We start from the raw sequence: 57,671 nt of genomic DNA, 5'->3' as shown, positions 1-57,671 counted from the left end.
TTCACCACTGCCAAGAAGCTGACCGACAAACGAACCAAAGGCGCTGGAAAACTAAACAAAGCTGTTAGCAAGCACATCCATGAACTGGGCATGCCGAAAGGTAAGTTTGAGGTCGAATTCAGCACTCAAGAGACAACGCCTCGCAATCATGGAATGGAAGATATTCGTTTCCTTGTCACTACAAACCCCGGTTCAGCTCCCAAGCCTTTGGACAAAGTCGCCTCTGGTGGTGAACTTTCTCGCATCAGCCTGGCCATACAAGTGATTACTGCCCGCACTTCTGGCATTTCTACTCTGGTATTTGATGAGGTGGATGTGGGCATTGGCGGTGGAACAGCAGAAATTGTCGGTCGCCTATTGAGAGAACTTGGCGAGCAAGGTCAAGTTATGTGTGTGACCCACCAGCCACAAGTAGCATCACAGGGACACACTCACCTGCATGTCAGCAAGAAGCTGGGTAAAAACAGTACCAGCACCAGAATATCAACACTCAAAGATGACAAACGCACTTATGAAGTTGCCCGCATGCTGGGAGGGCTGGAAATCACTGACCAGACCCTGGCCCATGCCCAAGAGATGATTACCCGTTCCACTCCCGCAGAATCTGTTGCCTGAACTAACACTCTGGTTAGCATAATTTCCTTCTCCCCTCTGTCTAACGAGTTCAGTTCACGACTTGATAGACAAGAGGGAAACCATGGGAAAAAAACACCTAAAGAAAGCACTCACTTTCTTTACGGCCTTTGCTACTGCATCGCTGCTTGCCTACGCCAATAGCGATTTCGAAACAGCTAAAGAGACCTTATCCCAAGAAGTTGCCCGATGGGCAGATGTTATTCCCGGCTTTGGCCAGATAGATACGACCGAATATCTAGATCTTTCTGACATACAAGAACAGCAAAAAGAAACAGATCAGGCTATCGCAGGCCACTTGAAGAAGCTGGATAGAGAGCTGATCCAAGTTTTTGATGGAGCAAAAGCTATTGTTAATGAAGTGATCGACCAGGAAGACTGGAAAAAGGGAATAAACAACGCCATCCAGGGAAGGCAGAAAAAGAGCGTAGAAAAAGCTCTCACTTACAACCAAGAGGCCAGAGATGAGCAAGCACAGTATGAACAATCATCTACTACGGGGTCAGATACCTACGATGAGAGCAACCCCGATACCACTGGCGGCCAGAGTCTTGATCAAAAACTAAACACACTTTCCAACGAACTGCTTCAGCTAGACCATAACAAAGAATACTGGAGAGTGCGGACAGCCACACTGAGATTAAATTTTGACGAGAAATTCATTAGAGAAATTATAAACGTCAACAACGTCCCAGAGGATGTCATTAACACTTTTGCAATGCGCCTTTCTGGAGCTTCCCAACAAAAAGAGAGCTTGGGGGATTTCTCCAAAATCTACGCCGAACTGATAATGCTGCATATCTACCTGAACCCTGAACGCGGTTTAGGAGATATTTCTCTGGGCCTGCCAAAAGAAACATCCTTTTCTAACGCCATTACTCACAACAAAATGAGTAATACTCTTACAGGCTTAGCAAGCACCAGCGCCAAAACCCAAAAAGACAGTCTTAAACAGGTTCTTCTCGAACAAGGGGCACTTGAGCCGTTAATGGCGGCATTACATGAAACCCTGTCAACACACAGTTCTGCCCTGCTTACCCTGAACAACGACAATTCAGAGGTTCAGATGTCAATTGCAATGACAGCTGTCTTCAACGACCTCTACCAATATAAAGAGCTACGAGACTTGGTAAAACAAGGGGTCAAACAGCTGGCAGATGTATCAAGACTTTGGACAGTAAGAACCTGCCTCCACTATTTAGAACGACGAAAAATACATGGAAACACAAGTCAATGTGAGGCACTTGCTTACAACGATGATGCCAGTGTTTCCTCTGAATTTCTGGCTAATGTCATTAGCACTCAAATAATTAACAGGAAAGAACCCCTAATCCCAGACCGAATTATCGAACTCCAAGTTGGATATGCGGCCCAGATTCTAAGAGTTATGGCAGGTATGCCAGCAATCAACTGGAAGCAATTTTAAGAGGTCACTATGAAACACACCTGCCAAAACCTGATTATTACAGTATTGCTAATGATATTTTCATACCTGGCTGAGGCTAACAATCAAAACACTATGAGCCCAGAGATAAAGAATAGTCGTGTCCATCAGATCATTTATGACATTCAAACCTATGACCATACGCAAACATTACGCTATGAACGCCTGAAGAAAATTGGAGCAGATAAAGAACTCATAGAAGGTCTATTGATTCAATTGAAATATTTAACAACATATTTTAATGACCCAAGTTTATTTCCGGCATTTTATAACTCCCCCTCAATTATACATCCCAATCCTATCGTGGATATGTTGAGAGGGCTCTACATTCAGGACTTACAGGTTCGTATGTTGGGATTCCTCTATATGATTCTGAATCCAGGGAACGAAACTCAGCTGGACACATATCAAGCCCCAACAGATATGAGTCAATTAGAAGGAATTATTACCGAAGAGATGGTCAATAGTATCGTCAACCGGTTGGTAGAAATGGATCACCATATGGGACAAAGACTTTATAGCTATGAGTGTTTCAAACGAGGTCACGACGATGTTCGGGAAATTTTTTACATTCCCGTGTTCTGGTCTGCCATTGTTCACTCTCTGGACAGCTACGGTGTTTTAAGCGAAGACCATAAACGCGAGCTGATGCCCATCGCAGAAAACATGTACATCAGTCATGCTGAAGCCTTTGACGGCATTGTCTTTTATCAACAGGCCGTGACCCCAAGACTTAATAGATATAAAACAGACTCCGAGCTCTTCAGTGCACTGAAAGAACTGCAAACCACCGAAACTGTGAAAACGGCTCAGCATCGTTATCAAGTCATGGCCAAAGGGCTATGGAAGAGGGACTTCCATACTTTTGATAAGTTTGACTACATAACAGGTTTTAAAAATCCAGTTATGGCCAGACTGATGGCACCTTACGCAGCCTTTAACGCATTCGAGTACACCAAACAATTCTACCTGAAATACAGCCACTTACTTAAAAAGCCAGGTCTGACAGGTGCGCAACTGGAATTTTCGTTAAACACAATGTCTGAAACTGTCGGCGCAGCCACTCAACAACAGATCAAATTACTGGATAACCTCACTGGAGTATTAAGGTAGTCCGCGCTCTAAACATACAGAGGGTTCCCACCCTCTGTATCCTCTTTTCATCAGGCCGGTTAGAAAGAGATCATTCCGATTTGGTTTTCACATACAAAACAAGATTATGATCCACCAAGTCGTAACCATGCTCTTCAGCAATAATATGCTGAATCTTCTCAATCTCCTGATTCCGAAACTCAATAATCTGCCCGGTATCCATGCACACCATATGATCATGATGCTCACCGCTGGCAAGTTCAAATACCGAATGCCCGCCATCAAAGTTATGGCGAATTACAAGTCCGGCACTTTCGAACTGAGTCAGTACTCGATAGACCGTTGCAAGGCCAACATCTTCCTCAGCCTCAATCAACGCTTTATAAACATCTTCCGCGCTCATATGCCGATCTGCAGAATTCTCCAGAATCTGCAAAATCTTGACCCGGGGCAATGTGACCTTTAATCCAACCTTACGAAGCTCTTGATTTTCCACCCAAGTATCCCTTTCTAAACCCCTGGAGATGTAATAAGCTGGGGATTATCTCATTTCCGTCCAAGATAGTGGAAGTCAGTAGACGATGCAAAAGCAAAAGGCAACGTTCGCCCTGGTTCTTTCAGCAGCCCTTATGGGTGGGTGTTCCTGGTTTTCAGATAATAACGCCAAACTTCTGAGCTTTCCGGGCGCCTATAAAATTGATATTCAGCAAGGCAATGTTATCACTCAGGACATGGTTAACCAGCTGCGTCCGGGGATGACTCGTGAGCAGGTTAAGTTTGTTATGGGCGAGCCACTATTGCCCGACACTTACAACGCGTCTCGCTGGGATTACATTTACAGCTTCCAGCCTGGTGGCCAGCAGCGCACTCAACAGACTTTGAGCGTATTTTTTAACGGTAACACCCTGTCTTACTTTGAAGGGGATGTGCGCCCAGGCGGAAACGACAACAGTGTTGATGATCAGGTTCGCAAAGCCGCCAGCGCCGATGCTAAAGACGCAAAAAACAAGGCGGAAAAAGCTGCCAAAGACGAAGAAGGTTCTTGGTTCGACTGGATGCTCTAACCTCTAAATCCCAGAACCTCAGATATAAAAAAAACCGGACAGTGTCCGGTTTTTTTATTCACTTCCAAAACTTACTCTGCAGTTTTAGCAGCTTTTGCTTTTTCTGCTCGTTTGCGGCGAACTTCTTTAGGGTCAGCAATCAGTGCTCTGTAAATCTCAACTCTCTCACCCGCCTTGATAACCTGCTCCGTCGGTTTCGCAACAGTTTTCCCAAAAATCCCCATCTTAGATGCAGATAAATCGATATCTGGAAAGTAATCACAAATACCAGACAACTCCGCCGTTTCAAACAACGTTGTACCTTCCGGCACATGAAGGCTGATAATCTTCTGCCGATCTGGTAATGCAAAGGCTACTTCAACTGCTATTTCTTTACCGCTCATTGGACTATCCATACACCTCATCAGCACGGCTACAGAATGCATCCACCATGGTTGATGCAACCTGCTCAAACACTTTGCCAACAGCAGACTTTAAAAGACTACTGTCCATTTCAAAGGCCAGATCGAGGGAGACCTTGCAGGCTCCCTCCATAAGCGGTTTGAAAGTCCAGATTCCAGTCAGCGCGGTGAAAGGTCCATCTTTCAGGGTAATTTCAATATGCTCGCCAGGCCTCATAGTATTGCGGGTAACAAAACTTCCCGATACACCACCACGGCTAACATTGACACGAGCCTCCAGAGCAGTATCAGAACTCTCAAGAAGTTCTGCCCCGGCACACCAGGGCAGAAAACCAGGGTAAGACTCTACATCGTTAACCAGCCGATACATATTCTCTGCGGAATGCATAACCAATGCAGAGCGTTGTACTTTTTTCACAGAACTTCTATTTCCTTACTGTCCGGCCATTCCAAGCAGTTCCATCAGTGGCTCTTCGATTGTGGAGAAGTAGAAAATCACCACAACACAGATTGGTGCGATAACCCGGCACATAGCACGCCAGAGATTGAATGCTCCAAGGGAAAGATTGAGCTCTTTGTAGATATAAGAGCGCTTCATCGTCCAACCCGCAAAGACGGCTATCAGCAACCCACCCAGAGGCAATGTGATATTGGCAGTGAGATAATCGATAAATTCAAAGAATGTCATACCGAATATCTGCGCACTTTCGCCGGACCACTCATTAAACGACAGAACTGTACCAAGGCCGAATAACCACACCAGTGCGCAATAAACAGATGTTGCTGCAGCACGGCTTACAGGGAAGCGCTCTATAACCCAGGCTACAGTTGGCTCAACCAGTGAAATGGAAGAACTCAAGGCGGCCAAAACAACCAACAGGAAGAAGATTCCACCAAAAATCTGTCCACCCGGCAGGTTGGCGAAAGCTGAAGTTAGAGTGACAAACAAGAGGCCGGGGCCACCACCTGGTTCCATATTATTAGCGAATACCAATGGGAAAATGGCCAGACCAGCAACCAGAGCAATAAAGGTATCGAGAACGACAACCGAACCAACTGTTCGACTGATAGAGGCCTTCTTAGGCATATAAGCACCGTAAGCCATGATGGTGCACATACCCAAACTCAGAGTGAAGAAAGCATGCCCCATGGCAGCAAGTACAGCATCCCAACTCAAGTCTTCAGGGTTGAAGGCAAACATAAAGTTAACGCCTTCCATAAAGTGCCCGGACTCCACCACGCTGTATCCCAGCACAGCCAACAGCAAGACAAACAACGCTGGCATCATAATCCGCACGCTGCTTTCCAGCCCCTTATGGATACCACGAGCTATCACAACCCCCGTCATAACCATAAACACGGTATGCCAGATAGTGAGTTTTACGGGATCACCCAGCAGGCTTTCAAAATTGCCGCCAACCTCAGCGGGCGTCATTCCCTGAAAAACACCCGCAAACATTTCAAGGGTGTAAGCAATCGCCCAACCAGCAACAACGCTATAGAAAGAGAGAATCAGAAAGCCGGTAAAAGCTCCCATCCAGCCAACCATTCCCCACCAACGACTGGCACCGGATTCACGGGCAAGTTCCCGCATACTATTAATAGGACTGTGACGACCGTGTCGGCCAAGAGCCGTTTCAGCCATCATGATGGGTATACCGACAAGAGCTATACACACCAGATAAACAAGAACAAATGCTCCACCGCCATTTATGCCGGTGATATAAGGGAACTTCCACAGATTACCCAGACCAATAGCAGAGCCAGCTGCGGCTAGAACAAACGTCCAGCGATGAGTCCAGGTTTGAGCAGAGGGTGCCGCTTCTTGATCGGCCATGAAAATCCTCGGAAAAATATTATTAGTTCAGGAAAATTTTATAAAAATACACGCAAAAACATACAGAGCTCACGCTAAACTGCCATTCTATCTATTTACTTATAAGGTACAACCACTAACACTTTGCAATCTGCCGTAAGGCTCTGTTTTTAAATAAGGTAAACAGAAACCTTAAGGAAAGTTCTACCATAGCATTTGGGCTACAGGCACGTATAATTCGGGCATTATGGCAAAGAAATCCAAAAAAGCTGGTGATTCCAGCATCGTTGTTAACAAGAAGGCTCGCCACGACTATCACCTTGAAGAAACTTTTGAGGCTGGGTTAGCACTGAGTGGTTGGGAAGTAAAAAGCCTCCGGCAGGGTAAAATCCAGCTGGTAGACAGCTATGTGCTGCTTAAAGATGGTGAAGCCTGGCTGATTGGCGCTCAGATCACCCCACTTCCAACTGCCTCGACCCACGTTATCGCGGACCCTCGTCGCGACAGAAAGCTTCTTCTGCATAAGCGAGAGTTGGCCAAACTGTTTGCGGAAACCCAACAGGCGGGTAGAACCTGTGTATGCACCAAGCTGTACTGGAAACAACACTTGGTAAAGGCTCAGGTGAGCCTTGCCCGCGGTAAGAAAGAGTACGATAAGCGTGCAACAACCAAAGAGCGCGAATGGAACATAGAAAAACAACGGGTACTCGGTCGCGGATAACAACCGCCCCAAATGCAATAAGCAACAAAAAGGGAGCAGATCAGCTCCCTTTTTGTACTCCAACACTTCCATCTCATGCAGGCTAAGCATCTATAGCAAAAATTTCTATTGACCCTACCCTATGATCGTCATTTAGAATACGCGACAAGTTTCAGGTTTCGAAACTACCGGGGGCGATTAGGATTCGACGACGGTGACGAAACCCGAGGTGCATGTCGAGTGCGTAGCAGTACTCGTAAAACAAATTGCTACAAACCTTTTAGTTGCCAACGACGACAACTACCAAGGAGCTCTGGCCGCTTAAAACCGGTCTGCTCCCGATCACTCTGACTTTTCTGTTGGTTGGTACTGATCGCAACTTTAAACAGAATCGCTGCCTTCTTCGGGCCTGACGAAGAGCAGTCAAAACCTTACCAGGATCGCTTTGTGAATCTCGCCAGCCGGATCGCACAGAGCTAAACCAAAGGCGGATCTAAGCATGTAGAGCCAAGGGCAGAGTGCCGGCGGACGGGGGTTCAAATCCCCCCGCCTCCACCACTTCATGAGATAGCCTGAGGCCATATCCAATGGCTTCAGGCTCTTAAAAGCCCGAAAAATCAAAACATTACACCAATTCCACCACCCCAATTTCAGCTCCAATCATCCCCAGATGCTCTGCTGGTAGCACGTTTTCGGTACATCCCACCCTCAAGCCAAACAACAAACCCGTAGTGTTACAGCCTTTCAGGGCAACAACCACACAGCAGTGACTGACTGTTATGAATACTGACAAGGCTGTCTGGCAAGAAGTGAACAATCCGGGGGCGGCAAGGTCTTACATGGCATAGACAAACACCCAAAGGAGATAAACCGTGCCAGATCTGACCCCACATACACACGCCCCTATGCACAGCTGTGCCATTTGTTTGGAACACGATATTGATCCTTCTCTTTTCAGCCCGGATGAGAATGGCAACGACGGCCTCTGTTTTACTCATGATAAACGCAATGTGCGCCTAAGCTGCGGCCATGCCTACCACTCCGACTGTGTAAAAGACCTTCTCGAGAAGGGGACTAGTCATTGTCCAACATGCCGGGCGAGCATCAGTGACTATGATATTAACTACATCAATAATGAACTGGGCACGTCCTCTACTCGCCGTACGGCTCGGGATCTCATGAATGATGTAACTACCAGCGAGTGGCACAATGGCAACATGGATACTCAGAGCCGAGAAAATATCGGTTTATGGGGTCCCGATGTTATACATACTGAGCAAGAGCAGGGAGTTAACCGTAATAATCCCCACTCTTATGGCTCTTCAGAGGCTGACGGCTCTTCAGAAGCTGACGGCTCTTCAGAAGCTGACGGCTCTCAAGTGATATTCCTTGATAATCTGATCGATGATTTTGTTCTCGCGAACTTGCTGTCTCCTTCCTATGCATCGACGCCGGTTTTCACCAGTCAATTCAGCATACTGAATTGGGATGAGTTAGTTGACTCATGGGCAGACGAGCTCGAGCTGGATTTCACGCCTCCTGCAGAAACCCAAACCCACCAGCCATATTCAACGCCCTACCAAGCACCTGCATCAAGCAGCTATGACAGCTGTTTCACTGTTGATCCTGAGTTTGATTCCGTCGACGACTTCACTCTTCTGAGCCTTCTGAGTCTTCTGTCACTTTTTGGCCAAGGAGTTTCAGCATTCAATTATTCTCCCCAATCTACAAGTTGGTCGCAACCGATGTACTCACCCAATTATTCTCCTTACTCTTTCGCTCACTCCCCAATGCGGTTTTTTTGATAACCCAACTTGCTTGTAGATCATCAAGAGTAGCGGTGCAATGCCGCTACTCTTGGTTGAGGTTTACATAAATAGTCATTGCACTTATTGATTGAATCCAGCCACCAGAGCAATCACGGCACTAGCACAATGTCATTGCGGAACGGTTCGACGATAAGCCAGAGGGCGGGGTATTGAAGTGGGCCGTGTCAGGCACCGGTGAAAAACGGGGCCGTGGAGAGGCAAGTGCTTCTGGCGATTTCGTGCATCAGGATCAGATCATGCCTATTGCAGGGGGAGACATCATTGCTGAGCAACGTCCTGATATTCCTGTTCATCGATGACCAGACGTTGGTCATGGATCAATGCTCGAAATGCCGAAAATTGTGGCTCGACTAATAGAGAAATAGATTTCTGGAGAACAAGAAAAAGAAGGCGAAACATGACAGCAGAGCCAATAACTCCAGCCTTAGGCAGGATATATTACTGTTTATGATAGTGGTCATAGTAGAAAGTGATTAGAGATTGACCATTGTCTTCTATAAAATGCTGCACGGCTTATGCGGGATGCACGAAGGGATTCTGGTTATCTGACTGCAAATCGTTTGACCTGTAAATTCCAATAAAATAAACAAAAGAATATAAAAGTGCGGACAAAACCTCTCTATTCTATCGTCGGGAAGACGCTGCTCTGTCGGCGTTGGTGGGTAGGTGTTTTGGCAACTTGTGTCAGTATACCTGCTTTCGCCCTTAATCTTGATGAAGAACCTTTACAGCCCATAAAACCGGTTGCCTCTATCCACCTCGAGAAAGCACGGCTTGGGCAACGCCTCTTCCATGAAACCAAAATTTCCTCAGACAAAAAGACATCTTGTGCTTCCTGTCATGACCTCCAGGCTGGCGGTGCTGATAACAAAGCCGTTTCTACGGGTGCGATGAATACTCAAGGAACCCGGAACTCTCCAACCGTTTTTAATTCTGTTTTTAACTTTCGCCAATTATGGGACGGCAGGGCGAAAACCCTGGCAGAGCAGGCACACTTGGCAATCAATAATGAGATGGCATTGACCGAACATTGGGAGGATGCAGCCGAAGCTCTTGCAGCAGACAGCCAGTACAGCGAAGTATTCAACACGCTGTATGGAGGAGTCAGTAAGGATGCCGTGACTGACGCGATAGCAGAATTTGAAAAAACATTGACGACTCCGGACTCTCCTTTCGACCTGTACCTTAAAGGTAATGAGGAGGCTATTTCAGATCAGCAGAAAAGAGGTTACGAGCTCTTTAAATCCTATGGCTGCTCCAGCTGCCATCAAGGGCAGAATGTGGGCGGAAATATGTTCCAGAAGTTTGGTGTTCTGAAAGACATCACTCTGCGCCAAAACCACAGTGATGATCTTGGCCGCTACCGGGTCACGGGTAATGAGTGGGACAAGTACGTTTTCAAGGTACCTAGTCTGCGAATGGTTTCTCTGACGCCTCCGTACTTCCATGATGGCTCTGTGCCCACGCTGGAAAGAGCTGTTGATGTCATGATTGAGTTTCAGCTCGGTCGTCCAGTCCCCCAGCAGGATCGTGATGACATTGTCGCCTTCCTGAAGAGTTTGGCAGGAACATACACAGATACTCTTTCTGGCAATACAGATAACACAGATAACACAGATAACACAGATAACACAGATAAATAGGAGAGCCGCCATGAATATAAAAACTGTTCTGCTTTCCTTGGGAGTGTTGATCAGTATCCCAGCGCTTTGGCTGCACTGGTCCTTTGGGGACAGTCATGCCGAAGATTTAAGGGAGCTACAGATGACAGTAGACGACCTCGATCGCATAGGATCAGAGATAAACTCTCTGGCTCTGCGAGCGCGCTTCAACATTGATAAAAACTATGACAAATTGAGTTCTGCAACACTTGCTGCAGGCCAGCTGTTGAGCCAGCTACAGGTATGGCATAAGAGACTGTATGAACAGGGGGAGACAACTCTGGTAGCCCAGCTAGGAAGCTATCTGGAAGCGTGGGAAATTCGTCTGGATACATTGGAAAACTTTAAATCCCATAACTCCGTTCTGCGTAATTCAAGTCGTTATGCCCCGGAAGCCGCAGAAGAATTACGCTGGTCTGCTCGGCGGGCAGATGTTGTTCTGCCTGGTATTTCATTGGATTCGATCAGAGCTAATTTGCTGGAATACGCCATTACGAACAGTCGGGTTTTGAAAATCAATCTGAATCTGAGTCTGCAGGATCTTGCTCATATGGAAGATCAGTTGCCTGGTGCGATTCAGTCGCAGCTTCAGCGCTTCCACAACCATGTGTCAGTTGTTCTTGATAAGCAGGAGACGACCCAGCGATACTTGAACAAAGTCATCAGCGGAGGAAGCGCCCAGCCTGGTTCGATCAAGGGCAGCATTGCAGACAGGATATCTGCACTGGAAGACAGACAGCAGCAGAGAGATAACATCATTGCTGCCTATATACTTCTTATGACTCTGGGATTGTTGATTGTTTTGGGGTATCAAGCGTTGACTGGTAACAGGGTGAGATATGCAACCAGGTAATGTCTCAGGCCTTATGCAGCACTGAACTGAGTAAAACCGGTAATCAGGGCTGATTGAGGGCTCTTGGAACGTTATGCAAAATACTGCCGTATCCAAAGAGCCTTCATCCCATAGATACACGGAGCCGTTGTTAACAGCCATGGAGAGGCAAGTGCCTCCCCTGCCCGTTTTTACTCTCTCGATTTAAATTTACTCTCTCGATTTAAATTTACTCTCTCGATTTAAATTTAAAACGTCAGAAGGGCTGCCGTGTCGTCGTTCTCATGCAGCCACTTCCCGACAGTGCTTCTGGCAATTTTGTGCATCAGGTTAATATCACTGGCGGGTAAAGAGCTGGCAAGAAGCTGGTGCACAACCAAAAACTCCCGCGTGTGGCGCTTGAGCTTTTTATTCTTCCCGTAATGGCTCCAAAGAGCCATACGCACCATGCGGTTCTGCCAACGGCTACGCTGATGTTCCAGCAATTCATCACACACAGTCTGCACACAATGGCTGGTATCGACACCCTCCAAAACTTCGCCCACAGTATCCTCCATAAGAAACCAGCTGGAACCAAGAGTTGTTGTGCACCAACCGCTGGAGGACTTTTGAACCTTGGCAATTTCTTCCTCATCAGCTTCCGCCAAAAACTCCGCCGGTATGAAATTGATAAGGTTCTGGGGCTCAGGGTTCCAGTTGTCCAACTCCAGAATTTCCATTATCTGAATCAACTCCTGATCAACAGGCAGGCTACTGTGCCGGTGTTCGGCAAGAAAAGCCGGGAGCAGTATGCGGACAAGCTCCTGGGTAATCTTTTCCATTTTCCCCATTTGGGAACGCGCCTCGTTGATAACCTCCAACATCTCTTTCTTCATCCCGGGTGGGCTGACGAAAGCATCCACCACACCGGCTCCTTCCTTGAATACACACCCTGCCAGACGGTAATCGTACCCTTTGCGCAACAGCATCATCACACCCTGACTGCCAACACCATCTATAGGCGGCATCCAGGCTTCCTGAATCTCATAACCCTGTTCCGGAGCAGCAGGCATAACACCTTTCTTGCGCACATTCCGAATCAGTTCATCCGTGACCTTCTGCACCGGGCCGGTGAGCCAGTTACGAATGCGCACCAACCGATTCAGGCTCACAGGGCTAACACACGCAGGGCGGCTGGAAAGGGCCTGAATAGCGGCGAGGGCAATATCTGCTTCCGCATCCAGCACATAAAGAGTCAGCACATCACCTATACGAGTGTCGTCTGTTTCAACCAAGGCATGAAAGACTAAAGACAACCCTTCTGACGGTAACATGCCCAGCGCCTGCTGCATGGAAGCGACCATGGCAAACTCATCGGGTGCCTCATCCAATGCGTGTAAAATCATCTGCTGGATGTGTTCGTCCGAGGGCATTTCAGGCACAGGGCCCGTGCTATCACGCTCCACTGCCTCCATACGCCACTGCTTGATAAAGTTGAGAAAATCCTTGGTCAAAAACGCTCGATGGTGCACCAGCGCCTGAAACACCAACCGAGCACCATGGGGGTCCAACGCGCCGCTGGCATCTGCCTGCACAAGGTTATGCTCAAGCGATTCCAGCACTTCAAGCGCCTCGGCATCTTTATTCCGCACCTGCATAAACAGGTTTTGAAAGGCATGGAGAAGAATCAACTCGACGACTTCAACGGCTTCGTCATCATCCTCAAGATCACAATCATTCAGGCAGATATGCTGAACCAACTGAGCGACACCATGGGGATGGGAAAGAATGTCCTTCCATTCCTCACTCAACCGATAAGCATCGGTCTTATCGTAGGCATCCAGCTCCTGGTCAATCATCCAATCTACCCACGGGATGAAATTAGGATTCTCCTGATCAACCATATCCAGAGGAATAAGCGGCTTCTCATCTTCACGGTTGTAAATGCGCAAATAGTTCTTCTTGATGCCTTCAAGATAAGCAATCACAGAAGCAGCATGCTTCAGCTTTTTGGCCCCACACTCCCGCAACAGGAAAGACCAGAAGGCAATCAACTCCGGGACAATAGTTTTCGCTTGAGTATCGGAACAGATCATCTTGCGAGGAGTCAGCTCTTCCATAATCTCCCGGGCGGTATCGACATCCACATTAGCCAGTTTACCGTCGAAGTAGCCCAGCACCATCTCCATAAAGAACCGGAACCACCCGCCCCCGTTGGCTTTGTTAGCTCTGGAAAGCGCCTGATACTCGGGAGATTTCTCGTACACAACCGTGACTCTTTCCAGCCATGTTTGGAGCTTGTCGTAGGCTGCATCGTAATCATCGGCAGGGTTGATTTTGCCTGGGGTGTAGGGGGTTATGGGCATTGGGGTACTCGGAATAAAGGGCAGAGTTGGTTGTCCAAAATGTAGACATTAATCCAGCGAGCGAGGTTACTTCGTGAAGGCAATCTATCCACTACACGCAGTAATCTACTGGTAGATTTAACGAGAAATATAAAAATGCCGATGAAATTATTTTGGCTTTACTTCCAGAACTTGTTTAATGGCACGATTTAAAAAGCATTCTTCAGTTTTAATATCATTCGTTCATAAGTAGGAACTCCTCCTGTAAGTAGCGAAAAGTACCTATTGAGAGGGAATCCTCGATGATTTACACCTCTCTTACACATACGGACAATTGCACTGTCATAATATTTTAAGTCTACATTTTTTGATGAAAGGTACTCACGGAGCTTAACCAAAAACGAGAGGTGATTTACATAGATAGCGTTATCTTCAGCATTTCGCTGCTTAGCTACCCTAGTGTTTGCCATAAGCTCTAATGTATTCATCACTGGACATGCTTTTCCCAGATAGTACTCAAAAGCAATATTAGTTGACTGGCGCTGCGAGTTTTTTTTCTCTCTTGAAATCTGCATATCATGAACACGGTATTTCAACAGAGGCTCCGGAAAGTTACCAATCCTAAAACCTGATTCGGTGACAATTTGAAGCCAAAGCGCATAATCCTCAGCATTTGGGAAATCATTAGAATATTGAAAGCATTCAAACACTTCAGCCCTAGCAAAGACAGTGGGATGCGCGATAGATTTCCCGTAAGTTAATAGATTAACAAAAAGTTCATTATGTGTAACCGGAAAGTTCTTTATGCCTTTCGACGCCCCAAACAATTCTATTTGCGAACCGCAAACATCAAGCTCATTGTCTTCAAGGAATTTCTTTTGCTTCTCGAAACGATATGGTGAACAGATATCATCTGCGTCCATTCTTGCAATGTATTTACCTACACATAAATCAAGAGCTTTATTTAATGCGCCAACTATACCTACCTTGTTGAGAGAAACCACTTTAATTCGGCGATCTAAACGAAGAAACTCACTCAAAATGGTTCCACTTTCATCAGTGGATCCATCATTAACGACAATAATCTCGATATCATCAATGGTTTGTCGAAGTACCGACTCAAGCGACTCTCTCAAGTAGCACGCACCATTATGCACCGGTAAAATAACTGAGACTTCAGGACAAGACAACTTTATGACCCACCAACACGATTAGGAAAACAGGGATTCTAACCAAAAATTAAAAATCTTTCTCTTTTAGCAAATCTGCTGATTTTTCTTTGGACTTTCGAAGAATCAACTTTCATTTAAAAACCTAAGATAAAACTAGATTACGATATTTATCTCTATAGTCATCTATCCCATATTTATCGCGAAGATGGGTTTGATGAAGACATCCCGCCTCCTCAAGCTCTCGTGCAGTTATTGACAGATAGTATGACATACACTCTGCAAGAGATTCAGAATTTTTTGGCTCACAGACCTTACCGATTCCCTCGACGACAGGTTTTATCGATGGAATTGAAGAACCAATAACAGGACGTCCTCCACTCATTGCTTCCAGCAGAGATATCGGCAAACCCTCGCTCAATGATGGCAATACAAACACATCGAATGCCTTAACATACTGAAGTGCATCATCCTTCCAGCCAGCTAATACAATCGCCTTTTCAAGGCCTGCTTCTTTAATTTGAGCAGAGAGTGCATCTTCCTCTCGACCTCCACCAATGATAACTACGCGTAAGTTGGGGTATTTATCAGCCAACAGACCGGCTGCCTGAACCAAGTACTTGTGCCCTTTAACCGGAACCAAACGCCCTATAGTACCAAAAACAAAATCGAGTTCTTCCAGCCCTAGCTTTTCGCGTGCGGTGGCACGATCAAGCTGCACACTTTGAGCCCGCTCAATATCAATCGCATTGTTGATCACAACCGTATTTTGGATATTGAGTTTTTTGCAGCTCTCGATCAAATACGCCCTGACAGATTCAGAAACACCCACAAATTTCCAGTTAGATTTGATCCAACGATTAACAGCCCGCTGTCTATACCCTCGATCATAGTCTCCTATGCCATGAGTGATACCGATGCAGCGCCGAAAATCAAGAAACAAGTTAAGCAACAAAAATATATGTGTTGGCTTAAAGCGATGACAGATAACCACATCAAATTGCTGCGCCCTACAGACTTTATAAATCTGGTAAAGTGAAATGATCCGCCAGATACCTTTCATCTCCGAACTTTTAAAATCAAAGTAAACCGAATGCTCAGCACAACTCTTCGGATCACTCTCACCAGGTTTCTTTTTCAAATAAGCGGTAGTGACCTCAAACTCACTCTGGGGCAGCCCTTTAACTATCTGCTCACCCAAATCAGATTCACTGATATTGTAATTGTTCTGTACCTGCAGAACCTTGGTCCGCCGATTCATTGGCTTATCCATAAAGTTGAATCCTTACTGTCCCAAAAAGCACTTTAACGCCTTGCGAGTATAGGAAAGTTTAAACAGCGCCGACCAATCACTTTTAATGGCCACACGATAATACGACAATGCACTCTTTCGCTCTCCCGCCATATACAAAGTCCTGAACAAAGAGAGGCAGCGTTGGGCAGTAAACTGCTGACGATACTTTTGCAAGCTTTCCGGTATCCTGCGCCTATCGAAGACAGCATCGATGAGCTGAGCTCCCACAGCATGAGCATAAGCGGTATTGTGCCGCAGGCTATCCCCATGCTTATAAACCCGATTTATTGGTTTCTCTACAAACGCACAGGGATAGTTAGCAAAAACGCAGGCAAAAACAGGGATATCCTCACTATTACGAAAATGTTCAGGGTAAATAACTTTCTCAAAAATCGTCCTGTGCATGGCTGTAGCCCCATTAGAGGGAGTCACAGTTTTTCGGAGAAGATACCCCGCAAATAGCTCCTCAGTCGACATTTTATCACTCGAGGCAGCATTAACACCGCGATAACGTGAACTGCCATTTTCAGAAACAGACATATGCCCTCCCACGACCATTCGAGCATGAGGGTTTGCTTCTATCGTACTTCGAAGATTTGATAGTGCTTCAGAATCGAGTTCATCATCACTATCGAGAAAAATCAGCCACTCTCCACCAGTATGATGGATGCCATAATTTCTGGTGGCAGCCAGGCCACAATTTGATCGAGAAACCGAACGAAACCTGCCTGGATAAACGGCATGAAGCTCATCTAACACGACTTCCGTGTTATCGGTCGAACCATCATTGATAACCAATACCTCGTAGTCAGATCCTGACTGACACAGTACGGATTCAAGTGCTCGCCCAAGAGTTTTCCCATAGTTATATGCCGGTATAATTACACTGAACAGTGTTTTGGGATGTGCCATATCACCTTCTATAATTTCCCTATGCTACCGCCCTTCGACTTACGTATAGACCGAAACACCAACAAACATTATTTCAACCTACACCTTGAAGTTTGACGCGCAGCAAGAAGCGGAATGAGACTGTAGAGAATTGCAGTATTGCAGTCAAACTAGCCAATAACCAGCTATAAGCACTACGGATAGTAGAAATATCAGCAATAGTCACCCGCAAGGGCTATCCGCTACAATACCGCCAATATTTTTTCATCACTTAATGTAAATATGTCATTATCACCACCAGTAACTAGGGGGCGGCTCATTTTAGCTCCTTGGTTAGAGACAGCAGACAACATCCTCAAAACCCGCTTGTTGCCATTAGGGCTGTTTGTTCAGCTTACCGGCATGCTGTGGATTGGCTCCAAAGGGGGCTATATTACTCAGACCTATCTCTGGTGCCTTTTACCGGGAGTTATCTCCCTTGGAATCGACCTGTATCGTTTTGGTTTGCGTAGCTGTATTGCGGGAATGACGACGGGCGAGAAACTGCTTTGCACTCTCTTTATATGGATACTTGTCAATCCCTTATTCACAACTGAGGGAATTGAAAGTATTGAAGTGATAAAACGGGTCGCGAAAATTGCTGTCTACATATATGTAGTCAGAACAGTCATCATCTACAACCGTAAGCCAGAAAAACTCCTTCTGGTAGCTGCGACGGTTGCAACCGGCTTTGCGCTGGCAACGATGATTTACCAATTCGGCATGCTGGGTCACCCCATGGGAATCAGAGCGCTAGGGGAAGGTGGTTACCGTGTAGGAAGTTTAGGAATTGGCGAATTTGGCAGTGTTGGAAACCCGATATTGGCAGCGCTCTACTACGGAACGTTTGCTAGCATTTTTTGTGGCTATCTGGCATCACGGCCTTTCCGGTGGCAGCGGCGAATTCCTGCCATTATTGGAGTAGGGATTATTGGTGTGTTTATTTTGCTATCTGGGTCACGTGGGCCGTTGATGGCGTTTGTTGCTATGGGGGGGATGGCACTGCTGCTTTGCCAGTACTCTTGGAAGAAGCCTTTGTTAGGCATTCTGTTTATTGCAGGAGTAGGTTTCAGCGCGTGGCAATTTGATATTATTGTTGCTCAGTATGACAGCGTTATTGCCAGTGGCTTTAATGGCCGGTTTGTGAATTGGGAAATGGCTGTTAATTATATTCGCCAACAACCGGTATTTGGATATGGGACGTTTGCTGAGTATGTAGGACCTGTATGGCACGGGGGATTACTGGGCCATCCTCATAATATGCTATTGAATATCACTTATAGCTGGGGCGTGCCTGCGGGGTTATTGTTTATTGCCATCAGCGCCTGGAGTATTTTTATATCTCTTGCTCACAGGAAAAGTCTGATGATGGCTATTGCTGGATGCTTGATTGTATTTGGACAAGTGGGGATGTTTACTGATACTTATAGTTTTTTATCCAGGCCAGATGTGCAGTGGTTGGTGTTTTTCTTTCCTGTGGCTTTATGTTCTGCAATTAAAAAAGCCCCATAATGATTGGGGCTATCTAGCCCCAAACCCTGTCAGCATGGTATGGATCGTTTTAAAAACAATAAGAATATCCAGCCACAAAGAGAAATGCTTTATATAGTAGAGGTCGTGCTCAAGCTTTTCTCGTGTTTCATCTTCAGATGCGGCGTAGCCATGGGTTACTTGAGCCCAACCACTAATACCTGGCCTGACTACATGACGGTAATTGTAGAAAGGTATACTTTTCTCAAACTCACTCACAAATGCCTTCTGTTCCGGCCTTGGGCCGATAAGGCTCATCTCCCCTTTCAGAACATTAAGAAACTGAGGAAGTTCATCAATCCTAGTTTTTCTTATAAATTTCCCAAACTTTGTCACTCGCATATCGCCAGAAGCAGCAAACTTCGCACCATCAACCTCTGAATCTATACACATACTTCTTAACTTAAAGATTTTAAATTCATTCCCACCCAGACCTACTCTTTTCTGTACAAAAAAAGGATTCCCGGGACTTTCCAAGCGAATAATAACTGCTGATATCAATGTAACCAATAAGACTATTGGGAAAACCAGAAGAACTGCAACCACATCTATAATTCGTTTGAACAAAACATATAACTCTGGAGGATTAAGTGAACCTACCTGCCCCTCCGATAGATGACCAATCTTAACTCGGCCTTCTAAAGATTCATATAATTGCAGAGAATTAATAGTAATCAAACCAGAAAGAGCACAATCTGATAGGAACTTTTCCCACTCTCCAACCATAGGATGATTGAAATCAGCGACTACGGCATCGTAGCGAACATTATCAATAGATGGTTTTTTTAGTAATCTCCAACTCACACCATGCAAATCTGTTAGACGTAATGCATCGCCATACGGTACAACTGCTATTTTCAACACCTTGTACCTTCTAATGATGAGACTAACGGCAAACGAGTAGAATACTATAAGAAACATGGAAGGAATAATCAGAGAGCGGGAGTACTCAAACCGATATAAAAAAAACACTCCAAACAACAGAAAGTATATTATCAATACCACAGGCACCGTATAGCTTACGGAAACAACGCCTGGAAACTTTGACAACCTAGATATCAAAACATCTGAAAAAAGATATCCAAACAGTAAAAACACAACTGAATTTCTTACAGATTCTTTTGTTAGAAATTCTTGGTGAAGTGTGGATTTAATAGAAAACATAACAGCTACTAGGCACACAACACCTACCAACAACCGGAACCACTTGGTAAGAAATATTAATTCGTACCATTTATCGTATCTATTTAATTTATTCATTATACTATTTCACATTCTGTTTACTAGGCAACATCCATTCACAGTGCTTGCCCAATAACTTCCAAGATATCTGCTGTCCTTTCTTTCATCAAAACCTCATCTCCTCGACTCTCAACATTCAAACGAAGCATCGGCTCTGTATTAGACGTTCGAAGATTAAAACGCCAACTACCCATATCGACGGAAATACCATCGGTGTAGTCAACTCCAAGTGCGTCAGATTGATAAACATCTAACACTCTATCTATCGCAGCCTGAGGGATAATCAGTTTTTTATTAATTTCCCCTGACGATGGAAACAGTGCTATACGTTCAGCAACCAACTCTGAGAGAGATTTCTCTTTGGCGGACATAAGCTCTGAAATTAACAACCAAGGAATCATACCTGAATCACAATAGAAAAAATTACGAAAGTAGTGGTGAGCACTCATTTCACCACCGTAGACAGCATCTTCTGCACGCATTCTTTCCTTGATAAATGCATGGCCAGTTTTACATAAAACAGGAACACCACCAGAAGACGAAACTTGATCAATGGTATTCCAAGTTAAACGCGGGTCGTGGATGATTTTTGCCCCTGGGTTATGAGCCAAAAAGGCCTCTCCCAATAACCCAACAATATAATACCCCTCAATGAACTGCCCCTTTTCATCAAACAGGAAGCAGCGGTCAAAATCTCCATCCCAGGCAATCCCCATATCAGCCTGATGTTTTAGTACCGCTTCAGCTGTTGCTGATCGACATTCCGGAAGCAATGGATTAGGAATACCATGGGGAAAGCTTCCATCAGGTTCATGATGTACTTTTATAAACTCAACCGGAACACGCAGCGCAGAGAACTTTTCTTCTATGGCATCGATAACATGGCCTGCAGCACCATTGCCGGAATTAGCAACCAACTTAAGCGTTTTCAATTCCTTAGGCTTAATGTATCCGAGTATATGGTCTACATAGGGAGCCAAATTATTCTTTTGACTGTATGTACCCTCACTCTCTCTAACAGCAGGCTTACCATTAAAATAAATATCTTCAGCCAGTACCTGAATTTCACGCAAGCCAGTATCGCCTGATATAGGCTTGCTGTCCTCTCTCACCAGTTTCATGCCGTTATAGTCCATGGGATTATGGCTGGCAGTTACCATAATTCCACCATCCACCTTGAGAGAAGAGGTGGCAAAATAAATTTCCTCCGTACCACATAAACCAATATCGATTACATCTGTTCCTCCTGAACGTAAACCACTGGATAACGCGTCTTTTAACTCAGGAGTTGACAGACGAATATCGCCCCCCACTACAACGTTTTTTGGCTGCAAGTAGTCAGATACCGCACGACCGATTGCCCAAGCAATATCAATATTAAGCTCATCAGGAAGACGGCCCCGAATATCGTATGCTTTGAAACAGGTAAGTTTATTCATTAAATTGGCCAAAAAGTTAACGGCTCAGGGCCCATACACAAAAGAAATCACTATAGTTTCCGCTCTTAAAATGGAGCCCATAGCCTTCAAAGATCAGGAACGCCCGTAGGTATCTTCAAACCGTACTATATCGTCTTCCCCCAGATAACTGCCGCTCTGCACTTCAATCATTTCGAGGTCAAACTTTCCTGGGTTTTCCAACCGGTGAACAACGCCAACCGAGATATAAGTGGATTGGTTTTCAGTCAACAGAATCGGCTCATCACCATTGGTTACCAATGCGGTCCCCTTGACCACAATCCAATGTTCTGCCCGGTGGTAATGCTTCTGCAGTGAGAGCTGTGCGCCCGGCTTTACGGTTATACGCTTAACCTGAAAACGCTCACCCTGATCTATGGAGTCATACGAGCCCCAAGGACGGTAGACTTTGCGATGGAGTTTCACTTCAGAGCGATCCTGCTCTTTCAACTTTTCTACAACCTTTTTAACATCCTGTACTTTATCCTTATGGGCAACAAGGATAGCGTCGTCAGTCTCAGTAATAACCAGATTCTCAACCCCTACGGTTGCAATTAGCTTCTTATCACTACGTACATAAGTATTGTGGGTATCATGGAGTAATGTATCTCCAATTGTGGAGTTACCTTGCGCGTCCTTAGCGGATATATCTGCAAGACTTGACCAGGAACCTACATCAGACCAGCCAGCATCAAGAGGAACAACTACAGCGTCTGTCGTTTTTTCCATCACAGCATAGTCAATTGAGTCATCAGGGCAGGCTTTAAATGCTTCTTCATCCAATCGAACGAAATCAAGGTCAGTATTCTGAACTGCCATGGCTTTCTGACATGCGGAGAGAATATCAGGCCCAAATTGATTCAACTCTTCCAGATAACGGGAAGCTTTGAACATAAACATGCCCGAGTTCCAGAAGTAATTACCAGATTCTACATATTGATTAGCGGTCGCAAGATCAGGTTTTTCCACAAACTGTTTCACAGGCATAACTGCGCTGTTAACATCCTGTCTATCAGCCTGAATGTAACCGTAACCCGTCTCAGCTGAGGTTGGAACAATACCAAAAGTTACAAGTTTACCATCCTGAGCTGATGACAACGCTGTTGCTATAGCATAATGAAACGCTTCAATATCCAGGATCACATGATCAGCGGCCAGAACCAGAAGAACCGGATCGTTATCTTCTGAACAGCTATGCTCTGAAGTAATCTTTAAAGCTGCAAGAGCAACCGCTGGTGCAGTGTTCCGACCAACGGGTTCAAGAATAATAGCATCAGCACTCTTACCAATCTGACGAAGCTGCTCTGCAACAAGGAAACGGTGCTCCTCGTTAGCAATAACCACAGGGCTTGCCACGGCATCCAGACCTTCAAGCCGTGAAATCGTATTCTGCAGCATGGTGTTTTCGTCAACCAATGGCAGAAATTGTTTTGGATAAAGAGAGCGGGATTGTGGCCAAAGGCGGCTGCCAGAGCCGCCGGACATAATAACAGGAGTAATAGACATAGTTAAGTGTGCCTTGATAGTATGAAATCAGTAACTATTTCTTTCCATGTCGATCAATAATTTCACAAAATCAGAGAAAATAGTTTTTTGTGTACTTGTGAACTTTCAGGCAGTTCAACAACTCATTTTTAGTAACATAGCGATATTCCCTATGCTGTCCGTGAGGTAATGTGTTTAAATCAACATCCAGATTCATGCAGTATCCCATGACGATATAATGAGTAGAGAAATCGGTACCAGAGAAATTATCCGAATAAAAATGCTCGTAAACGCCTATAAATTCAGCATCTTTAATCGATAGATTAATACCAAGCTCTATGAAAGCAAGACGAGAAAAAGCCTTTTTTATCGATTCATCTTTGCGAATTCGCCCGCCAGGAACAAACCAGAATCCTTGAGCAGGCCGGTTATCCCTTAAACCAAGTAAAATCTGTCCCTGCTCATTTTTCACTACCAAATCGATAGATATGAGGGGAGCATTAGCAACGACAGATTTAAAAACATCAGCATGAATCATGAATATTTTGTAAAAATAGAGTTATATGAAGCTGTTAGCCAATACAGAGCATTCATCAGATACATAGTGCTATTTTAATAATACTTGCCACTTCACCAAGTTGTTTTTTAATATCGTAGTGATGGTTTCCGATAAACAACCCTGAGTCACTCAGGGTGTCACTGTTCTTTAACTCACCATGAACAGAATAATCAAAATATTCAACAACAGGGTTACGCACAAAATTTCCAGCAACTATTGGCCTACAGGCTATATTATGCTTTTCGAAAAGAGATACGATTTCGTCACGTTTCTCTTTACCATCCTCAAAAATGAGAGCAAACCCAAACCAACTACTTTCACCAGTCTCATGCTGAATAGTAACACCGGGAATATCTGAGAATAGCTTTGTGAATGATTTAGCATTCTCTTGTCTTCCTGTAATAATAGAAGGTAGTTTCTCTAATTGCATTAAGCCAAGAGCGCCTGACATTTCCAGAGGTCTCAGGTTGTAGCCTGGCAAAACAAAGCGAAAAGATTCATAAAAATCATTATCGCTTTTATCCGAGACATGATTCTGTTTTGGTAAGTGGCGAGTCCAACCATGTGAACGAAGGGACAACATAATATGGTACAGCTCCTCATCATCTGTCACTACCATTCCACCTTCCATGGTCGAGATGTGATGGCTGAAAAATGAACTAAAGGTTCCCATAACACCATAAGTGCCCGCCTGCTTTCCATGCAAGGTAGCGCCCATGGACTCACAGTTGTCTTCAACCAGGATAATATCTTTATCTTCGATCAGTGATTGAACACGCTGATAATCAACTGGATTACCAAGAAGGTTCACAGAAAAAATTGCACGGGTTTTATCAGAAATAGCTAATTCCAACTGATCAAGGTCAATATTGAGTGTTTCCTGACACACATCAACAAACTTAATTTTCAAACCGTATTGATATAACGGGTAGTAGGTTGTGGACCAGGAAACGGCAGGCACGATCACCTCATCACCTGGCTTTAAAGCATTATCCTTAGTATAAAATAATGCAGCTATTGCTATAAGGTTTGCTGAAGAACCCGAGTTCACCATAACGCAATGTTGGCTTCCAATAAATTCAGCAAAGGCACCCTCAAACTCTGCGACCTTTTGTCCCATACTGAACATGTCACTGTCTATAACAGTCTGCAGAGCATCGTATTCCTTTTGATCCCAAGTCGTTGTTGCTAGTGGCAGCATTACAGAACCTCTTTAAGAAAATATTGATAGGTTTTTGATAGGCCTTCTTCAAGTGTATGTTTGGGTTGCCAGCCAAGATTACTCTGTATAGATGTGTCTACCAGCTTTTGCTTCATCCCAACAGGTTTTGAGAGGTCGTGAATGAAATCACCTTTATACCCAACAACATTTGCAATAGCTTTGTAGTAATCGTTGATCGAGTAATCAGAACCCAAGCCTACATTCAGCAAATCCGGAAGGCGCCCCATATTTGCTGCTGAGAATAGAGAAAAATCTGCCAGGTCTTCAGCGAACATAAACTCGCGCCTTGCAAGCCCGTCACCCCATATATCAACCTTCGTTTGATTGTTTAACGTCGCTTCGTGAAGCTTACGAATAACCGCAGGTATCATATGCGATTTTTCTGGGTCGAACTTATCCCAGTAGCCATAAAGGTTGCATGGGATAAGGGTTTTATAGATACGTCCAAACTGGCTGTTCGCATATTGTGCTAAACGAGCAGTGGAAACTTTAGCGATGGCGTACCCTTCATTAGTGGGTTCAAGTTCACCTGTCAGAATGCTACTTTCCTTAAGTGGATTTTTTGCAGCTCTGGGGTACATACAAGAACTCCCAAAGTTAAGGAGATTATCAATATCAGCAGCATTAGACGCACTCACTATATTCAGACCAATTTGCATATTCACGAAGGCAAAATCAAAAGGCGCAGCAATATTAGCCTGAATACCTCCTACCAAGCCTGCACAGTGCATCACTACATCGGGCTTGGATTGTTTGATGTAATCCAGAACAGCTTCGTAATTAAGCAAATCAAGTGTCGACCGGTCAGGAGCATCAATCTCAAAGCCTTGCTCTTTAGCAAGGGCAATGATATTTCTACCCACCATACCATTCCCACCGGTGAGAAATATTTTCAATGTTAATGCTCCATTGAAATAGGCGTGCTAAAGCCGCTATCTCTAAGAACTGCATGCCGTTTAGCACTGTCAAGGTCGTGCTCGACCATCTCTTCCACCATCTCTTCAAGGGAAGTCACGGGCTCCCAGCCAAGTTTGACTTTGGCTTTAGCCGGATCACCAAGAAGTGTCTCGACTTCTGCAGGTCTAAAGTAACGTGGGTCAACAGCAACTATTTTTTGCCCTACTTTCAAGGCTGAAGCATTCGTGCCCTCAATGGCGGCTACATAACCACATTCAGTGACACCGGAACCTTCCCACCGAATACGAAATTCTAACGCTTTTGCCGTAAACTCGACGAATTGTCGAACAGAGTATTGAACTCCGGTAGCAATAACAAAATCTTCAGGCTGTTCCTGCTGAAGCATCAACCACTGCATCTCAACGTAGTCACGAGCATGACCCCAGTCGCGAAGCGCATCCATATTACCTAGGTAGAGACACTCTTCAAGCCCCTGTGAGATACTCGCCAAGCCCCTTGTGATCTTTCTGGTTACAAATGTTTCTCCACGGCGAGGGGATTCGTGATTAAACAAGATTCCATTACAAGCGTACATACCATAGGATTCTCGATAGTTGACAGTAATCCAATAAGCATACATTTTAGCCACAGCATAGGGTGATCTAGGGTAAAATGGTGTTGATTCTTTTTGAGGAGTTTCCTGGACAAGGCCATACAGCTCAGAAGTGGATGCTTGGTAGAAACGAGTTTTCTTTTCCAGCCCCAAAAATCGGATAGCCTCTAATAAACGCAAGCTACCTAGAGCATCAACATCCGCTGTATACTCAGGGGACTCAAAAGAGACCGCTACATGAGACTGAGCAGCGAGATTGTAGACTTCATCAGGTTGAACTTCATGAAGTATTCTTGTCAAATTTGAACTATCAGAAAGGTCCCCGTAATGTAGCTTGAAATGCTGATTTTCAACATGAGGATCTTCAAAGATATGATCAATTCGCGTGGTATTAAAAGATGATGATCTCCGTTTAATCCCGTGAACTTCATAACCCTTATCTAATAAGAACTCGGCTAAATAAGAGCCATCTTGGCCAGTTACACCTGTAATTAATGCTTTTTTCACTTATATATACCTATCACTATACTGAAGTATAAATATCAATCCATTGAGCTGCTATTGATTCGATAGAAAACCTACTGGCTATAGACTTCCTAATCTCTTCACCATCAAAATTGCATCTATCATGTATAAATTTATCCAATTCAGAATAAAGGGCATCAATGTCATTCACTGGTACGATTGAACCTTTATCCCCTAAAATCCCGGCAACACCACCGCAGTCTGTTGCTATAACATAGCGTTCACACAGCATAGCTTCAGCACAGACTAACGAAAATCCTTCCCATAATGATGACAATACAAACACGTCTGCAGCGCTAAGCCAGTTCTGTACATCATCAACATTGCCAATGAAATGTACACTATCAGCTACTGACAATGTTCTTGCAAAGCGGATTAAATATTCTTTTAGTTCACCATCACCGATAATACATAATGTTATGTTTTTATGTTCTTCTTTTAGTAATGAAAAAACCCGCAATAATAGTTTATGATTCTTTGCCTCTGTCAAACGACCAACAGTCATGAGCAAAACATTATCTTCACGAACGCCTAAAACATCTCTCTTTATATTTCTATAGTTAACTGAGTACTTGAATTTCGATACATCTAGCCCATTATTAACGGTAATTATTTTATCGTCTGGAGCAGCCTTTTTATTTATATAAGCTTTGACTGCTTCATCGCTAACATTAGTTGACATGTCGCATAAAGTGTCAGTCAAACGATAGGCAAGCATTCGCCCCCCCCCCCCTTCATTTGTACTATGTGCGGTACAAATGAGTTTTTTTACTGGTGCTATCAATCTAAGAATTCTCGAGAAAATGTTGGCGTGTATCATATGCCCGTGCACAACATCCGGATCATATTCAAGTAAAACACGTCTACTAATACGCAAACCACTCAAGAAACTTAGAAATGAAGATTTCATAATATCAAGGGGTATTATCTCTATATCTGAAAATGGTTTGAAAATAACAGGACCAGTTAAAACAATAATCTTTACAGAATGCCCCTTTTTTATAAATTGCTCCGCAAGATCGCACACCTGCCTCTCTGCGCCCCCCACCGTAAGGCCTGTTATTATTAGTAAAATTTTCATTTCATGACTCGATAATATGACTTCAAAATCATATTGGAAAACTTTTTACCAGCTATGACCTTAAGACATTGATAGCAATACATCTTAATCGCTCTCTTTAAAAGAGAGTAATTGATATTTGAAAGACCATTCCTTCTACGCACAAGAAATGATTCTTTCAATGAAACTAAATATGTGTTTGGGCTTGTTGATACACCACCATAACCCATTTCCAAAACAGGACTTATAGAGGGAGAAAACACAGGATCAATTCCTTTCCATTGCTTCAACGATTTCAGAATCAAATCAGCATCAGCAACTATTTCAAGGTTAATATCAAAACTTCTATTTCCAAAAAAACTTTTTGAATAAACTGAACCCATTACAGGAAAACACAAATCAGACTCAATATATTGATGCCTACTATCCCATGGAGACACCCAAGGCCCACCTAGGCGCCCTGATACGTTCCCGTCAGCACCTTCGCACGCTACGGTTCCATATATGAAAGGAGCGTTATTATCTGCATACTCCATCAGCGAAGCTAAAGCGCCTTCATAATAAAAATCATCAGCACCTATAAAACAAATCCAGTTGCCGGATGCGCACTTCAACCCCTTATTCCAAGCATCATATATACCACGATCAGATTCAGAGATGATTTTTATTTTCGAATCACGAAACCCTTCAATAATATCAACTGTTCCATCTGTGGATGCACCATCTATAACTATAATTTCTAAATCATCTATTTTTTGTTTTTGGATGCTATCAATACATTTATAGATGGTTTTTTCAGCATTATATGTAGCAACTATTATTGATAGCAAGGTACACCTCTTCTTCGTAGAATGACATTAAAAACCAACCCCATTAAAACAGACACAACCAATCTTGTCTTATAGTCAAACGGATTCATTGATACCAGATACACAACAGAGATGATCGAAAAACAAACTAGATCATTTCCTGAAAAAGCGTGCCTTATTTCTTTTTTTAGAAAAATAAAAAGATAAAACAAAACAGACATCAACAACCCGATCAAACCATATTCAATAAACATCAAAACAAACAAATTATGAGGATCATTAGGAACTGAATAACCGATATTCAATGCCATCTTTGAATAGCTGACACTCTCTTGAAATATCTCAACTCCTCCCCCATGAAAAACATATTCTGCAATATTTTCAAACATCCATTTAACCATCAAACTCCGCTCTAGATTGCTGACGCTTGGAAAATCTACCATACCACTATTTTGAGCATACAAAAAAAACATTAAGCATGCTATATATATAAACGGTAAAGATATTAATCCCAGATATAGTTTATATCTCATTCGCTCTGAAACCATAAAAAAGACAGAGACTGTAAACAACTTTAAAAACTCACTCCGATACTGAAAATGGAACACCTGTACGATGTCAACAATGAATAACACAATCCCAAAAGCCATCAACTTCTTATGATTATTCCTATCAGCCCCACAATGAAGAAGACATAAATAAATTGTAAAAAATGGGATAAACGAGAGCTTATTACTATAACCATGCTGTGCTATATATACAGCTACCATACACACAATTAGAGCCAAAGATAATTTCACAAAAAAATCAATGGAATGTATTGATAGCAAAACAACAGCAAAAAGAGACAGAATTTTAAACCCTAAAACCTTACCAAAAAACAAGTACGTCACGAGTACGAAAATGAAACCAAAAAAAATCATCAATAGCGACGTTAGCTTCAGCCTGCTATTATCTACAACAATTTTTAAAGCAAGAGAAGAAATCAAAATCAATTCATAAAAATACCCCGCCGAAAAAAAAATCATATTCATTTATTGTCTCTAAAAAAATGAAAAAACTTCAACAAATAAACAAGCTGAAAAATTGGATAAGTGATTTTTGCCAAACAAACTGCAACCAAGCCAAAGGGTACAGCCGCGAGTATAGCTATTAGATATGAAAAACCAGCACTAACATTAACCAATGAAACGAATCTATCCTCCTGAAACCCTATTAAAGAAAAATGCAAAGGAGCCAAAACAGAAAGCCCTAGGGAAGACAGCATTAACACATGAAAGTTACCTGTATTATTTACAGCATAATCAGAGCCTAACCAAACTGAGAGTACTGTACTCCCTGAAAAAATAAGGAACAAACTAGGAATACTACATATACATGAATAACTTAATATAGCCCTTAGCAGCCGGCCACTTATTATTGTACCTGTAACTTTCGCTCTTGCTACTTTAGAAAGAAGGGGTTGGGCAAAGGAAGCTGACAAGTTGAAGGGTAGTTGGGATAATTGCACTAATGGCAAATAATCTTTTAGAATTTCAGTCCCAAAATAGCTTGTCACAAAAAACCTGTCCCCAGTTGCTACTACTATTCCACCCACTAACTGCAACCACATCCATCGGGACTCTCCTATTAGAGAAAGTTTCCTTTTGAAACCTTTAAAAGAAACACGATGAGTCAACCCCAATATCACACACATTAATACTGCTTTAATTAAGGCCCTTACAGCATAAGCAGCCACCGTTGAAAACATTATATTCAGAGTAAGCTTATACCCCAGAATCACAACGAGAACCCACATTGATCTGGATACGAACTCGAACCAGAAGCTGCATCCAAACCTCTCCATCCCTTTTAATACATTACCCTGAATCATATCTATTTCTTGAAACAAGACGATAGAGAAGAAACAAACAATTAAAGTATAATACCGCCCTTCAACATCCAGCAAAAACCAACCTAAAGCCAGAAGACACAAAAAACCTCCAGACACATACAAAATGACAGAAAGAATATCACCCAGATATTCTTCTAGCTCTAACTCGTTCCCACTGGCCAATTCCTGTGAAACTTTTCTCGGTATTAATGCACTCATACCAAAGTGTACAACCTGAGAAAACAAAGAAAAAGTTATCAGTATTGCCCACACGCCATACACACTCTCACCGTATGAAATCAAAACTGGCGTTAAAACAAAGTACGATAACGGAATCAACAACTGTTCTAGAGGAGGGTAAAAAAGCATTATTGCACTTAATTTTCTTTGAAGAACACCCTTCATATAACTCAATTAGAAACTAGCTCTCTATATACTCCACATATATCTCTATACATTTTTTCAAATCTAAAACCATCAAAAAAAACCTCACGACTTTCTTCACCCAACTGACAACGCAATTCATCATCTTCTATAAGCAGTTCTAATTTACTCTTCAGATCACCAACGTCACCTCTCTTCACCAACCCCCAACTCAATTTTTCTTTTAGTTGTTCCTCAACTCCACCAACATCACTTGCTACGACTGGCAAACCAACTCGCATCGCTTCAACTATTGAAATAGGTAAACCTTCCCAGTGTGACGTTAAAACAAATACATCAGATCTACTTAAGATATCACTAACATTTTCACACACCCCCATAAATTCAACACGAGAACTCAACCCCAAACTATCAGATAACGCTCTAACCTCACTCTCTCGTTCACCCCCACCAACAAGCATAAGATTCCATGAAAGGTTTTTTATTTCAGATAAGGCCCTCAACAGAGTATCATGATCTTTTTGATCACAAAACCTAGCCACCATAACTAGCATAATTACATCACATTTCTTCTTTCTTCGCTTTGACTGGACAGCGAGATCTTTAATGCCGTTATGAATTGTTACATGTGAACTTTCACGCCCAACTTTGTATTTTAATGCTAAACGCCTATCGCATTCAGACACATTAATTATTCTATCTCCATATGACGCTGCAATTTTTTCAATATTTTTGTATATAAACTTTTTAACCTTCGGAACCCCATCAGCAAATGACCAACCATGAGCTGTAAATACTGAAGGTATTTTTTGTGATGAAGCTGCTAGCCTACCTAAAAGACCAGCTTTTGATGAATGAAGTGCTATCAAATCAGGGGATATATTTTTAATGCTTTCTTTTATATCCAGATATGCTTTAAGATCACTATACAGTGAGATTTCTCTCACAAGTGATTCGATTCTCAGTACAACAACCCCTTTACTTTCTAATTGCTTACTTAAATCACCGGTATATCCACATAATAGAGTAACCTTATTACCATCCTTAACTAGTTCTATAGCAACATCTCTAACATGCGTTTGCGCCCCTCCAATTTCATCCATACGTGTAATAATAATTACAATATTCATGTCTCTATATTCTCGTATTCAATATGATAAACTTCAAACACTCTTGGAAATTTCGCTAGGTGCGAATAAGACCACAGTTGAAAAAATTGTGTTCTAATTTTTCCAAGTTGCTTGAGGCCAGTGATAGCACGGGCTTTCATGCGTTTTCCCTGGCGTTAACAACGCTGACAACACGCTCTATTGTGTCATGCGAGGGAATACCGTTAGAAAAATCGCCCATTTTTTTAAGCCAATCTTCACGAATTTTTCCAAAATCAGCTATCTCTGCCCAACCCTTTGCACCACCAGTCATCGCACAGATAACGAGCAACAGAATATCACTCAGTTTATGATCGATTTTCCAAGGTTGGCGGAAATCTTGAAGTTCAGAAAGTTGTTTGATCAAGCTATGTGCATTCATGTCGGCTGTGCTCTTTATTCGTCCATGGACGTATAAGAACACAAGAAAAAAGAAGAATTAAGCAGTTATCGCTAATTTAGAAAACGTTGCGAGCCCGGTGATAGCAAGGAGTTTCATGCGTTTTTCCTGTGCAGACTATTCTCGACAGACCAATGACTTCTGACACTTGTCGCTAGCTTTTCCGCTGTGAGATCTGCAGAACTGATATAGTAGCGAACACTGACATCTTCTATATTCTGAGGAGTATCTCCAACCTGCCGAAAGGCAACGACCGCGCCCAGAGTTCGCATATCTTTCCAAAATCAGCTATTTCTGCCCAACCCTTTGCACCACCAGTCATAGCATAGATAATGAGAACAGAATATCACTCAGTTTATGATCGATTTTCCAAGGTTGGCGGAAGTCTTGAAGTTCAGAAAGTTGTTTGATCAAGCTATGTGCATTCACGTCGGCTGTGCTCATTATTCGTCCTTGGACGCATATGAGCACAAGATAAAAGAAGAATTAGGCAATTATCGATATGTTCGAATTCGTTACGAGGTCTTTGATAGCAAGGGGTTTCGTGCGTTTTTCCTGACGCTACCGCCCCCCAGCTCACACCCACACTGGAAAGCAAAGAAATAAATTGTCAGAAAATCACAAAAAACAAAGACCGGGTATGTTACATACTCTTACCCGGCACAACTAGTCGTAAGCACTGCTTAACGCCGTGATAGGCCATAAAATACCAAGCCAGAAAACCGATAGAACCAGCAAGTAATAGGCACAGGAACAGCAGCTCAGGCGAGCAATCCTCAAGGAGAAAGGAAACCCGATCAGGATAATTTCACGCAGAAGCCGAAAGTGTTAACTCCACACCCACGAACGTGAAACACCCGCCTTAACTCATACGATTATGGATTCACTGTCAATCCGCCGCCAAAGGCTCAAACAAAACATCCAGATCCTTGGCTGTCAGGCCCGAAGCCTTTTGTCCACCGCCGGAATATACCCCTTGAGCCAGTGCTTTCTTGCGCTCTTTGAGCACCAGCATTTTCTCCTCCAGCGTGCCAGAAGCCACCAACTTATAAACAAACACCGGTTTATCCTGACCTATACGATAGGCACGATCTGTCGCCTGATCCTCCACGGCAGGGTTCCACCATGGATCATAATGAATCACGGTATCAGCAGCTGTGAGGTTGAGGCCTGAGCCTCCCGCTTTCAGGCTAATCAGGAACACTGGCACATCTCCGTTTTGAAAACGTTGCACTGGCGTGTCACGGTCGGTGGTACTCCCTGTCAGTTTTACAAACGACACTTTCCTCCTGTTCAGCTCTTCCTCAATCAAAGCCAGCATGGAGGTAAACTGGGAGAAAATCAGAATTCTGCGATTCTCTGAAAACAGCTCATCCAACAACTCGCACAGCATGGCCATCTTGGCAGACTCTTTGACACTTTTCGCCTGAGAGACTTTCACCAGCCGGGGGTCACAGCAAGCCTGTCGCATTTTCAACAGCGCATCCAGAATAATAATCTGGCTGCGGGCCAGACCTTTTTTGTGAATCTCCTCCCGCACTTTTTTCTCCATGGCGGAGCGTACGGTTTCATACAGGTCACGCTGTCTGCCTTTGAGCTCACACTCTCGGAGAATTTCCGTTTTCGGTGGCAGCTCTTTTGCAACCAGCTCTTTGGTACGACGCAACATAAACGGTGCGACTCGCCGTGCCAGCTGCTTGCGCCGGTCATCATCACCATGCCTTTCAATGGGGGTGCGATAAAAACGACTGAAACGGTCTTTCGGGCCGAGGAAGCCGGGCATGAGAAAATCAAACTGACTCCATAACTCCGCCAGATTGTTCTCTACCGGTGTACCGGTCATGCAGAGTCGCTGAGTTGCGTAGAGATCCCGCACATAAAGCGACGCTTTGCTCCGTGGATTTTTTATGGCCTGAGACTCATCAAGAACCAGCACATGCCAATGGTGCTCATGCAACTTGTCAAAATCCCTCTGAATCAAGGCGTAGGTGGTTAACACCAGATCACTGCCGCCTATATCCTTCAGCTGCTCGTGTCGTTTCGCTCCATGGTAAACCACCACTTTCAGCTCTGGTGCAAACCGTTCCGCTTCACGACGCCAGTTGTGCATCAAACTGGTGGGGCCAATCATAAGACAGGGTCGCATATCGCCGTTCTTCGCCAAACGTTCTTTTTCCAGCTGGATATGCGCCAGAGCCTGAACGGTTTTGCCCAGCCCCATGTCGTCAGCCAGAATGCCGCCCAGCTCCATTTCCCGCAGAAACTGCAACCAAGCCAAGCCCTTTTTCTGGTAATCACGCAACTCGGCATGAAACATCTTTGGAGGCTTTACAGATTTGAGTCGTTTGAAGCTTTTCAGCTTTCGAGCCAACGCTTTCAGTGTTTCACCGCCAGCAAAGTCCAGCCCCAAGCCTCGACCAAGTTCTTCCAGTATCGGTGCCTGACTTTTGCGAACCCCGGCCCCCCGATCACCAAACAGCTCCAGCAACGTCACAACGATAAGACGCAATCGATTTGCTGGTACCGTGATAAATCGCTGAGGGCCGATGGCAATGGGCACCAGATCGTCTTTCATGGCCGCTAACTTATCCGGAGGTGGCAACTGATTGAGCTGTTTGGCAAGCAGTGGCAGCAGGTCAAGTTTCTCACCATCCACCTCAATGCCCAGCTTGAGGCCAAACCAGTCTTCTTGAGCTTCGCTGTCCTCGACCTCTCCGTACCAGTCATCATCGTCGATAGAAACCAGGTCGTAGGGGAAGCTGTCGTGTATCTCAACCTGCCAGCCATTGCCTTCCATGGCCGGAATGGTTGTCAGAAACCCTAACCAGTTGCTCGTCGTCTCCCAGGATTTCAAGGAACCCAAACAATAATCGCCCTGCTGATAGGCTGCCTCCGAGCGCCACTTATTGGCATTGTGAAACTGCTCAGACATAAAGTCAGCACAGGGGGATTCAACTTGATGGTTACGGGGATAACGCACCCCGTTATCATCAATCAATTCATCCAGAAAGGAACACCACTCAACCCGTAGCTTATCGTACTGAAAATAGAATCGGGCTCTGGGCGCCACTGTTATTGGCATGGCGCCAGATAAAGAGCCCGAAGCAGGCACGCCATCCAACACCAGAACAGGTATCGGAGTCACATGGCGCACCTCTTCAACCTTAGGCAGATTCTCCTCGTCAAACCCTGGCAAGGGGGCAAGTGCTTCCTGCAGTTCAGGCAACATATCGCGGGGAATAGCCGGTGCATTTATCATATGTTGCAGCAGGTCGGCAGGGAGGCTACCACTGACAGGCCCCATCAACGCGATAAAGGTCGTACGTCGCGTATTGGGGGCTTCCACTGCATCAACCTTCAACAGGAGCGGTGGCTCTGTGGGAATCAGGCATGCAGGGGCACCATCGGCAGCCACCATCCGACAACGCATCATGCCACCCTGCTCATACCATTCCAGCTTCGGCTTTAGAGCATCCACTGGCCGAACAGGAATACGCTCGTCCTGCCCCCATGCCAGGCGCCCTGTTCGAGCGATACTGATAAGAGCTTCTGGAGGCCTTCCTTCAATCTCCGGTGAAGCCCCTCCCCACATGTATTGGTGGCTCTCGAACGGGTCGAGATAACCCGCAGCATACATCTGCTGCACCAACTGGCGATCTTCGAGGCTATAGGGTGGGCTGTCATCCCAACTGAGTCGCTGCAAGTCACGAAAATCCCTCAACGCGCCATGACCACCGCGCTTTAGCGCCTGGCTGGTATGAAGACTCAAACTGAATTCGTCCTGAGAGTGGCCATTCAACACATACAGTATGTAGCGCCGCCCACTATTCAGAGGTTTAACAGGCTCAGGTACCTTGACGCCCCGCTCGGAGGCCATAGCCGTGGCGGTAACAAACCTCAACCAGAGATCATAATGCTCCTTCGCCTCCAGCGTTGAAAAACCACCGAACTTATTCTCAAGAGTTTGCGGGTGGTTGACGTCCTTTTGAGCGCATAGCGGCCTTTCTGTACCAAATATCCAGATTCGCAGTTTGTCTTCACCCACTTCTTTCAGCGCTGCCAGCAAGACCGCACAAATATGCTTGCAACTCACCCCTACCGGGCAACTGCATTCGCCAATGGTCTGAACAGGCTCAGAAAAATCGTCGTATTCAAAATCAATTTCAGACGTGTAAACATTCCTGCCGCTGCCATTAATCACACCGGAGAGGACGCGTTCTTTGGAATCGTAGTGATACTTCAATACCCGCCCGCTTCGAGCATAATTCACAGCCCGCCCGAATGTTTTGTCCCCAAACCAGTGGCGCAGCAAGTCTTCCACGGCAAATCCTGTACATTGATCGATAAGACAAGAATGCTGGACTAAAGTGACAGATCTGGCAACTTCGGGGAAAGTGGAGTGAACATTCAGCCAATCTCAGGCTATCAATTCAACGTTGCTGCCGAACGTTCAGCCAATTGTTGAATAAGGGACACTGCTGCCTCATTTTAGGAATACCAATACTCTTAGCACTCTCAGCACTCTCAGCAATAGATGACCATGCTTATCCGTAACAGTGCAGTCAGCACCTTACTGAAGTCATAAAAGCATATGGAGCAGGCATGAATAGTACTCACACCTGCAAAAGGAAGGATCAAACAGTCAAGATCTTAAGAACATTAGTATTCCCCTGACTACTACCCCGAGTCAGTAGAACTTTATCCCCCTTCTGGAAACCACCGGTAGCAACAACCAGCTCCATAGCCCTCTCTTCCACATCAGGGCTGTCACTGCTCACATCAAACGGCAATGACTGAACACCACGAAACAGAGCTAATCGGCGCCCTGTTTCTTCACGGCGACTCAGTGCAAAGATAGGCAGTGCAGAGTTAATGCGAGACATCCATAAGGCAGTCTGACCAGACTTACTCAAGCAAATAATTGCTTTCACACCTGCCTGGTGGTTGGCGGCGTACATAGCTGCCATAGCAATGGTCTCATCTGTGCGCTCAAAGGTCAGATCCATACGATGCTGCGAAACAGTCACAGATCGCTGCTTTTCTGCTGCACAAGCAATACGGCCCATTGCTTCCACTACACCATGAGGAGAATGCCCGGTTGCTGTTTCTGCAGAAAGCATCACGGCATCGGTACCATCCAGCACCGCGTTTGCCACGTCGAAGACTTCTGCACGGGTTGGCAGAGAATTTTCGATCATGGATTCCATCATCTGAGTCGCGGTAATGACTGGACGGTTCAGACGACGGGCCATAGTGATCATCTCTTTCTGAACACCAACCAGTTCTGCGTCACCAATCTCTACACCCAAGTCACCACGGGCAACCATGATAGCGTCTGAAGCAGAGATGACTTCTTCCAACTTATCGATATTGTTAACGACTTCTGCGCGCTCAATCTTGGAAAGGATCGCAGCATGACCGCCTGCAGCGATAAGCAGCTTGCGAGCTTCTTCCAGATCTTCCTTGCAGCGCACAAACGACACGGCTAGATAATCCACACCCATTTTGGCCGCAGTCTTAATATCTTCTTTATCTTTATCAGTCAGAGCTGGGGCGGAGAGACCACCTCCTTGCAGATTAATACCTTTATTATTGGAAAGGATACCGCCAGTCAGTACCTTACAACGAATCTGTGGGCCATCAATGCTCACAACTTCCAGGCTCAAGCGACCGTCATCCAATAACAGCACATCACTTGGCTTACAGTCATTAGGGAGGCTCTTGTAAGCAATACCCACACTTTGACTGGTACCTTCATCTCTCTCCAGATCAGCGTCCAAAGTGAAGTTCTCACCAGGAACCAGGTTTACCTTTCCTTCTTTAAAGCGTGCGATGCGGATTTTAGGGCCTTGGAGATCCCCCAGAATCGCAACATTACGGCCTTGCTCTGCAGAAATAGAACGAACCAGTTCGGCGCGAGCCATATGCTCTTCAGGCTCGCCATGAGAAAAGTTCATGCGAACAACATCAACGCCTGCCGCCACGAGCTTTTCAAGAGCTTCGCGGGTTTCACTGGCAGGCCCAAGGGTGGCAACAATTTTTGTACGTCTAAGCATGATACTGCTCCAGAAGGGCACTCAATAAAGAATATTCATTAACAAGCACAAAGACACCAATGGCAAGCCATCAGTGTCTTTATGGGGGAATAAAAAAGAGGGGAAAAGAATGGAAGTCCATCTATTTCCCCTCATCACATCACTGTTCGATTTAAACCTTTACACCGGTGCTATCAGACATTCATCAGTGCCTTGGCGGTATCCAGCATACGATTGGAGAAACCCCACTCGTTATCGTACCAGCTCATAACCTTAACCAAGCGGCCCTGTACACGAGTCTGGGTGGCATCAAAGTTGGAAGAGAATGGGCTGTGGTTAAAGTCCATAGAAACCAATGGCTGGGTATTAATAGCCAGAACTTGCTTCATGGCAGAACTGGAAACCGCAGCGGCAGCAACAATCTCATTAATCTCTTCAACAGTTGTATCGCGCTTGGCAATAAAGCTCAGATCCACCAGAGATACGTTGGCAGTAGGAACACGCACAGCCATACCATCCACTTTGCCTTTCAGTTCAGGCACAACTAAACCAACTGCAGCAGCAGCACCAGTCTTGGTAGGAATCATGTTCAGTGCGGCAGCACGGGCACGATACAGGTCAGTGTGGTAAACATCTGTCAGAACCTGGTCGTTAGTATAAGCGTGAATTGTTGTCATCACGCCTGATTCGATACCCAAAGCTTCGTTCAACGGCTTGGCAACAGGTGCTAAACAGTTGGTGGTGCAGGAAGCGTTGGAAATAACACTCATATTGGAAGACAGAGTTTCTTCGTTAACCCCGAAAACAACGGTGCCATCAATGTCTTTGTCGCCAGGAGCGGAGATAATAACTTTCTTCGCACCAGCATCCAGATGTGGCTGGCACTTCACCTTGGAACGGAAGATACCAGTACATTCCAGTACAACATCAACTTTCAAGTCAGCCCATGGCAGTGCACCTGGGTTGCGCTCAGAGAGAACCTTGATCTCATCGCCATTAACAAACATTGCGCCATCGTTACCTTCAACTTGAGCGTTGAAAGTGCCATGCACAGTGTCGTATTTGGTCAAATGAGTATTGATCTTGGCATCGCCCAGATCGTTAATAGCAACAATCTTAAACTCGTTAGTGCGGCCGTTCTCATACAGGGCACGCAGAACATTTCGACCGATACGGCCATAACCGTTAATAGCAATACGGATCATCTTGAACTCTCACTATCCAGTTTGTTCAACGCGGGTCCGCTCTACGGGCCCGGGATTAAAAAATGCCTGTCCAATAAATACACATCGGCATTTCTAGAAATTTCATCAATAAGCTTGTCGACAGCTATCACTGGCTGCGCAACCCAAATTTCAGGAGCCATCATTGTAGTCTGTAGCTCTGAAACCTTCCCAAAATCCTGCATTTCTATTATTCAGCATGGGTAACTTACGGGGAAAATGGTATTACATTGGTACACATGGGCTATTGACCTGCATCAATTGCCATACCATTTTTAACAATAGGCTACATAACCTTTTATACTGAACACATATCAAGAAGACATGACCATCAACCGTCCACAAGGAGAATTGCAGTGTCAGGATTAAGCCGCATCTCTATCGGGCGCCTCATTAACAGCCTTAAAAGCAATTTCACCAAAACACCCCCAAACCAAAATACTGGCACTCATAAAGGGCGATCCGTACAAAAAACAGAGGGACAGCCAAAAATCCAGCGTTCTCAATCTTCACCCAACCTGTCATCACCCAAAAAAGCTTCCCTGAAGCGCTTCCAATCTATAACACCAAAACCAAACCATGCAGTCTCAACTCAGATCCCTAAGACCAACCCTGAAGATCGGGCTCTTGAATTACGACTTAAACTACTCAAACTCTCTGATGTTCCCACTCACAAACCCGAGGCCATAGACCCCAGCAAACCGAAAAATGTCGGCGATGCCAACAAGGCCATTTCATCCGCTGAAACAGTAGAAGACCTTATAAAACTCTGGAACCACATCAATTCAAAAGAAGGCAATAACTTTTCCTTTGAGCAGCGTTTTACTTTGAGGCAGCGCTTCCCGGGGCGCCTCAACATGATTAGTAAAAGGCCAGGGCAGGCAAAGCTGATCAACGAAAAAATCCTGAAAACAATGATTCCCGACCTTAAGAAAAGGAACGACATCGGCCATCAGATTCTTGAACGACGCTTTGGCGAAGAATTTCCCAACAACGCGTACTTCAAAGGAAAATAGCCCCTAAACAGCAGGCATAAAAAAGCCGCTTTCCTTGGTGGAAAACGGCTTTACGATTGGGTGCGAGTCAGTAAGTCTTACTTGAACTCAGCCATGCCACGATAGGCAGCCTTGGTACCCAGCTCTTCTTCAATGCGCAGCAACTGATTGTACTTTGCGACACGGTCAGAACGGCATAGAGAACCCGTTTTAATCTGACCAGCCGCAGTACCAACAGCCAGATCAGCAATGGTAGCATCCTCCGTTTCGCCGGAACGGTGAGAGATTACCGCAGTATAGCCAGCATCTTTCGCCATCTTAATCGCATCAAGAGTTTCAGACAGCGTACCAATCTGGTTCAATTTGATGAGAATGGAGTTAGCAATACCCCTATCAATACCTTCTTTCAGAAGCTTTGTATTGGTTACGAACAGGTCATCTCCAACAATCTGGATCTTGTTACCCAGAATCCTGGTCTGGTAAGCAAAACCATCCCAGTCAGACTCGTCCAGGCCATCTTCAATGGAAATGATCGGATATTGCTCAGTCAAATCCGCCAGGTAATCAGAGAAGGAGTTAGAGTTAAATACCTTACCTTCACCCTTCAGATTATACTCGCCGTTTACGTAGAATTCAGACGCCGCGCAGTCCAGAGCCAGAGTTACATCAGTACCCAGCTTGTAACCAGCATTTTCTACGGCTTCCTTAATAACAGCCAGCGCGTCAGCATTAGAGGCCAGGTTAGGAGCAAAGCCACCTTCGTCACCAACGGCCGTGTTCAAGCCTTTGGCAGACAGAACCTTTTTCAGGTTGTGGAAGATTTCAGCACCAACCTGCAGAGCTTCACGGAAGCTCTTGGCACCGACCGGTTGTACCATAAACTCTTGGATATCAACATTGTTATCAGCGTGCTCACCACCGTTGATGATGTTCATCATCGGCACAGGCATAGTGAACTGACCGGAAGTACCGTTCAGGTTAGCAATGTGCTCATACAATGGAATATTCCTGGCATTCGCAGCAGCCTTGGCTGCAGCCAGGGATACAGCCAGAATTGCGTTAGCACCAAACTGACTCTTATTGTCAGTTCCGTCCAAAGCAATCATCTTGTCGTCCAGACCACGCTGGTCGGCAGCATCAAAACCAATCAGGGCTTCACGAATAGGACCATTGATAAAACCAACAGCCTTGAGAACACCCTTACCCAGGTAACGGGACTTATCGCCGTCACGCAGTTCCAGCGCTTCGCGGGAACCGGTAGAAGCACCTGAAGGAGCACAGGCACGCCCCCAATGGCCGCTTTCCAGTTTCACATCAGCTTCAACAGTGGGATTGCCACGAGAGTCGAGAACCTCGCGACCACGGATTTCTGCGATCTTGGTCATTAATAGTCTCCAGTCGTTTACTGCGTGGGCAGCGGAACCGGTTGATAGGAAAATGTGCGCAGGATAATACCTATTCTCTGCCTGCCATGCACCCTAACCACGCCATTCCGACCTGTCCAATTGACGAGAATCAATATTTACTTCAATTTCAACCCACTTTTGCAGGTAGAAAACTTACATTTACCTCAAAATTGGTATTATCCAATTTCACTTTTTCTGGTATTACCTCTGTTTTCAGGTAGCGACTATGATCAAGGTTCAAACCCGAACACGCCCCACCAAACAACAGAGCCAGAATTCTATCAGCGGTTTTCCGTCAGACTCTGGATCCGATAGATCATGAGCCGTAACACCATGACCGACGTCACAGTTCAGATAGTTCCAAAAGCGCCATCTTCCGGCAATACACAGCAAGGCCAGACAGAGCGCATTTTTGGCGAACCCAACTCCCTGAAAGATAACGCAACTCCTCTTTATCTCCAGTTGCAGAGCTTGATTCAGCAAGCTATAGACAATGGCCCCCTTGAACGGGGTTCGGCATTGCCCGCCGAACGCGAGATCGCCCAATATATGAAGGTGTCCAGGGTCACTGTCAAACGTGCCATCAGCGAACTTGTTACAGAAGGCCTACTGGTCCAGCGTCAGGGCGCAGGTACATTCGTGGCTGAAAGGATGGTCCATAAACTCGATCGCCTCAACAGTTTTTCTGAAGTTATCGAGTCAGTGGATAAACATCCCGACTCTCTCTGGATTGAGCGAGGCATCGGTTTGGCCAATAAAGACGAGCAGGCCCGACTCCAGCTTCCTTCCGGAGCGGAGGTGGTAAGAATGTTTCGGGTACGTATGGCAGATGACACACCAGTCGCTCTTGAATATGCCGTTGTCCCAAGAAAATATCTGGACACACCGTTCGATGTGACCGGTTCTCTCTACGAAGCATTGGGGCGCGCAGGTTCTCGTCCGGTAAAGGCCATTCAGAAACTCCGGGCAGTTGCGCTGGAAGAAAGCCATGCCGATTATCTGAATATTGAAGCTGGCATTCCGGTTATTGTTATGGAGAGACGAGGACTGTTAGACGACAACACACCTGTAGAATACAGCCGTTCACACTTCCTTGGTGATACCTTCGAGTTTGTAGCAGAGGTTTAGGGTTCAGGGTTAGGGTTTTATTACAGCAGGCTGGGAAACAGAAAAACTGACAGGCTGTAGACTACCGCTTAGAGACCTGCTCCCTCTGCCATAATTCCTGCGCCAGTGCTGCTATGCCAGTGCTGCTATATTGTAGGGCGTAACCAGGTCATACCGCCCATCCTTTTCTCAAAAGCCCAGGGGAAGCTGGAACATAAAGAAAGCTACCAGCAGCACACTCCAGAGCGTGATAAAGGCCAGAGAATAAGGCCACATAATGCCGATAAGATCACCCGGAGAGAGATCCGGGCGATAGCGTCGCATAAACGACAAAACCACCCCCGCATAAGTCATCATCGGCGTAACAATATTGGTTGAAGAGTCTGCTACACGAAAGGCAGCGGCAACAACATCCGGCGTCATATTGCTGTTAACCTGATATAGCATCGGCACAAAGATAGGCCCCAGCAACATCCACTTTGAAGTCAATCCACCGACAAACAGATTGATAACCGCTGTCGTTAAAATAAACCCCAATAACAATAACACTGGCCAATTCTGTAACCCCATTGCCTGTAAACCACTTGCACCCAGCCAGGTTAACCACGTGCCGATTCCACTGTAAGCAAGCAAAGAGAGAAAGTTGTAACAGAAGAAGGTCAGAACAAGGATGTAACCCATGGTATCCATTTGTCTGGCCATAGCTTTTACAACTTCATCCGCTGAAGCGAATCTCCCGGTTCCAGCACCATAAAAAATCCCGCTCAGGGCAAAAACCAGAGTAATCAGCAAAATAATATTATTCAGCCATGGAGCAACACGTTTCCCAGAAGCTGTGTAGTAGACAGCTAACGGCCCGAAAATCAGCCAGGTCACAATAACCAAAGCGATAATCAAACCAACCAGCGCCCAACGCAAACCGTGCCTTTCCTGCTCTGACAGGGAGAAACTTTCAGACGCACTCTGATCAGTTTGCTTCCAACCTTTATCTTTCCATCTCGGCCCAACAACCAACACTGTCACCAGCCCACCAGCAATTGTCAGAACAAATGTTGAGACACAGATAAACCAGTAATGCATGGTGGCTGGGGTCAGATCATCACCATTGAAACGGGTAAAAGGCACGCCCTGACTCTCCGCGAAGAGTCTGGCATTCATACCGATCACAACATCAATAGGAGTAGCAGGCAGAAGGTTGGCGCTAAACCCAGCGGAAACTCCAGCAAACGCCGCAGCCATTCCCACTATAGGGTTTTTGTTTATACCCGCGTAAAGCAAACCCGCCAGGGGAACAAGAATCAAATAACCGGCATCACTGGCAAGGCTGCTCATAATTCCAAGAAATACCAACAAGACAGGCAACCACCGCTCGCTCAACCGCAGCCCAACACTTTTAATGAGAGCGGTGAGCAAACCACTTTGCTCAGCAATGCCAACACCCAGCATCACTATCAGAATGACACCTAACACTCCATGCCCAAAAGCCAGCCAGTTCTGCAGCAGAGCATGCTCAAACATCCAGCGAATACCCTCAAATGAGAGCATGTTGTAAATGCTGTGCTGTACAGGTTCATCTCCAGCACCAGGAGTGGAGAAAGTCACACCAGAGAGTGAATTTGATGCCAGAACACAAATAATGAAGAGAACAATAAAGATAATAACGGGATCGGGAATAGCTCGCCCTACCCGTTCCATAAAGGATTTTCGCGACTGCCCGGCCGTTGCGACCGGAATATCCGCAGGCATGGCCTTTTCTCCAGTGTTTTGGTTAAGCACTGGAGTATAGAGGGCTATAAACGACAAAAGCCCTGCCGCGTTAACACTGCAGGGCTTATTAACTGCAGGGCTTATTAACTTCAAAACCTGTTCAAGCTTCGAATATCAGAAGATCATCAGAATCTTGGCTAGCATTAATGCAGATACAGAACCACCGATGTTTGCCTGAGAAGCAATACCACAGATGAACAGGTCAAGCTTGAAGCAACCCTGACACAGATCAACCTTGCAGGAAGTTATCTTGCCAACGCCTCCCTTTTTAGGCATTTTTACTTAAAAAAACATAGAGTTACCAACCACTAAGAATACTCAACAACCACCGGCTAAAGCCGGTGGGTTAGTATTACGGACTGAAAGTCCGGATACGCGTCAAAGACGCGTTGATGTTAACTTTCAGCCTGAAATTATCATCGACTCGAGGCTCAAAGTGATGCGCCAAATACTCTTTGATCATCTCTTCTGTGAGTTCTCCCGATGTATGTAACGCAAAAATACCCTCGAGCCCAAGAGTGCCTACCCCAGTAGCGCTTTTTTAAGTCTGGAAAACTCTCAAAGAGTTTTGTCGAAGACCGTCCTTTTATCCTGCGCATAATCTCACTGGGAGCCATACAGGGCGGCGATGAGAGCAAAAGGTGAACGTGATCTTTACTCACAACACCTTTTAGAATTTCTATCTCAAAAGCTTGGCATGTCTCTCTAATCAGCTCTCTCGCACGTAGACCTACATCTCCACGTAACACCTGGCAGCGATACTTTGTGACAAACACAAAATGGTACTGAATTTTGAAAACCGTATGACTGCCATATCTATAGTCCACTGCCCTACATCTCACACCGAACATACGGCAGGAAGTATCGTAGCTAAAGCCGGTGGTTTTAACCTTTTAGGGGGCTAACAACTCAATAGAGTGACTATGCAGATAAAAAGTTGCAGGAACACATCATGATCAGGACGATCACAACTCTTCTGGCTATTTGCCTCGCCTCTCTATTACTGACTACTCACGTTTCAGCAGTCCCTCTACCGAAAGGGGATTACCTGAAATATTGCAGCGGTTGCTCTATCGATTCGAACACTCAGGGAATGATTTGAGACTGCAAGGATGATTATGGTCAAGTGTTTGAACAAGCTGTGGACTTGTCTGTCTGCGAAGATGGCGAAATTCAATTTAAGAGCGGATTCCTTTTCTGCAATAACAGTGTTCCCGACGAGGCTCCACTTAACAGCCAGAAACCAACACCAGAGCCTAAGCCCAAATCCAAACCAGCTGCACCGATAAAACCTGAAAACCCGAAGCCCATGCTGGACATTAACGGCATGCCTATTGGGGGTTATAAAAAGTATTGCTCCTCCTGCTGGCTGGAGGCTGGCCGCCTGAACTGCAACTGTCGGGTAAGTCGGGTAAAGAAGATATTGCTGATGGCCGACGAGACAGAAAAACAGCCCTGAAAGCTGCCCGTTACTGCCAACAGGATATTAACAACTGCAATGGCAAACTGCGTTGCGGAAAGTGCGGCACCTTCGATTATGTCGAAGAGTACCGCCGCCCTTACCGGGGCAAGCAGCACTATCCTACTTGCCCACACTAGTACTCGATAGATAAAATAGGCGTATGTCTGTTTTCCACTTCACCCTCATTTTCCAGAATCACAGCGTTCGATTTTTTAGCGGGCTTTCCATGGTTCAGCATTGTAAGGATTTCAGGGTTGTACTTGCCTAGCAGGTAGATATCTCCATTTTGGGCAACTTCAACTATACGAATTAAAGGTTCCTCATGCAGCCCCCTACCCTCAGCCGCTTTAGTCGATAAAGTCAGTTTTGGAGAGTGGGTCGTGTTACCTCCCCAGCGACTTAGTAAATTTCCAGTACCATCGTCAGCAACAGCGTCGGCTATATCTGCCGTCATGTCCCGCATAACTGGAATATTGGGTACCAAATAAATCCCGGGAAGCGCTTCTCCCTGGCTAGGAAATCCTGGCCGGAAAGCGTACAGAGTATCCCGGTTAACCGGTGAGTCTTCCTGGTCTCGGAGATGTTTCGATTCAGCAAGCCAACCCGTTAAAGTGAGCCCCAGAGGTATGCCGTAAGTTTTTCTATCGTCGTTCTCCCCCTTGTTTCCCAAAGAGATAGTCACTTTCATGTTGCGAACACCTTCGCGTATTACATTTTGGTTCGGTCTAAGGTCAATTTCGACGGTGGCCATTCTGTCTCCCGAGAAAACCACCTCCGGATGTGTCCTTGTTTGAGGAATACCATATAAATGCCACTTTATATTCTGAAGCTCCTGGGGAATATCTGGAACGTTTTCGAACTCCTGCTGGATATGTACATTAAACAGCCTGCCACTACGGGACATACCTTCAACTGGCACACCTTTGGAAAAGGTGGCCGACTTATCATCGTTTTTGTTGCGTGCTGACACGAACTCATGGGTAATTAGACTTCCATCTTCCTGAGTCAGTATGTGTGTTTGAAGAGGGTCAGTGTACATACCAAGTTGGACCAGCATCCACTGACAGCCTTGCCACCCGCATATTTTGTATGTCTGGAACTTACTTAACTCTTTGATATTAGTAACCCTTTCGGCTCGGATTACGCCTCTAATCGTATCTTTTTCCTGAAGCTCACCATCCCTATCTGCTTCCTGGCCAGTCTGGTCTTTTGAATGCTGTTTGCTTCTAGTCGGGGCTGAAGACGAAGGGGCAGTAGTAGCGGTATAGGTTTCTGTTGTAGAGGGTGTATTACTTTCCTCCGCCTTCGACGACGGAGTTACACTATCCATGGGCGGCTCTTTAGCCTCCCTGGAGACTGCTGCAGCAGAGTCGGGTACCTGTTCGTCCTCTAAATCATCCTTATAGGAATCCCCTCCTGCGTTTGTTGCAGCGCTACCCTCCCCAGCAGTTAATAGCATTGTCGTTACGGCGGCAGATTCTTTTAATAGCATTGTCGATACGACGGCAGATCCTTTTGCGACAGAAAATCCGCTCTGATCATTACCACCTTCACTGGGAACAGATGAGGCTGATGGCGTTAAGGTAGGTGTCCGTTGTTCTTTTCCAGATGAGTTTGAAGCTGATGAGTCTGAGGCTCTGACTTGAGTGACTTCACCCTGCAATTGTTTTATCAACTCAGGATCTTCCTCCATCTTCTTTATCAACTGATCCATCAGGGCATTACGCATGCATTCCTCATCTTTGCAGCGCTCCAGGGCAGCTTGAAGCTCTAGACCCAGATCCTGATGTGTATTATGCAAAGTTGTGGATTTAACTGTCAGATCTTCGGTTTCTCTCTGCAGTCTCTGGGTTCTCGTAACCAGACCCTGTAAATAAGCTTCCTTCTCAGTGAGATTATTCTTAACCTTGTCAAGCTCACGCTCTGCAGTGATTTTTTCTTGATAGATTCTATCCTTCTCTACTACTACATTTTCTATACTCAGATCTTCCTGCTGCAACTGCCTGATATCTTCAAGCATTTCCGAATATTGCTCTAGCGTCATCCCACACCGCTTCAGTAACTCGTCTAGCCTTCCCAAATCCTGATTTTTCTGATTGACCTGCTTTTGTATTTCCCCCCGCTTCCGCTCAAAATCATCCTTTACTACCTGCAATGCCTCCTCTTCTGTAGCATCCAGCATTTTAAAACCTGCCATCAGCCTTTTCACCATCTGCTTTTCTCTATCCATGTCATCATGAATGATCGCAATCTTTTGGCCAGTGCTTTGTGCTGCGTCGTTGAGTTCACTTTCAGCTAACCGGAAGCGTTTACCTTTAATGTGACTAATCATGCCAACAGGTACAGGTACCTTAAGGGATGGCAATGTAGATCCGCTCCCTACTCCCATCTCAACTGTATGCACTTCACCTGCCGTAGAAAAAGAGCCAGCAGCCTTGGTTGATGACCGCACACTCATTCTTCCCCTTTCTACTGCTGCATAGGAGAGGCTCGTAACAAGAGATAAAGGAATGAGGACGGCTGCGAACAACAGCAGTAAACGACGCATAACTTCGGCCTGTTTTACGGAAAGTTCAGAAAGGAACCCCCTCCATTACATTTATGTTATAAAGCCTTGCGGGCTGTGCCGGAGGAAAGCGAGACAGGTATAGTTGCTAAAAGCAGTTTTTTCCAAACGAGAATATTATTTTTCACATGTTTGGAATAAAAAAATTGTTGCCAGAGTTTCTGGCAACAACGTGAATGTTACGGCGAGGTTCGGGAGAAAAGTCAGACTGAGGTCTTACTGCGATTAGTGACAGGGCGACGTCTACGATTTCCCTGCCGAGGTTTCAACCCAGGCTGTTCACTCTTCCCATCACGGTTACCGGTATGTTTTTTATTCTTGCCGGCAGGCTTGTGTCCCCGAGCATTATCACCAGAACGCTGCCCGTCATTGTGTTCAGTTTTCGGTTGCTTCGGCTTTTTGGGCTTTTTGGGTTTCAGAGGACGCAGGTCTAGCCGCGACTCCGGTAAACTGTGGACTGGCTCGAAACCTTCAATGTCTCTTCGTTCCAAGAGTTTCTTTGTCAGACGTTCAATATCAGATAACAACTTGAACTCATCGGCACACACCAGAGAAATAGCTGTTCCGGTTGCTCCAGCACGACCGGTACGACCAATCCTGTGGACATAGTCTTCAGCAACCTGCGGTAGGTCAAAGTTCACAACCTGAGGTAACTGGTCAATATCCAGACCACGGGCGGCGATATCCGTGGCTACCAGCACCCGGAGCTCTCCGCTTTTGAAATCAGCCAGAGCTTTTGTTCGTGCCCCCTGACTTTTATTACCATGAATCGCTGCAGCATTCAGGCCGTAGCCATCCAGATACTTTACGAGTCTATTCGCACCATGTTTGGTTTTACTGAATACCAACACCTGCTCCCAGCGATTGCTGGTAATGAGCTTTAACAACAGGGCAGGCTTTTTCTTTTTGTCTACCGGGCAGATCCACTGTTTAACAGTTTTGGCTGTGGCGTTGCGCGGGGTAACAGAGATCTCAACCGGGTCGTGAACAATAGTTTTTGCCAATCCACGAATATCATCGGAGAAAGTTGCTGAAAACATCAGGTTCTGACGTTTCTTGGGCAACAGCGCCATAATCTTGCGGATATCGTGAATAAACCCCATATCCAGCATACGGTCGGCTTCGTCCAGAATCAGCACTTCCAGATTATTGAACTTTACAGCATTCTGGTTATACAGATCCAATAGACGACCAGGGGTAGCCACCAGGACATCGACTCCACGACGCAAACGTATCATCTGCGGGTTTATCTTCACACCCCCATAAACGACTGTGGACGTTAGAGGCAGGTGTTCACTGTAAGCTACAACACTTTCGCTCACCTGAGCGGCCAGCTCACGGGTTGGTGTTAGCACCAGTGCACGGGCCTGATTGCCTTTTACCTTTGAACCTTTTGATAAGAGTTCTAACAGAGGCAAGGTAAATCCGGCGGTTTTACCGGTCCCAGTCTGTGCCGCAGCCATAACATCTTTACCCTGCAGCACAGCAGGAATCGCCTGGGCCTGTATGGGTGAAGGGGTTTTGTAACCCTTATCTTCAACCGCTTTAAGAATAGGGAGGGATAAGCCCAGGGAAGTAAAGCTCATAGAGTAGCCTGTGTCAGTAAAAGGAAATCAGTATCATCCCGCCTTCTGGCGGCGGTGCAGCTTACAGGAGTTTAAAGGCCTGTACTATTGTGGCATCAGCAGGGCAAATAGCCATTTCAGCTAGTTATTCCACCTGAAAGAAAAACCCCGATGCCAAGACATCGGGGGTTTCCCATGAAAAATTTGGAGAATTCAGGGTGTACTCCGGCAGCAGCCAGAACGCCTTTTTGCTTAAGCTTTTGAACATTTACTGGTTTGGTCAGGAACGCCATGGCACCAGCAATACCCGGCATTACAGCAGATACAGTGTAAACAATAGCGTAGGAGCCAGTTGCGTCAACAACCATACTGGCCATCACAGGGTCCATGAAACCACTGATACCCCATGCGGTGTAAACCACACCGAAATTGGAGCCGTAGCTCTTCATGCCAAAATAGTCGGCAGTCATGGATGGGAAGATACTCAGCAGTGCACCGTAGCCAACACCAGCCAGAGCCACACCCAGTACAAAGCTCATTTCAGAATTCAGGCTTGGGAACAGAACCATGTTACCCAACTGCAGAGCGATAACCAGCATCAGAGTCGGAACTCGTCCAATCTTGTCAGACAGCATTTCCCATCACCACACGACCACACGTATTGAAAATGGCCAGCAGGGAAACCAGATCGTCATAAAGCGCCTGAGCAAAAGACACGGTTGTTCAAATAACAGTTGTTTGAATAACAGTTGTTCGAATAACAGTGAGCTTCGCAACCTCCAGCATGGCTATCTGGAAACCGCTGTTAAATAACCGTACAGCTGTACCGGTAGCAATATCTCCCGCTCCCCGCACAGCAACAACAACAACAACCAGGTTACCACCTCCGTTACGAATTCCTTTACGCAGAGGCAAACCACTGCGTTCATTTCGTTCCATCAAGATTTCAGCCAGACCAGCATCTGTGCTAAATGCCGGGGCGCGGAATCTTTGGTTGAAACAGAAACCTTTGGTTGAAACAGAAACCTTTGGTTGAAACAGAAACCTTTGGTTGAAACAATGGTGGCAAGGGCAAAGGGTGTATTGCTTTCGGTTAAACGAGCAGCTTCGGCAAACAGATTTATGGCTTTTCCAAATATGCATAAGTCAGTGCCTGTTAAAGATACTTTCCAGCCCCCTGTCGGAGGACTGCAGGGCACCAATCACAGCAGTATCAATCCGATGACTGTACTGCAGAGCCGTTTGACACATTATTTGTGCCTCAGCCCGATCATATTCATCTTCAACTTTATTAATCAGCCAACACACGCGGGCTGTATTGGGAACCTCACCAAACAAACCTTTCGAACTATTGAGTAAGCGGATAAGAGCAAAATCGTTAACCGGCTCACCTTCTATTTGACCGGTCAGTTTTTGGAACAGTGGCCAGCGATGAATCACCTCTGGCCCAGCCGGGGCCGCAAGCCCATCCCAGCCAGTGACCCCAATAACAAGGTTGCAGCCAATGGGTAGAACAGGTTCTCCCGGTTTCGGTGCCTTTAATGGTTTTTCACGGGCACCATCAGCTTCAACCAGAACAACATCACAGATATTATTTGTTACCCAGCTGAACGGATGGTGAATGCCAATTCCTGACAACTTGGCTGGCTCTTCAGCACAGGCATCGCCGACAACACGGATTTCTCCCTGCGAAAGAGAATGAACAGAATCAGGAGTAGATAAAGTGTAATGATCAGGTCGATAAATCTTTGTGGTGGTGGTGACAACGACCCGCAGCCCTTGTTCAGACAACTCCTCTGCCAACCCGTACATCAATGTGCTCTTTCCTCCAGCGCCTGTGATCGCGATAATGCGTTCAGCGCCCTTTCGAGAAAATGACGGGAAAGCGAATGCCTCAACAATGCTTCTCTTCCCATGAGCGCTGCCAGAAAGGGAGTCTCTTTGAGTATTGAGCGCAGGGATTGTACAGTGAACAGACACTCCAAAACCTCCAAGAATACGGCCTGTACTGAGCAACAGGCTTTTGGAAAACAGGATATCAACGAGCCGACGTCTGAATATTCACAACCAGTGGACTGTGTTGTTCTCGCGGCCGGGCTCTCATCCCGTATGGGGGAGTGGAAGCTACAGCTTCCCCTCGGTGACCAATCTCAAGGTTTGCGAACAATTCTGGATCGCTCCCTCACTCATGCGCTTTCGTTCTGCCACCGGGTGATACTGGTTACTGGTCACCGCAGCGATGAACTTTTTGAGCGTTACCACAGTCGGGATAATATCCATCTGGTATTCAACCCGGATTACCGGCAGGGCTTAACCAGCTCAGTTCTCACCGGCCTCGCTCATGTATCTTCTGACTTCGCTTTTATTACCCACGGAGACCTGCCTTTTCTAAACAGGAAAAACTTCAGTACCCTATGGTCAGCAAGACACGATGCAGCTCGTAATAAGTGTGCTGTTTTTCCGATTTGTAATGGTCAATCAGGTCATCCTGTTTTAATAACGGACTCAATGATCCCGGCGCTGCTAAATGCCGACCATAACCGCCCTATGAAACAACTTTTAAAACATTGTTGTATTCATATCCCGGTATCCTCCCCCGAAATATACCGGGATATCGATACACCTGAGGCTTACCTTGCCGAAACAGGAATATCGCTGGGCGTACAACAATATCGCTGGGCGTACAACAATGATTCAACATAAATCTTAAAAGGCATTAGTTATTCTTATGAAGTTTTCGTGAGAAGCCAGATACACCACAAACCCTATAAAAACAACAACCAAGTCTATTGCCTGAAGACCGTCCGGACTCATTTGAGAACAGTTAATAAATATTAGAGTTGGCAATTAACGTCAACATCAAAATGACTCTGGCATGATATAGATCAAACAGATTTTCTTCCCTTTAAAAAAACCAGGCACATTAACACTAAAAAACACGAACATTTGCCACAAGTCATAGTTCAGTTTTTATTAGTCCCCTAAAGTGATCTGAAGCAGTAAAAATGGACACCGGCTTAAAGAACTGAGCAATACTTAATCAGGTGCGTTGACACAGAATTATTTACAGGGTCTTTTGTCTTTTCGCACTAGGCTCGTAGTCTCCTTCCTGATCCGAAATTGATGAGTCTTCTTGAGAATCGGTTAACTCATCGTCACTATCGTCTTCATCTGAATACGTTGATGAAGAAGAGTCTATACCCAATATCGTTCTGAATTCCTGATATACAACTCCCGCGGGATTTTTCTGCTCCTTCACCCTACCTTCCAGCTCTCGAATAACCTTACAATCGTCATCAAACAGAGCTTCATCAAGTTCAAAACGGACGTTGCCCATCTTTTCAGCATTGCGATCTGTATAGTCAAAATCACTAGCGTTCACGCCACAATACTCATCCAGAAAAGGTTCTATATAACGGCAAACTGTAGGAAACTCGTGTTCGTATTGTTCAATATTGTCCTCAAGAACCATCCGATACATCACAAAAGATGTGGCGATCTCCAATTTCTCCTCATAAGTTTTCTTCGCAGCCTCAAACCCCTTCTCCTTTACAGCAGTATCAATTTCTCGCATCAAAGGCTTATAGGGTTCTAAATGATCCCAGAGAAGCTTTTCCCAAAGCTTCTCACTTTCATCAGCTTGATTCATTTTAAAAAGAAGACATCTAAAATAAGGAACATGCTCACCAAGCCACGCTAAATTCTCTTCCGGATCGCATTCATTCTCATCCCCGTACATATTGCAAAGCTCTACAGGGCATGCCCCCTCGTGAGTCAATGCCCATGCCATAAGCATGTTGAATCGGTTAACATTTTTATCTGCCACATTTTGAAGCCATTCTTTTTCACCGCTGCACTCTGGTAGCGACACTTTCTCTACTTTTTCCAGATTCTTGATAATGGTTAATTTCAAAGAGGAAGTCATAACCTTGCTTATAAGATCAGCGGTCACTTTTTCACTCTCTGATGATTCCGACTCTGATGATTCTGGCTCTGATGATTCTGGCTCTGGTGAACCTGACTTTGGTAATAACAATGCTCTTGGGCTCGTGCTATCCACTTGATAGGAAAAAACAGGCTTGTCAGCCGCTTCAGAAGAGTAAGAATCTCCGACACCGCTTTTTGGAACAGTGCTCAGTTTATCACTTTCAATATGATCCTTACCTTGATTCGCACCTATTTCCCCAGAACTGCTCTTAAGGCTAAAAACATTTAACATTCCATACTCCTGAACATCAAAAAACCTCAGACCGGGGCCAGGGTTTTCAGTTCCTTCTCAGTATTTTCTTGTTATGTATTCTGTCCTTAATGCAAAAAGCCCCAGCATGTGCCGGGGCTTTTCAGTCAGAACGCCCTCTAATTATGCGGCTTGATTCTCGGAATAATCGACAGGGCTCTCATCTATTGCATACTTCTTGTCAGGAACAACCAGATTAAGAACCATGGCTGTAATAGCAGCAGTAGTGAAACCGGAGGAGAAGATACTCTTAATGATTGGAGGCATGTAGTTGAAGATATCTGGCACGTAGGACACACCAAGGCCCAGACCAAATGATGCCGCCAGAATCAGGATTCCGCGCTTATCAATCTTCTCGGAAGCAATAATCCGGATACCACTGGTAGCGATAGTACCGAACACCCCCAGTGTTTTATGCGCTACAAGCAATAGGTATTGTAATTCCACAGGTTTAACTGTGGGGAAAACTGACAGTAACTATCATTTATAAAAATACGACTGTGATCATCAAAATTGTCTTTGACGACATCAGTTCTTGTTAACAGCTTTTAGTAAAGGCCTAGCAATTATTCGATTTTCAATAGCGACTTCACAGGGCGAATTATTATTGTTTTTTCTGAAGACGATTACCCTTTGACATTCAAGAGAATTTATTCTCTTAAAACACATTCAAATCACATGTAGTTTCTAAAGTGCTTTTTTAATTCGAATAAACATTTATAGTTATGTTGTCGTATTATCATACCCCTACGAAGTAAGATCCGGATCACTATCAAAATGATGCGTCGTCTATTATCAATCCTGAGTAAAGCCCTTTTAGTTTACTGTCTGGCAGGCTTCGTGCTAATACCGGTGATCATACACCTTTCTGCCTACTGGCTGGCTCCTCAATACCTGTCAGCCCCTCTTCAAACCGGCGCAATCACCTTCAACCCGTTTACTCTTCGCCTGGGGTTGCAATCGATTAAGCTTGGAAATGATTACTCAGCGCCCATCATGGGTTTTTCCAAACTGTCCATTGACCTGTCATGGTCATCTCTGTCACGTAAATCAGTTATCTTCGACAGTATTGAACTTGAAGAGCCAACAATCAATATCCAGCTGCTTTCAGACGGGAAAGTGAACCTTTCGGAGCTTCTGAAAACATCCGTTCAAGATGGAACTGTGAACGCACCATCCCCGGAAAAATCTGGGAACCCTGTCCATATTGTTATTAACCAGCTCTTGATTGCTGGAGGGGCAATCCAACTCACCGACTGGGCTAATACACCTGAAAACGAACCATTCCGGCTGACCCTTTCACCTTTAGCTATACAGGGTAATGCACTCTCCTGGCCAGAACAGAGTGGCGATATTTCTCTGCAGACTGTGATTAACGAAAGTGGAAACCTGTCTATTCATGCATCGATTAAGGCCTCTCAAGTAACGTCTTTTTTAAATTTGAAGGACATTCCCCTTGCCGATATACAACCTTACTTAACGCCCTATATATACGGCGTTATTGGCAACGGTTTTGCGTCCGGAGATATCAACCTCAGCTGGAGCCCCAATAACCAGCTGGCTATGAATAGTAATCTGTCGGTAGATAACCTTCATATAACCGACAGCCGGGATGGTTCCCTGGTTCTCAGTTGGAACAACCTGTCGGCGCGAAAGCTGCAGTTCCTGCAAAAGGAAAACCAGCTGAATATTTCTGACCTGCACTTTTCTGCTCCTGCAACCAGAGTGATTCTGGATAACCAGTTCAATACCAACCTCGCTCAGTTGGTAAGACCTTCTGGGCAGCCAGAAAATCCCTCAAGTGACTCAGCGCCTGCAACAGGAATCGCCATTCAAAAGTTTACTATCGAGAACGGCTCACTGGACTTTGCCGATCAATCCTTCAAACCGGGTTTTGCCGCTCCCATTCATAAACTGAATGGAGAAATCACCGGTTTTAACAGTCTCTCGCCGCAGAGTACAGTCATGACTTTGAAGGGAGAAGTGGACAAATATTCGCCTGTACAGATCAATGCGTCTCTAATACCAGAATCACCACTTAAACAAACAAAGGTAGGGTTATCTTTCAAAGATATTGAGCTGACAACCCTTACTCCCTATTCCGGCCGTTTTGCTGGTTACAAAATTCGCAAAGGACGGATGGATATTGACCTGAATTACGCAGTCCGGAACAGTCAACTGAACGCCAGCAACAATATTCTCTTGCACGATCTCACGTTAGGGGAAAAGGTTCCCGGTGAACATACCACCAACCTGCCACTCAAGTTGGCTATCGCGTTATTGAAAGACAGAGATGGACGTATAGCTGTTGATCTCCCTATATCTGGAGATCTCGACAACCCACAGTTTGAACTTGGCCCAGTGATCCGCATGGCCATAGTCAACTTCATCGCCAATATTGTTACTGCTCCTTTTAATATGCTGGCATCACTGATCTCTGGAGATGCTGAAGATATGTCTTCCTTTACCTTTGCTCCGGGAAACAGCGCTCTGACCAGTCAACAAAAATCCACTGTCAGTTCTCTTGTTAACGCTTTGCATGAGCGCCCGCAACTGAATCTGGAAATTGAAGCGACTGCCAGTAAAATCAGCGATACGCCGATAATTGCTCAACAGCAATTGCAACAGGAACTGCAACAACGCTATCAGCAACAACTGATTGAACAGGGAACCAGCTCCGATGGAAACAAGAATGTCGCGATTCCTGACGATACCAGATTCGAGCTACTCAAAGTTCTGGCTCAGGAAAAGTCTCTTGACTCAAGCGGAAAATCAGCCTCAGAGCTAGCTGCAACTCTTGTCAGCAACTGGGCCGTGGCAGACCAGACGTTGCGAGAACTGGCTATCAACAGGGCACGAGCAGTGAAAGATGAGTTAATACAGAAAGGTCTTGAAAATAACCGCATCTATATTCT

The 57,671-nt window shown here is 45.3% G+C and carries 50 protein-coding genes, 1 other RNA gene and 1 pseudogene (1 of these 52 running past the window's edge); 17 read left to right on the top strand and 35 right to left on the bottom strand.

What is annotated here, in order from left to right; genetic code table 11:
* The 3 genes from recN to QMA35_RS04370 form a co-directional block, all read left to right on the top strand.
* On the top strand, positions 1-615 hold the final stretch of the coding sequence (gene recN, locus QMA35_RS04380; RefSeq protein WP_281645914.1) for a DNA repair protein RecN. Its footprint begins 1,071 nt before the window's first position; the window shows 615 of its 1,686 coding nt (coding positions 1,072-1,686); its start codon lies beyond the left edge, outside the window; the stop codon is at positions 613-615.
* Between the two features lie 82 nt (positions 616-697).
* The gene (locus QMA35_RS04375) at positions 698-2,059 is read left to right on the top strand and encodes a hypothetical protein (RefSeq protein WP_281645913.1); all 1,362 of its coding nucleotides are present in this window, start codon (positions 698-700) and stop codon (positions 2,057-2,059) included.
* 51 nt (positions 2,060-2,110) lie between these two features.
* Positions 2,111-3,190, top strand: a complete 1,080-nt coding sequence (locus QMA35_RS04370) for a hypothetical protein (protein ID WP_281645912.1) — start codon at positions 2,111-2,113, stop codon at positions 3,188-3,190.
* 70 nt (positions 3,191-3,260) lie between these two features.
* Here the strand turns inward: QMA35_RS04370 and fur are convergent, their stop codons facing one another.
* Positions 3,261-3,665 (bottom strand): ferric iron uptake transcriptional regulator, encoded by a 405-nt coding sequence (fur, locus tag QMA35_RS04365; protein ID WP_281645911.1) that lies wholly within the window; start codon positions 3,663-3,665, stop codon positions 3,261-3,263.
* A gap of 85 nt (positions 3,666-3,750) precedes the next feature.
* Between fur and QMA35_RS04360 the strand changes: the two genes are divergently transcribed.
* Positions 3,751-4,233: an outer membrane protein assembly factor BamE gene (locus QMA35_RS04360; protein WP_281645910.1), complete on the top strand. Its 483-nt coding sequence runs from the start codon at positions 3,751-3,753 to the stop codon at positions 4,231-4,233.
* Positions 4,234-4,304: 71 nt separating this feature from the next.
* On the opposite strand, the gene QMA35_RS04355 is transcribed toward QMA35_RS04360, so the two are convergent.
* Genes QMA35_RS04355 through QMA35_RS04345 form a run of 3 tightly spaced genes read right to left on the bottom strand, consistent with a single transcriptional unit; the run spans position 4,305 to position 6,471 of the window.
* On the bottom strand, positions 4,305-4,616 hold the full coding sequence (locus tag QMA35_RS04355; RefSeq protein ID WP_281645909.1) for an RnfH family protein: 312 nt from the start codon (positions 4,614-4,616) through the stop codon (positions 4,305-4,307).
* A 4-nt stretch (positions 4,617-4,620) separates the two neighbouring features.
* Positions 4,621-5,052, bottom strand: a complete 432-nt coding sequence (locus QMA35_RS04350; protein WP_281645908.1) for a type II toxin-antitoxin system RatA family toxin — start codon at positions 5,050-5,052, stop codon at positions 4,621-4,623.
* Between the two features lie 15 nt (positions 5,053-5,067).
* The gene (locus QMA35_RS04345; protein ID WP_281645907.1) at positions 5,068-6,471 is read right to left on the bottom strand and encodes a sodium-dependent transporter; all 1,404 of its coding nucleotides are present in this window, start codon (positions 6,469-6,471) and stop codon (positions 5,068-5,070) included.
* 226 nt (positions 6,472-6,697) lie between these two features.
* Here QMA35_RS04345 and smpB point away from each other — a divergent pair, with 226 nt between their 5' ends.
* The 6 genes from smpB to QMA35_RS04315 all read left to right on the top strand — a co-directional run bounded on the left by smpB (position 6,698) and on the right by QMA35_RS04315 (position 11,493).
* Positions 6,698-7,171: an SsrA-binding protein SmpB gene (smpB, locus tag QMA35_RS04340; protein ID WP_281645906.1), complete on the top strand. Its 474-nt coding sequence runs from the start codon at positions 6,698-6,700 to the stop codon at positions 7,169-7,171.
* Between the two features lie 169 nt (positions 7,172-7,340).
* Positions 7,341-7,708, top strand: a transfer-messenger RNA (tmRNA) gene (gene ssrA / locus QMA35_RS04335).
* A gap of 314 nt (positions 7,709-8,022) precedes the next feature.
* Complete coding sequence (locus QMA35_RS04330; protein ID WP_281645905.1) at positions 8,023-8,955, top strand: RING finger domain-containing protein; 933 nt, start codon at positions 8,023-8,025, stop codon at positions 8,953-8,955.
* Positions 8,956-9,140: 185 nt separating this feature from the next.
* Positions 9,141-9,278: a hypothetical protein gene (locus tag QMA35_RS04325; RefSeq protein ID WP_281645904.1), complete on the top strand. Its 138-nt coding sequence runs from the start codon at positions 9,141-9,143 to the stop codon at positions 9,276-9,278.
* 372 nt (positions 9,279-9,650) lie between these two features.
* Complete coding sequence (locus tag QMA35_RS04320; RefSeq protein WP_281645903.1) at positions 9,651-10,622, top strand: cytochrome c peroxidase; 972 nt, start codon at positions 9,651-9,653, stop codon at positions 10,620-10,622.
* A 10-nt stretch (positions 10,623-10,632) separates the two neighbouring features.
* A complete protein-coding gene (locus QMA35_RS04315) occupies positions 10,633-11,493 on the top strand; it encodes a DAHL domain-containing protein (RefSeq protein WP_281645902.1) in 861 nt (286 codons plus the stop codon).
* Between the two features lie 227 nt (positions 11,494-11,720).
* Here the strand turns inward: QMA35_RS04315 and QMA35_RS04310 are convergent, their stop codons facing one another.
* From QMA35_RS04310 to QMA35_RS04295, 4 genes are all read right to left on the bottom strand, one after another.
* Positions 11,721-13,817, bottom strand: coding sequence for a hypothetical protein (locus tag QMA35_RS04310; protein WP_281645901.1), 2,097 nt, complete (start codon positions 13,815-13,817; stop codon positions 11,721-11,723).
* Between the two features lie 188 nt (positions 13,818-14,005).
* A complete protein-coding gene (locus tag QMA35_RS04305) occupies positions 14,006-14,986 on the bottom strand; it encodes a glycosyltransferase (protein WP_281645900.1) in 981 nt (326 codons plus the stop codon).
* 124 nt (positions 14,987-15,110) lie between these two features.
* A complete protein-coding gene (locus tag QMA35_RS04300) occupies positions 15,111-16,238 on the bottom strand; it encodes a glycosyltransferase (RefSeq protein ID WP_281645899.1) in 1,128 nt (375 codons plus the stop codon).
* A 12-nt stretch (positions 16,239-16,250) separates the two neighbouring features.
* Complete coding sequence (locus QMA35_RS04295; RefSeq protein ID WP_281645898.1) at positions 16,251-17,171, bottom strand: glycosyltransferase family 2 protein; 921 nt, start codon at positions 17,169-17,171, stop codon at positions 16,251-16,253.
* A gap of 261 nt (positions 17,172-17,432) precedes the next feature.
* Between QMA35_RS04295 and QMA35_RS04290 the strand changes: the two genes are divergently transcribed.
* Positions 17,433-18,701: an O-antigen ligase family protein gene (locus QMA35_RS04290; protein WP_281645897.1), complete on the top strand. Its 1,269-nt coding sequence runs from the start codon at positions 17,433-17,435 to the stop codon at positions 18,699-18,701.
* A gap of 9 nt (positions 18,702-18,710) precedes the next feature.
* On the opposite strand, the gene QMA35_RS04285 is transcribed toward QMA35_RS04290, so the two are convergent.
* The 17 genes from QMA35_RS04285 to gap all read right to left on the bottom strand — a co-directional run bounded on the left by QMA35_RS04285 (position 18,711) and on the right by gap (position 39,633).
* Positions 18,711-19,979 (bottom strand): sugar transferase, encoded by a 1,269-nt coding sequence (locus tag QMA35_RS04285; protein ID WP_281645896.1) that lies wholly within the window; start codon positions 19,977-19,979, stop codon positions 18,711-18,713.
* Between the two features lie 38 nt (positions 19,980-20,017).
* A complete protein-coding gene (locus QMA35_RS04280) occupies positions 20,018-21,400 on the bottom strand; it encodes a phosphomannomutase CpsG (RefSeq protein WP_281645895.1) in 1,383 nt (460 codons plus the stop codon).
* Positions 21,401-21,493: 93 nt separating this feature from the next.
* Positions 21,494-22,924, bottom strand: a complete 1,431-nt coding sequence (locus tag QMA35_RS04275; RefSeq protein WP_281645894.1) for a mannose-1-phosphate guanylyltransferase/mannose-6-phosphate isomerase — start codon at positions 22,922-22,924, stop codon at positions 21,494-21,496.
* Positions 22,925-22,994: 70 nt separating this feature from the next.
* The gene (locus QMA35_RS04270; protein WP_281645893.1) at positions 22,995-23,441 is read right to left on the bottom strand and encodes a GDP-mannose mannosyl hydrolase; all 447 of its coding nucleotides are present in this window, start codon (positions 23,439-23,441) and stop codon (positions 22,995-22,997) included.
* Positions 23,442-23,496: 55 nt separating this feature from the next.
* On the bottom strand, positions 23,497-24,663 hold the full coding sequence (locus QMA35_RS04265) for a DegT/DnrJ/EryC1/StrS family aminotransferase (protein WP_281645892.1): 1,167 nt from the start codon (positions 24,661-24,663) through the stop codon (positions 23,497-23,499).
* Entirely contained in the window at positions 24,663-25,580 is a 918-nt protein-coding gene (locus QMA35_RS04260; RefSeq protein ID WP_281645891.1) for a GDP-L-fucose synthase, read from the bottom strand. Before QMA35_RS04260 ends, QMA35_RS04265 begins: the two co-directional genes overlap by 1 nt.
* Positions 25,581-25,582: 2 nt before the next feature.
* On the bottom strand, positions 25,583-26,701 hold the full coding sequence (gene gmd / locus QMA35_RS04255) for a GDP-mannose 4,6-dehydratase (protein WP_281645890.1): 1,119 nt from the start codon (positions 26,699-26,701) through the stop codon (positions 25,583-25,585).
* A gap of 16 nt (positions 26,702-26,717) precedes the next feature.
* Entirely contained in the window at positions 26,718-27,800 is a 1,083-nt protein-coding gene (locus QMA35_RS04250) for a glycosyltransferase (protein ID WP_281645889.1), read from the bottom strand.
* Positions 27,797-28,609, bottom strand: coding sequence for a glycosyltransferase family 2 protein (locus QMA35_RS04245; protein WP_281645888.1), 813 nt, complete (start codon positions 28,607-28,609; stop codon positions 27,797-27,799). The genes QMA35_RS04250 and QMA35_RS04245 overlap by 4 nt, the downstream gene beginning before the upstream one ends.
* The gene (locus tag QMA35_RS04240) at positions 28,597-29,622 is read right to left on the bottom strand and encodes an O-antigen ligase family protein (protein ID WP_281645887.1); all 1,026 of its coding nucleotides are present in this window, start codon (positions 29,620-29,622) and stop codon (positions 28,597-28,599) included. Before QMA35_RS04240 ends, QMA35_RS04245 begins: the two co-directional genes overlap by 13 nt.
* A complete protein-coding gene (locus tag QMA35_RS04235; RefSeq protein ID WP_281645886.1) occupies positions 29,619-30,866 on the bottom strand; it encodes a hypothetical protein in 1,248 nt (415 codons plus the stop codon). Before QMA35_RS04235 ends, QMA35_RS04240 begins: the two co-directional genes overlap by 4 nt.
* 5 nt (positions 30,867-30,871) lie before the next feature.
* Positions 30,872-31,975 (bottom strand): glycosyltransferase family 4 protein, encoded by a 1,104-nt coding sequence (locus tag QMA35_RS04230; RefSeq protein ID WP_281645885.1) that lies wholly within the window; start codon positions 31,973-31,975, stop codon positions 30,872-30,874.
* Between the two features lie 136 nt (positions 31,976-32,111).
* The gene (locus QMA35_RS04225; RefSeq protein ID WP_281645884.1) at positions 32,112-32,375 is read right to left on the bottom strand and encodes a transposase family protein; all 264 of its coding nucleotides are present in this window, start codon (positions 32,373-32,375) and stop codon (positions 32,112-32,114) included.
* 113 nt (positions 32,376-32,488) lie between these two features.
* Positions 32,489-32,665 (bottom strand): hypothetical protein, encoded by a 177-nt coding sequence (locus QMA35_RS04220; RefSeq protein ID WP_281645933.1) that lies wholly within the window; start codon positions 32,663-32,665, stop codon positions 32,489-32,491.
* A 617-nt stretch (positions 32,666-33,282) separates the two neighbouring features.
* Positions 33,283-36,714 carry a DEAD/DEAH box helicase gene (locus QMA35_RS04215; protein ID WP_281645883.1) on the bottom strand — a complete coding sequence of 1,144 codons (3,432 nt, stop codon included), beginning with the start codon at positions 36,712-36,714 and terminating at the stop codon, positions 33,283-33,285.
* 313 nt (positions 36,715-37,027) lie between these two features.
* Positions 37,028-38,449 (bottom strand): pyruvate kinase, encoded by a 1,422-nt coding sequence (gene pyk, locus QMA35_RS04210; protein WP_281645882.1) that lies wholly within the window; start codon positions 38,447-38,449, stop codon positions 37,028-37,030.
* Positions 38,450-38,622: 173 nt separating this feature from the next.
* Positions 38,623-39,633 (bottom strand): type I glyceraldehyde-3-phosphate dehydrogenase, encoded by a 1,011-nt coding sequence (gap, locus tag QMA35_RS04205; RefSeq protein WP_281645881.1) that lies wholly within the window; start codon positions 39,631-39,633, stop codon positions 38,623-38,625.
* Positions 39,634-40,007: 374 nt separating this feature from the next.
* Here gap and QMA35_RS04200 point away from each other — a divergent pair, with 374 nt between their 5' ends.
* Positions 40,008-40,667 (top strand): hypothetical protein, encoded by a 660-nt coding sequence (locus QMA35_RS04200; RefSeq protein WP_281645880.1) that lies wholly within the window; start codon positions 40,008-40,010, stop codon positions 40,665-40,667.
* A 77-nt stretch (positions 40,668-40,744) separates the two neighbouring features.
* On the opposite strand, the gene eno is transcribed toward QMA35_RS04200, so the two are convergent.
* Positions 40,745-42,031 carry a phosphopyruvate hydratase gene (gene eno / locus QMA35_RS04195; RefSeq protein ID WP_281645879.1) on the bottom strand — a complete coding sequence of 429 codons (1,287 nt, stop codon included), beginning with the start codon at positions 42,029-42,031 and terminating at the stop codon, positions 40,745-40,747.
* Between the two features lie 339 nt (positions 42,032-42,370).
* On the opposite strand from eno, the gene QMA35_RS04190 reads away from it, so the two are divergent.
* The gene (locus QMA35_RS04190; RefSeq protein WP_281645878.1) at positions 42,371-43,180 is read left to right on the top strand and encodes a GntR family transcriptional regulator; all 810 of its coding nucleotides are present in this window, start codon (positions 42,371-42,373) and stop codon (positions 43,178-43,180) included.
* A 168-nt stretch (positions 43,181-43,348) separates the two neighbouring features.
* On the opposite strand, the gene QMA35_RS04185 is transcribed toward QMA35_RS04190, so the two are convergent.
* Positions 43,349-44,905 carry an AbgT family transporter gene (locus QMA35_RS04185; protein ID WP_281645877.1) on the bottom strand — a complete coding sequence of 519 codons (1,557 nt, stop codon included), beginning with the start codon at positions 44,903-44,905 and terminating at the stop codon, positions 43,349-43,351.
* Between the two features lie 373 nt (positions 44,906-45,278).
* Positions 45,279-45,753: pseudogene (tnpA, locus tag QMA35_RS04180) on the bottom strand (IS200/IS605 family transposase).
* 125 nt (positions 45,754-45,878) lie between these two features.
* On the opposite strand from tnpA, the gene QMA35_RS04175 reads away from it, so the two are divergent.
* On the top strand, positions 45,879-46,028 hold the full coding sequence (locus QMA35_RS04175; RefSeq protein WP_281645876.1) for a hypothetical protein: 150 nt from the start codon (positions 45,879-45,881) through the stop codon (positions 46,026-46,028).
* A gap of 24 nt (positions 46,029-46,052) precedes the next feature.
* Positions 46,053-46,385 (top strand): hypothetical protein, encoded by a 333-nt coding sequence (locus QMA35_RS04170; protein WP_281645875.1) that lies wholly within the window; start codon positions 46,053-46,055, stop codon positions 46,383-46,385.
* Between the two features lie 136 nt (positions 46,386-46,521).
* Here the strand turns inward: QMA35_RS04170 and QMA35_RS04165 are convergent, their stop codons facing one another.
* The 5 genes from QMA35_RS04165 to yqeC form a co-directional block, all read right to left on the bottom strand.
* Entirely contained in the window at positions 46,522-48,846 is a 2,325-nt protein-coding gene (locus QMA35_RS04165) for a hypothetical protein (RefSeq protein ID WP_281645874.1), read from the bottom strand.
* A 311-nt stretch (positions 48,847-49,157) separates the two neighbouring features.
* Positions 49,158-50,540 carry a DEAD/DEAH box helicase gene (locus QMA35_RS04160; RefSeq protein WP_281645873.1) on the bottom strand — a complete coding sequence of 461 codons (1,383 nt, stop codon included), beginning with the start codon at positions 50,538-50,540 and terminating at the stop codon, positions 49,158-49,160.
* Positions 50,541-50,656: 116 nt separating this feature from the next.
* A complete protein-coding gene (locus tag QMA35_RS04155) occupies positions 50,657-51,154 on the bottom strand; it encodes an MFS transporter (RefSeq protein ID WP_281645872.1) in 498 nt (165 codons plus the stop codon).
* Between the two features lie 88 nt (positions 51,155-51,242).
* Positions 51,243-51,458, bottom strand: a complete 216-nt coding sequence (locus QMA35_RS04150; RefSeq protein WP_281645871.1) for a hypothetical protein — start codon at positions 51,456-51,458, stop codon at positions 51,243-51,245.
* A 207-nt stretch (positions 51,459-51,665) separates the two neighbouring features.
* Positions 51,666-52,499, bottom strand: a complete 834-nt coding sequence (gene yqeC / locus QMA35_RS04145) for a selenium cofactor biosynthesis protein YqeC (RefSeq protein ID WP_281645870.1) — start codon at positions 52,497-52,499, stop codon at positions 51,666-51,668.
* On the opposite strand from yqeC, the gene QMA35_RS04140 reads away from it, so the two are divergent.
* A complete protein-coding gene (locus QMA35_RS04140; RefSeq protein WP_281645869.1) occupies positions 52,488-53,222 on the top strand; it encodes an NTP transferase domain-containing protein in 735 nt (244 codons plus the stop codon). The two genes, yqeC and QMA35_RS04140, sit on opposite strands and share 12 nt — an antisense overlap.
* Before the next feature lie 361 nt (positions 53,223-53,583).
* Here QMA35_RS04140 and QMA35_RS04135 read toward each other — a convergent pair whose 3' ends face one another.
* Entirely contained in the window at positions 53,584-54,738 is a 1,155-nt protein-coding gene (locus tag QMA35_RS04135) for a hypothetical protein (protein ID WP_281645868.1), read from the bottom strand.
* A gap of 141 nt (positions 54,739-54,879) precedes the next feature.
* Positions 54,880-55,203, bottom strand: a complete 324-nt coding sequence (locus QMA35_RS04130) for a solute carrier family 23 protein (RefSeq protein WP_281645867.1) — start codon at positions 55,201-55,203, stop codon at positions 54,880-54,882.
* 330 nt (positions 55,204-55,533) lie between these two features.
* Between QMA35_RS04130 and QMA35_RS04125 the strand changes: the two genes are divergently transcribed.
* Positions 55,534-57,671: DUF748 domain-containing protein (locus QMA35_RS04125; protein ID WP_281645866.1), on the top strand; the 2,138-nt coding region annotated here is incomplete at its 3' end.

Source organism: Parendozoicomonas sp. Alg238-R29 (assembly GCF_947331445.1).
In the GTDB taxonomy this organism is placed as follows: Bacteria; Pseudomonadota; Gammaproteobacteria; order Pseudomonadales; family Endozoicomonadaceae; genus Sansalvadorimonas.
This window is presented reverse-complemented; position numbering and strand designations above follow the sequence as displayed.

What these genes read in the sequence shown, in the direction of transcription:
- QMA35_RS04220 (WP_281645933.1), bottom strand. Translation starts at nt 32,665, where the DNA reads ATGCGAACTCTGGGCGCGGTCGTTGCCTTTCGGCAGGTTGGAGATACT.
- QMA35_RS04375 (WP_281645913.1), top strand. Translation starts at nt 698, where the DNA reads ATGGGAAAAAAACACCTAAAGAAAGCACTCACTTTCTTTACGGCCTTT.
- QMA35_RS04185 (WP_281645877.1), bottom strand. Translation starts at nt 44,905, where the DNA reads ATGCCTGCGGATATTCCGGTCGCAACGGCCGGGCAGTCGCGAAAATCC.
- QMA35_RS04225 (WP_281645884.1), bottom strand. Translation starts at nt 32,375, where the DNA reads ATGAATGCACATAGCTTGATCAAACAACTTTCTGAACTTCAAGATTTC.
- QMA35_RS04285 (WP_281645896.1), bottom strand. Translation starts at nt 19,979, where the DNA reads ATGAATAAATTAAATAGATACGATAAATGGTACGAATTAATATTTCTT.
- QMA35_RS04295 (WP_281645898.1), bottom strand. Translation starts at nt 17,171, where the DNA reads ATGGCACATCCCAAAACACTGTTCAGTGTAATTATACCGGCATATAAC.
- QMA35_RS04265 (WP_281645892.1), bottom strand. Translation starts at nt 24,663, where the DNA reads ATGCTGCCACTAGCAACAACGACTTGGGATCAAAAGGAATACGATGCT.
- QMA35_RS04135 (WP_281645868.1), bottom strand. Translation starts at nt 54,738, where the DNA reads ATGTTAAATGTTTTTAGCCTTAAGAGCAGTTCTGGGGAAATAGGTGCG.
- eno (WP_281645879.1), bottom strand. Translation starts at nt 42,031, where the DNA reads ATGACCAAGATCGCAGAAATCCGTGGTCGCGAGGTTCTCGACTCTCGT.
- gap (WP_281645881.1), bottom strand. Translation starts at nt 39,633, where the DNA reads ATGATCCGTATTGCTATTAACGGTTATGGCCGTATCGGTCGAAATGTT.
- QMA35_RS04310 (WP_281645901.1), bottom strand. Translation starts at nt 13,817, where the DNA reads ATGCCCATAACCCCCTACACCCCAGGCAAAATCAACCCTGCCGATGAT.
- QMA35_RS04270 (WP_281645893.1), bottom strand. Translation starts at nt 23,441, where the DNA reads ATGATTCATGCTGATGTTTTTAAATCTGTCGTTGCTAATGCTCCCCTC.
- QMA35_RS04165 (WP_281645874.1), bottom strand. Translation starts at nt 48,846, where the DNA reads ATGAGTGTGCGGTCATCAACCAAGGCTGCTGGCTCTTTTTCTACGGCA.
- QMA35_RS04175 (WP_281645876.1), top strand. Translation starts at nt 45,879, where the DNA reads ATGATCAGGACGATCACAACTCTTCTGGCTATTTGCCTCGCCTCTCTA.
- QMA35_RS04370 (WP_281645912.1), top strand. Translation starts at nt 2,111, where the DNA reads ATGATATTTTCATACCTGGCTGAGGCTAACAATCAAAACACTATGAGC.
- QMA35_RS04235 (WP_281645886.1), bottom strand. Translation starts at nt 30,866, where the DNA reads ATGAAGGGTGTTCTTCAAAGAAAATTAAGTGCAATAATGCTTTTTTAC.
- QMA35_RS04355 (WP_281645909.1), bottom strand. Translation starts at nt 4,616, where the DNA reads ATGAGCGGTAAAGAAATAGCAGTTGAAGTAGCCTTTGCATTACCAGAT.
- QMA35_RS04160 (WP_281645873.1), bottom strand. Translation starts at nt 50,540, where the DNA reads ATGAGCTTTACTTCCCTGGGCTTATCCCTCCCTATTCTTAAAGCGGTT.
- QMA35_RS04345 (WP_281645907.1), bottom strand. Translation starts at nt 6,471, where the DNA reads ATGGCCGATCAAGAAGCGGCACCCTCTGCTCAAACCTGGACTCATCGC.
- QMA35_RS04240 (WP_281645887.1), bottom strand. Translation starts at nt 29,622, where the DNA reads ATGAATATGATTTTTTTTTCGGCGGGGTATTTTTATGAATTGATTTTG.
- QMA35_RS04155 (WP_281645872.1), bottom strand. Translation starts at nt 51,154, where the DNA reads ATGCTGTCTGACAAGATTGGACGAGTTCCGACTCTGATGCTGGTTATC.
- pyk (WP_281645882.1), bottom strand. Translation starts at nt 38,449, where the DNA reads ATGCTTAGACGTACAAAAATTGTTGCCACCCTTGGGCCTGCCAGTGAA.
- QMA35_RS04230 (WP_281645885.1), bottom strand. Translation starts at nt 31,975, where the DNA reads ATGAATATTGTAATTATTATTACACGTATGGATGAAATTGGAGGGGCG.
- QMA35_RS04280 (WP_281645895.1), bottom strand. Translation starts at nt 21,400, where the DNA reads ATGAATAAACTTACCTGTTTCAAAGCATACGATATTCGGGGCCGTCTT.
- QMA35_RS04190 (WP_281645878.1), top strand. Translation starts at nt 42,371, where the DNA reads ATGAGCCGTAACACCATGACCGACGTCACAGTTCAGATAGTTCCAAAA.
- QMA35_RS04275 (WP_281645894.1), bottom strand. Translation starts at nt 22,924, where the DNA reads ATGTCTATTACTCCTGTTATTATGTCCGGCGGCTCTGGCAGCCGCCTT.
- QMA35_RS04250 (WP_281645889.1), bottom strand. Translation starts at nt 27,800, where the DNA reads ATGAAAATTTTACTAATAATAACAGGCCTTACGGTGGGGGGCGCAGAG.
- QMA35_RS04360 (WP_281645910.1), top strand. Translation starts at nt 3,751, where the DNA reads ATGCAAAAGCAAAAGGCAACGTTCGCCCTGGTTCTTTCAGCAGCCCTT.
- smpB (WP_281645906.1), top strand. Translation starts at nt 6,698, where the DNA reads ATGGCAAAGAAATCCAAAAAAGCTGGTGATTCCAGCATCGTTGTTAAC.
- QMA35_RS04150 (WP_281645871.1), bottom strand. Translation starts at nt 51,458, where the DNA reads ATGGAACGAAATGAACGCAGTGGTTTGCCTCTGCGTAAAGGAATTCGT.
- QMA35_RS04290 (WP_281645897.1), top strand. Translation starts at nt 17,433, where the DNA reads ATGTCATTATCACCACCAGTAACTAGGGGGCGGCTCATTTTAGCTCCT.
- QMA35_RS04315 (WP_281645902.1), top strand. Translation starts at nt 10,633, where the DNA reads ATGAATATAAAAACTGTTCTGCTTTCCTTGGGAGTGTTGATCAGTATC.
- QMA35_RS04300 (WP_281645899.1), bottom strand. Translation starts at nt 16,238, where the DNA reads ATGGATAAGCCAATGAATCGGCGGACCAAGGTTCTGCAGGTACAGAAC.